The organism is Streptomyces sp. NPDC127068 (genome assembly GCF_042724695.1).
Taxonomy (GTDB): domain Bacteria; phylum Actinomycetota; class Actinomycetes; order Streptomycetales; family Streptomycetaceae; genus Streptomyces.
Window position 1 is genome coordinate 56,440 of the sequence record NZ_JBHXEN010000025.1, and the last position, 56,027, is coordinate 112,466.

General features: G+C 72.3%; 49 protein-coding genes, 3 tRNA genes and 1 pseudogene (1 of these 53 running past the window's edge). 15 read left to right on the forward strand and 38 right to left on the reverse strand.

What is annotated here, in order from left to right; translation table 11 throughout:
- From serS to ACFWIA_RS17735, 8 genes are all read right to left on the reverse strand, one after another.
- A protein-coding gene (gene serS, locus ACFWIA_RS17700; protein ID WP_387005681.1) for a serine--tRNA ligase crosses the window boundary here: on the reverse strand, positions 1–9 show its start. 1,275 nt of this gene lie to the left of the window's left edge; 9 of the gene's 1,284 nt are visible here — the first part of the coding sequence; the start codon lies at positions 7–9; its stop codon lies off the left edge, out of view.
- Positions 10–787: 778 nt separating this feature from the next.
- Complete coding sequence (pheA, locus tag ACFWIA_RS17705) at positions 788–1,723, reverse strand: prephenate dehydratase (protein ID WP_387005684.1); 936 nt, start codon at positions 1,721–1,723, stop codon at positions 788–790.
- A gap of 287 nt (positions 1,724–2,010) precedes the next feature.
- Entirely contained in the window at positions 2,011–3,342 is a 1,332-nt protein-coding gene (efeB, locus tag ACFWIA_RS17710; RefSeq protein WP_387005687.1) for an iron uptake transporter deferrochelatase/peroxidase subunit, read from the reverse strand.
- Positions 3,343–3,345: 3 nt separating this feature from the next.
- Positions 3,346–5,403 (reverse strand): copper resistance CopC/CopD family protein, encoded by a 2,058-nt coding sequence (locus ACFWIA_RS17715; RefSeq protein ID WP_387005690.1) that lies wholly within the window; start codon positions 5,401–5,403, stop codon positions 3,346–3,348.
- A gap of 14 nt (positions 5,404–5,417) precedes the next feature.
- On the reverse strand, positions 5,418–5,957 hold the full coding sequence (locus ACFWIA_RS17720; protein WP_387005693.1) for a copper chaperone PCu(A)C: 540 nt from the start codon (positions 5,955–5,957) through the stop codon (positions 5,418–5,420).
- Entirely contained in the window at positions 5,954–6,613 is a 660-nt protein-coding gene (locus ACFWIA_RS17725; RefSeq protein ID WP_387005696.1) for an SCO family protein, read from the reverse strand. The genes ACFWIA_RS17720 and ACFWIA_RS17725 overlap by 4 nt, the downstream gene beginning before the upstream one ends.
- A gap of 131 nt (positions 6,614–6,744) precedes the next feature.
- Positions 6,745–7,539 (reverse strand): YcnI family protein, encoded by a 795-nt coding sequence (locus ACFWIA_RS17730; RefSeq protein WP_387005699.1) that lies wholly within the window; start codon positions 7,537–7,539, stop codon positions 6,745–6,747.
- Between the two features lie 415 nt (positions 7,540–7,954).
- Complete coding sequence (locus ACFWIA_RS17735; RefSeq protein ID WP_387005702.1) at positions 7,955–8,764, reverse strand: hypothetical protein; 810 nt, start codon at positions 8,762–8,764, stop codon at positions 7,955–7,957.
- Positions 8,765–9,045: 281 nt separating this feature from the next.
- Between ACFWIA_RS17735 and ACFWIA_RS17740 the strand changes: the two genes are divergently transcribed.
- Positions 9,046–9,537, forward strand: a complete 492-nt coding sequence (locus tag ACFWIA_RS17740) for an ATP-binding protein (RefSeq protein WP_387005705.1) — start codon at positions 9,046–9,048, stop codon at positions 9,535–9,537.
- 31 nt (positions 9,538–9,568) lie between these two features.
- On the opposite strand, the gene ACFWIA_RS17745 is transcribed toward ACFWIA_RS17740, so the two are convergent.
- The 3 genes from ACFWIA_RS17745 to ACFWIA_RS17755 all read right to left on the reverse strand — a co-directional run bounded on the left by ACFWIA_RS17745 (position 9,569) and on the right by ACFWIA_RS17755 (position 13,659).
- The gene (locus ACFWIA_RS17745; protein WP_387005707.1) at positions 9,569–10,270 is read right to left on the reverse strand and encodes a hypothetical protein; all 702 of its coding nucleotides are present in this window, start codon (positions 10,268–10,270) and stop codon (positions 9,569–9,571) included.
- A 172-nt stretch (positions 10,271–10,442) separates the two neighbouring features.
- Positions 10,443–11,981 carry an aminopeptidase P family protein gene (locus ACFWIA_RS17750; protein ID WP_387005710.1) on the reverse strand — a complete coding sequence of 513 codons (1,539 nt, stop codon included), beginning with the start codon at positions 11,979–11,981 and terminating at the stop codon, positions 10,443–10,445.
- A 226-nt stretch (positions 11,982–12,207) separates the two neighbouring features.
- Complete coding sequence (locus tag ACFWIA_RS17755; protein WP_387005711.1) at positions 12,208–13,659, reverse strand: PP2C family protein-serine/threonine phosphatase; 1,452 nt, start codon at positions 13,657–13,659, stop codon at positions 12,208–12,210.
- 620 nt (positions 13,660–14,279) lie between these two features.
- Here ACFWIA_RS17755 and ACFWIA_RS17760 point away from each other — a divergent pair.
- Positions 14,280–14,942, forward strand: a complete 663-nt coding sequence (locus ACFWIA_RS17760) for a bifunctional DNA primase/polymerase (protein ID WP_387005714.1) — start codon at positions 14,280–14,282, stop codon at positions 14,940–14,942.
- A 931-nt stretch (positions 14,943–15,873) separates the two neighbouring features.
- Here ACFWIA_RS17760 and ACFWIA_RS17765 read toward each other — a convergent pair.
- The 3 genes and pseudogenes from ACFWIA_RS17765 to ACFWIA_RS17775 all read right to left on the reverse strand — a co-directional run bounded on the left by ACFWIA_RS17765 (position 15,874) and on the right by ACFWIA_RS17775 (position 18,834).
- Positions 15,874–16,845: a DUF5926 family protein gene (locus tag ACFWIA_RS17765; RefSeq protein WP_387005716.1), complete on the reverse strand. Its 972-nt coding sequence runs from the start codon at positions 16,843–16,845 to the stop codon at positions 15,874–15,876.
- A 408-nt stretch (positions 16,846–17,253) separates the two neighbouring features.
- A pseudogene (locus ACFWIA_RS17770) lies at positions 17,254–17,776 on the reverse strand (ATP-binding protein); the annotation flags it as partial.
- A 209-nt stretch (positions 17,777–17,985) separates the two neighbouring features.
- Complete coding sequence (locus tag ACFWIA_RS17775) at positions 17,986–18,834, reverse strand: glycerophosphodiester phosphodiesterase (protein WP_387005717.1); 849 nt, start codon at positions 18,832–18,834, stop codon at positions 17,986–17,988.
- Between the two features lie 303 nt (positions 18,835–19,137).
- Between ACFWIA_RS17775 and ACFWIA_RS17780 the strand changes: the two genes are divergently transcribed.
- Both ACFWIA_RS17780 and ACFWIA_RS17785 read left to right on the forward strand, forming a co-directional pair.
- Positions 19,138–20,799 (forward strand): S1C family serine protease, encoded by a 1,662-nt coding sequence (locus ACFWIA_RS17780; RefSeq protein ID WP_387005720.1) that lies wholly within the window; start codon positions 19,138–19,140, stop codon positions 20,797–20,799.
- Between the two features lie 43 nt (positions 20,800–20,842).
- Positions 20,843–20,929 (forward strand) — tRNA-Ser (locus ACFWIA_RS17785).
- A gap of 143 nt (positions 20,930–21,072) precedes the next feature.
- Here ACFWIA_RS17785 and ACFWIA_RS17790 read toward each other — a convergent pair.
- The 15 genes from ACFWIA_RS17790 to ACFWIA_RS17860 form a co-directional block, all read right to left on the reverse strand.
- On the reverse strand, positions 21,073–22,470 hold the full coding sequence (locus tag ACFWIA_RS17790; protein WP_387005723.1) for a tyrosine-type recombinase/integrase: 1,398 nt from the start codon (positions 22,468–22,470) through the stop codon (positions 21,073–21,075).
- 61 nt (positions 22,471–22,531) lie between these two features.
- The gene (locus ACFWIA_RS17795) at positions 22,532–22,720 is read right to left on the reverse strand and encodes a helix-turn-helix transcriptional regulator (protein WP_387005724.1); all 189 of its coding nucleotides are present in this window, start codon (positions 22,718–22,720) and stop codon (positions 22,532–22,534) included.
- Positions 22,721–23,172: 452 nt separating this feature from the next.
- Complete coding sequence (locus ACFWIA_RS17800) at positions 23,173–24,651, reverse strand: ATP-binding protein (protein ID WP_387005727.1); 1,479 nt, start codon at positions 24,649–24,651, stop codon at positions 23,173–23,175.
- Position 24,652: 1 nt separating this feature from the next.
- Positions 24,653–25,531, reverse strand: a complete 879-nt coding sequence (locus ACFWIA_RS17805) for a bifunctional DNA primase/polymerase (RefSeq protein ID WP_387005730.1) — start codon at positions 25,529–25,531, stop codon at positions 24,653–24,655.
- Between the two features lie 83 nt (positions 25,532–25,614).
- Complete coding sequence (locus ACFWIA_RS17810; RefSeq protein WP_387005732.1) at positions 25,615–26,097, reverse strand: hypothetical protein; 483 nt, start codon at positions 26,095–26,097, stop codon at positions 25,615–25,617.
- Entirely contained in the window at positions 26,091–26,357 is a 267-nt protein-coding gene (locus ACFWIA_RS17815) for a hypothetical protein (protein ID WP_387005734.1), read from the reverse strand. The genes ACFWIA_RS17810 and ACFWIA_RS17815 overlap by 7 nt, the downstream gene beginning before the upstream one ends.
- 10 nt (positions 26,358–26,367) lie before the next feature.
- Positions 26,368–26,817, reverse strand: coding sequence for a hypothetical protein (locus ACFWIA_RS17820; RefSeq protein ID WP_387005736.1), 450 nt, complete (start codon positions 26,815–26,817; stop codon positions 26,368–26,370).
- A gap of 190 nt (positions 26,818–27,007) precedes the next feature.
- Positions 27,008–29,116: a hypothetical protein gene (locus ACFWIA_RS17825; protein WP_387005738.1), complete on the reverse strand. Its 2,109-nt coding sequence runs from the start codon at positions 29,114–29,116 to the stop codon at positions 27,008–27,010.
- A gap of 76 nt (positions 29,117–29,192) precedes the next feature.
- Complete coding sequence (locus ACFWIA_RS17830) at positions 29,193–29,504, reverse strand: hypothetical protein (RefSeq protein WP_387005740.1); 312 nt, start codon at positions 29,502–29,504, stop codon at positions 29,193–29,195.
- Positions 29,505–30,859: 1,355 nt separating this feature from the next.
- Positions 30,860–31,198 (reverse strand): RRQRL motif-containing zinc-binding protein, encoded by a 339-nt coding sequence (locus ACFWIA_RS17835; protein ID WP_387005743.1) that lies wholly within the window; start codon positions 31,196–31,198, stop codon positions 30,860–30,862.
- Positions 31,195–32,088, reverse strand: coding sequence for a DUF2637 domain-containing protein (locus ACFWIA_RS17840; protein WP_387005745.1), 894 nt, complete (start codon positions 32,086–32,088; stop codon positions 31,195–31,197). Before ACFWIA_RS17840 ends, ACFWIA_RS17835 begins: the two co-directional genes overlap by 4 nt.
- Entirely contained in the window at positions 32,085–32,426 is a 342-nt protein-coding gene (locus ACFWIA_RS17845; RefSeq protein WP_387005748.1) for a hypothetical protein, read from the reverse strand. The genes ACFWIA_RS17840 and ACFWIA_RS17845 overlap by 4 nt, the downstream gene beginning before the upstream one ends.
- On the reverse strand, positions 32,423–32,896 hold the full coding sequence (locus ACFWIA_RS17850) for a Pycsar system effector family protein (protein WP_387005750.1): 474 nt from the start codon (positions 32,894–32,896) through the stop codon (positions 32,423–32,425). The genes ACFWIA_RS17845 and ACFWIA_RS17850 overlap by 4 nt, the downstream gene beginning before the upstream one ends.
- Positions 32,893–33,279: a hypothetical protein gene (locus ACFWIA_RS17855; protein WP_387005753.1), complete on the reverse strand. Its 387-nt coding sequence runs from the start codon at positions 33,277–33,279 to the stop codon at positions 32,893–32,895. Before ACFWIA_RS17855 ends, ACFWIA_RS17850 begins: the two co-directional genes overlap by 4 nt.
- Before the next feature lie 161 nt (positions 33,280–33,440).
- Positions 33,441–33,890 (reverse strand): protein kilB, encoded by a 450-nt coding sequence (locus tag ACFWIA_RS17860; protein ID WP_387005756.1) that lies wholly within the window; start codon positions 33,888–33,890, stop codon positions 33,441–33,443.
- 518 nt (positions 33,891–34,408) lie between these two features.
- Between ACFWIA_RS17860 and ACFWIA_RS17865 the strand changes: the two genes are divergently transcribed.
- Together ACFWIA_RS17865 and ACFWIA_RS17870 are read left to right on the forward strand one after the other, a co-directional pair.
- The gene (locus ACFWIA_RS17865) at positions 34,409–35,263 is read left to right on the forward strand and encodes a GntR family transcriptional regulator (RefSeq protein WP_387005759.1); all 855 of its coding nucleotides are present in this window, start codon (positions 34,409–34,411) and stop codon (positions 35,261–35,263) included.
- Positions 35,260–35,952: an HAD family hydrolase gene (locus ACFWIA_RS17870; protein ID WP_387005762.1), complete on the forward strand. Its 693-nt coding sequence runs from the start codon at positions 35,260–35,262 to the stop codon at positions 35,950–35,952. Before ACFWIA_RS17865 ends, ACFWIA_RS17870 begins: the two co-directional genes overlap by 4 nt.
- A gap of 986 nt (positions 35,953–36,938) precedes the next feature.
- Here the strand turns inward: ACFWIA_RS17870 and ACFWIA_RS17875 are convergent.
- Entirely contained in the window at positions 36,939–37,355 is a 417-nt protein-coding gene (locus tag ACFWIA_RS17875) for a winged helix-turn-helix transcriptional regulator (RefSeq protein WP_387005765.1), read from the reverse strand.
- 93 nt (positions 37,356–37,448) lie between these two features.
- On the opposite strand from ACFWIA_RS17875, the gene ACFWIA_RS17880 reads away from it, so the two are divergent.
- Entirely contained in the window at positions 37,449–38,465 is a 1,017-nt protein-coding gene (locus ACFWIA_RS17880) for an NADP-dependent oxidoreductase (protein ID WP_387005768.1), read from the forward strand.
- Here the strand turns inward: ACFWIA_RS17880 and ACFWIA_RS17885 are convergent.
- Complete coding sequence (locus ACFWIA_RS17885; protein ID WP_387005771.1) at positions 38,398–38,976, reverse strand: NUDIX hydrolase; 579 nt, start codon at positions 38,974–38,976, stop codon at positions 38,398–38,400. The two genes, ACFWIA_RS17880 and ACFWIA_RS17885, sit on opposite strands and share 68 nt — an antisense overlap.
- Before the next feature lie 161 nt (positions 38,977–39,137).
- On the opposite strand from ACFWIA_RS17885, the gene ACFWIA_RS17890 reads away from it, so the two are divergent.
- Positions 39,138–39,797, forward strand: a complete 660-nt coding sequence (locus ACFWIA_RS17890; RefSeq protein ID WP_387005774.1) for a histone deacetylase — start codon at positions 39,138–39,140, stop codon at positions 39,795–39,797.
- 6 nt (positions 39,798–39,803) lie between these two features.
- On the opposite strand, the gene ACFWIA_RS17895 is transcribed toward ACFWIA_RS17890, so the two are convergent.
- Together ACFWIA_RS17895 and ACFWIA_RS17900 are read right to left on the reverse strand one after the other, a co-directional pair.
- Positions 39,804–40,682, reverse strand: coding sequence for a bifunctional DNA primase/polymerase (locus ACFWIA_RS17895; RefSeq protein ID WP_387005776.1), 879 nt, complete (start codon positions 40,680–40,682; stop codon positions 39,804–39,806).
- A gap of 92 nt (positions 40,683–40,774) precedes the next feature.
- A complete protein-coding gene (locus ACFWIA_RS17900; protein ID WP_387005779.1) occupies positions 40,775–41,431 on the reverse strand; it encodes a SigE family RNA polymerase sigma factor in 657 nt (218 codons plus the stop codon).
- Between the two features lie 339 nt (positions 41,432–41,770).
- On the opposite strand from ACFWIA_RS17900, the gene ACFWIA_RS17905 reads away from it, so the two are divergent.
- Positions 41,771–43,408, forward strand: a complete 1,638-nt coding sequence (locus ACFWIA_RS17905; protein ID WP_387005826.1) for a long-chain fatty acid--CoA ligase — start codon at positions 41,771–41,773, stop codon at positions 43,406–43,408.
- 93 nt (positions 43,409–43,501) lie between these two features.
- Here ACFWIA_RS17905 and ACFWIA_RS17910 read toward each other — a convergent pair whose 3' ends face one another.
- Positions 43,502–47,800, reverse strand: a complete 4,299-nt coding sequence (locus ACFWIA_RS17910; RefSeq protein ID WP_387005782.1) for a PAS domain-containing protein — start codon at positions 47,798–47,800, stop codon at positions 43,502–43,504.
- Between the two features lie 249 nt (positions 47,801–48,049).
- Positions 48,050–48,529, reverse strand: coding sequence for an SSI family serine proteinase inhibitor (locus tag ACFWIA_RS17915; RefSeq protein WP_387005785.1), 480 nt, complete (start codon positions 48,527–48,529; stop codon positions 48,050–48,052).
- 338 nt (positions 48,530–48,867) lie between these two features.
- Between ACFWIA_RS17915 and ACFWIA_RS17920 the strand changes: the two genes are divergently transcribed.
- Both ACFWIA_RS17920 and ACFWIA_RS17925 read left to right on the forward strand, forming a co-directional pair.
- A tRNA-Ser gene (locus ACFWIA_RS17920) sits at positions 48,868–48,958 on the forward strand.
- 284 nt (positions 48,959–49,242) lie between these two features.
- Positions 49,243–49,315, forward strand: a tRNA-Arg gene (locus ACFWIA_RS17925).
- A 66-nt stretch (positions 49,316–49,381) separates the two neighbouring features.
- Here the strand turns inward: ACFWIA_RS17925 and ACFWIA_RS17930 are convergent.
- From ACFWIA_RS17930 to ACFWIA_RS17940, 3 genes are all read right to left on the reverse strand, one after another.
- Positions 49,382–50,218, reverse strand: coding sequence for a protein kinase (locus ACFWIA_RS17930; protein WP_387005788.1), 837 nt, complete (start codon positions 50,216–50,218; stop codon positions 49,382–49,384).
- A gap of 67 nt (positions 50,219–50,285) precedes the next feature.
- Positions 50,286–51,488, reverse strand: coding sequence for a helix-turn-helix domain-containing protein (locus ACFWIA_RS17935; RefSeq protein ID WP_387005791.1), 1,203 nt, complete (start codon positions 51,486–51,488; stop codon positions 50,286–50,288).
- The gene (locus ACFWIA_RS17940) at positions 51,478–51,792 is read right to left on the reverse strand and encodes a putative quinol monooxygenase (protein ID WP_387005794.1); all 315 of its coding nucleotides are present in this window, start codon (positions 51,790–51,792) and stop codon (positions 51,478–51,480) included. Before ACFWIA_RS17940 ends, ACFWIA_RS17935 begins: the two co-directional genes overlap by 11 nt.
- A 215-nt stretch (positions 51,793–52,007) precedes the next feature.
- On the opposite strand from ACFWIA_RS17940, the gene ACFWIA_RS17945 reads away from it, so the two are divergent.
- From ACFWIA_RS17945 to ACFWIA_RS17960, 4 genes are all read left to right on the forward strand, one after another.
- The gene (locus ACFWIA_RS17945) at positions 52,008–52,406 is read left to right on the forward strand and encodes an ATP-binding protein (protein WP_387005797.1); all 399 of its coding nucleotides are present in this window, start codon (positions 52,008–52,010) and stop codon (positions 52,404–52,406) included.
- 56 nt (positions 52,407–52,462) lie between these two features.
- The gene (locus ACFWIA_RS17950; protein WP_387005800.1) at positions 52,463–53,401 is read left to right on the forward strand and encodes a DUF2797 domain-containing protein; all 939 of its coding nucleotides are present in this window, start codon (positions 52,463–52,465) and stop codon (positions 53,399–53,401) included.
- Positions 53,402–53,528: 127 nt separating this feature from the next.
- Positions 53,529–54,266, forward strand: a complete 738-nt coding sequence (locus ACFWIA_RS17955; protein ID WP_387005803.1) for a response regulator transcription factor — start codon at positions 53,529–53,531, stop codon at positions 54,264–54,266.
- A 136-nt stretch (positions 54,267–54,402) separates the two neighbouring features.
- The gene (locus ACFWIA_RS17960) at positions 54,403–56,019 is read left to right on the forward strand and encodes an MFS transporter (RefSeq protein WP_387005806.1); all 1,617 of its coding nucleotides are present in this window, start codon (positions 54,403–54,405) and stop codon (positions 56,017–56,019) included.
- Positions 56,020–56,027 lie beyond the last annotated feature (8 nt).

Here is a 56,027-nt window from a genome sequence, read left to right on the forward strand (position 1 = left end):
GTCAATCACCCCTCAAGGCTACCGGTGCCCGCTTCCGGCCCACGACTGCGTTTTGCGCGCTGTGAGCAATATCCTAATTGTCGGATTGTCGAGGGGGTGGGGAATTGCGGCCCGGTGAAAAGGGGTCGGGCGCCGGTGCTGTGACAGGCGGGGTGCGGGGTGGCGAAATCAGGGGCGTTTAGCGGACGTGAATGCGTTTCGCGGGGCGCGTGCTGATCCTTCGTGCGGTGACCGGCGGTGGGCCCGGGTGGTGGTGGCCGCGGGGGTGCGGCCGGGCTGGTGCGAGGTGTCCCGGAGGGGCGCGGTGCCCGGTTCCGGGCGTCCACAAATCGTGCCTGTTCCTTCGGGACGGTGAGGTGCGGGGCGGCTGGTTGACCCCGTTTCCCGTGGGCGGAAGGAGAGTTGATGAGGGCGACGGGTGGCCGTTGTCCACAGGGAGGGGGCGTCGGGGAGGTTATCCACAGGCTGTGTGAGAGATCTGTGGATGACGGAGCTGATCGTTCCGGCGACTGCACCCATAGCGAGGAAACCTTGGGGGAAACCACTCTCCCGCTCACTTTCGAGTGAATTGCCTTCACTCTCACGGGTTGATCAAGGGAAGTCGTGGACGGGGGGTGACGTGCAGTTCTGTGGACGGGGCCAATCGGCCTAGCTGATTTGTCGACCCCCGTGGGCACGGTTGTCGACTTGTCCCCAGGATGCACGGGAGGCTGTGGATAACTTTCCCCGGAGGGACCCCGTCGAGTGGTGGACGGGTGAGGGGCACGTACGACTACCCGATCAGTGGCTAGAAACGCCCGTCCAGAGACCACGAAAGCCAGTCCGAAGCCTCCGAGAACTCCTGGTCGGAGGTGCCGGGCCGGACGGGCGTCACCCCGTCGGGGGACACGCCCGCCCGGGGGTACGAGCCGAGGAAGCGCACCTGCGGACAGGTGCGTTTCAGCCCCATCAGGGCCTCGCCCACCCGCCGATCGGTGATGTGCCCCTCGGCATCGATCGAGAAGCAGTAGTTGCCGATGCCCTGGCCGGTCGGGCGGGACTCGATGCGCATCAGGTTGACGCCCCGGATCGCGAACTCCTGGAGCAGGGCGAGCAGCGCGCCCGGGTGGTCGTCGCCGAGCCAGATCACCACGGACGTCTTGTCCGCTCCCGTCGGCGCGGCCGGTCGTCCGGGGCGGCCCACCAGGACGAACCGGGTCTCGGCGTTCGCCGCGTCGTGGACGTCCGTGACCAGCGCCTCCAGCCCGTACGTCACCGCCGCGAACTCCCCCGCGAAGGCCGCGTCGAACCGCCCCTCCTGAACGAGCCGCGCCCCGTCCGCGTTCGACGCCGCCGACTCCCACACCGCATCGGGCAGATGGGCGGCCAGCCAGTTGCGGACCTGGGGCTGGGCGACCGGATGACCGGTCACGGTCTTGATCGCGGACAGCTCGGTACCCGGCCTGACCAGCAGCGCGAAGGCGATCGGGAGGACCACCTCGCGGTAGATCATCAGCGGTCCGCCCCTGGCCAGCTCGTCCAGGGTCGCGGTGACTCCGCCCTCGACCGAGTTCTCGATCGGGACCAGTGCCCCCGCCGCGCTGCCGACCCGCACCGCGTCCAACGCGGCGGGCACCGAAACCATCGGGATCAGCTCCCGCGTGGCGGCTTCCGGAAGCGTACGGAGGGCGGCCTCGGTGAAGGTTCCCTCGGGGCCCAGATAGGTGTAGCGCGTGGCCGACATACGGTCACCCTAATGGGCTCGTGGGTGGTCGCCCCGCGTTGGCTCCGCACGGTCGGGTGATGTGCGCGGTCGGGACTCCGGCCGGGCGCGGAGTCCCGGAACGTGGTCGGTCCCGCGCCGCGGCGGTGCAGGTGCCCCGCCGCGGCGCAACGGCCCCTGCCGGTAACTCGGTCGCCGCCAGGGTGCACCGCGGTTCCCTCGGTCGCCGTGCCCCCGCAGGTGCCCTGCTGGGCGCTCAGGGGGCCGCAGCCCCGGCCGGCCCCGGGCGCACGGTCACGGCCCGGCGTTCAGCCCTCCAGCAGCGGCTGGCCCACGTAACCGCCGCGCTCCGCGCCGCCCGGTACGGCGAACAGTCCGCTCGACTCGTGCCGGATGAACCGCGACAGCGCGTCCCCCCGGTCCAGCTTGCGCTGCACCGGGACGAAACCGCGGGCGGGGTCGGCCTGCCAACAGACGAACAGCAGCCCCGCGTCCGGGGCGCCCTTCGCGTCGTACCCGTCGTGGTAGGAGAACGGGCGGCGCAGCATCGCCGCGCCCCCGTTCTCGTCGGGACGGCTGATCCGGGCGTGCGCATCCAGCGGGATCACCAAGGAACCGTCCGGGCCCAGCTTCTCCAGATCGGGCTCCGTGGTCTCCTCGCCCCCGGTCAGCGGGGCGCCGTCCGACTTGTGGCGCCCGATCACCGCCTCCTGCTCCTTGACGGACAGGTCCTCCCAGGAGTCCAACAGCATCCGGATGCGGCGGACCACCGCATAGGAGCCGCCTGCCATCCACCCCGGGGAGCCGCCGCCGGGGACCTCGGCCGTACTGGTGCCGCTCGGCTCGTCGGGGACGAAGAGCCGCCGGGCGAAGTCCGGATCGGACGGCTTCGGGTTGCGCGTGCCGTCCACCTGGCCCATCAGGTTGCGGGCCGTCATCGGCCGGGCGGTCGCGCCCGGGGAACGGTTGAACCCGTTCATCTGCCAACGCACCCGTGCCGCGTCGCCCGCCTGCTTCTGGATCGCGCGCAGGGCGTGGAAGGCGACGAGCCCGTCGTTCGCCCCGATCTGCACCCACAGATCACCGTTGCTGCGTGCCTTGTCCAGGCGGTCCGACGAGAAGTCCGGCAGGGGATCGAGCGCTCCGGGCCGCTGCTTCTCCAGTCCCGTCCGGGTGAAGAAGCTGTGCCCGAGACCGAAGGTGACCGTCAGCAGCGAAGGGCCGGCGTCCCGGGCGACCCCCGTGTCCTCGTCGCGGTCCTCCCCGGCCATCAGCCGTGCGGCCGTGACCGACCAGCGGCGCAGTAGGGCGCTCGCCTCCCTGCGACCCGCCCCCGGCGCCAGGTCGAAGGCGATCAGATGACCGTGGGTCTGCATCGCGGTGGTGATCCCGGGCTGATGTTTCCCGTGAAACATTGCCGTGTCTGCGCCGACCGAGGACAGCGGGGTGGTCCCCGGGCCGCCCGAGCCGGCGAGGGCGTAGCCGGAGGCGGCGCCCACCGCGCCGAGTGCGAGACCGGTGGCCCCGGCCGTGCCGAGCAGACGGCGGCGGGTGACGCCGGGCCCGCCGGCGGCCGGAGGGTCCGAGACCTGTGGTCCGTCCTTCGGCGTGGGAGGGGTGGTTCGGGTGGGGTCTGCCATGGTTCAGCCGATCTTCACGTTCTTCTTCACCGTGACCTGGTCGATGTCCGAGGTCCGCACCGTCACGGCGATCTCCCACTCGCCCGCGACCGGGAGCTGCACTCCGCTGGCACTCCAGTGTGCGGTGGCGATGCGGTCCGGTGCGACGGCCAGCGGACCGATGTCCTTCTCCTTCAGGGTGAAGGCGACCTTGATCTCGGGGACGTCGTAGCCGCTCCCGTTGGGCCGCTCCACATAGACGTGCAGACCGTTGCTGCCGATGGACCCGGGGGCCAGGTCGACGGTCACGAGGCCCTTGCCCTGGGCACTGCCGGTGTCGAAGGGAATCTCCACGCTCAGCGGTCCCGACCTCGCGGCGCCGCTGGTGGTGGCGCGTTCCGCCGCCTCCTGGGTGCGTGCCGGCTCGGTGGTGGTGAGCACGGTGGTCACCGCGAGCAGCACCACCGCGACGGAGGTCTCGGCGAGGACCGAGCGGCGCAGGCCCGAGCGGGCGGGGTCGGCGTCGCGGGCCCGCTTCACCCGTGCGGTGGCCACGGCGGTGCGCTGACGGGCGAGCTGGGCGGCCCGCTCGGTGCCGGGCGCATCGGTGCTCGTCGGGTCGGTGTCCGTCGGCTCCGTGTCCGTCGGCTCCGTGTCCGTCGGGTCGGTGTCCGTCGGGTCGGGTGCGGTGCGGACGGTGCCGTCGTCGGCGGCCGGATCGTCCGTCCCGGCCGTGTCCTCGGCGGCCCGGGCGTTCTCGGGGGCCGTCCCGGCGGGGCGGTGCGACAGGCGGGCGGTCCAGCGGCGGGAGAACCAGGCCACGGCGAGCACCACGGCGACCAGTCCCACCTTCAGCAGGAGCAGCCGGCCGTAGTCCGTACCGGTCAGGCCCGACCAGCTGCCGACCTGCCGCCAGGACTGGTAGAGCCCGGTCACGGCGAGGACGACCACGCTGCCGAAGGCGAGCGCGGAGAACCGGCGCACCGCGGCGGCGTCGATCGAGGGCGCCCGGTACAGGGCGGTCACCAGGGTGACGAGCCCGCCGAGCCAGGCGGCGACGGCCAGCAGGTGCACCACGTCGAGGGGCATGGCCAGCCCGGTCTGGATGCCGGTCGAGGCGTGTTCGGACAGGGCCCAGGTCGCGGCGATCCCGGCGGCCACCACGACCCCGCCGACCCCGAGGCCGAACGTCAGGTCGCGTTCGGCGACCCCGACGTCCCGGGCCCCGTCCCCGGCTCCGTTCCCGTCCCCGGGTCCTTCCGTGCGCTCGTCCTCGCCGGGGGCGGCGTCGCGGTTCGCCACCGTCCGGGCGTACACGCCGAACAGCACGGCGATGAACAGTGCGGCGGCGGCGAGCAGCAGCAGCCGGGAGACGAGGGCGGCGCCCGTTTTCGTCGGGAGGACCTCGCCGAGGAGCTTCAGGTCGAAGAGGTCACCGGGGCTGCCGGAGGTGAGGTACGCGCCGCGGGTCCCCAGCAGCCACAGGGTCGCCGCGACGAGTGCGAGCCAGCCGCCGACGACGACCCGCTGGACGGACCGCACGCCCGAGCCGCGCGGCCAGCAGGCGAGGACGAAGACCGCGCCGCCGACCATGAGCACGTACCCCGCGTAGGACACGTAGCGGCCGATGTCGTACAGGGTGCCGACGACGCCGCCGCCCGCCGTCTGGTCCGGCACCGCCACGGACGTCTTGGACGGCGCCCCCACCGAGAACGTGAACGCCCCGGCGACGGGGTGGCTGTCGGCCGAAACCACCTGGTACGTCACCGTGAACGTGCCGTTGGGCAGGCCCGGCTTGAGCTTCACGGAGTACGAGGTGGCGCCGACCTCCGAGGTGGGCCCGGTGTCGGCGCGGTTGCCCCGGGGGTCGAGCACCCGTAGGGAGTCGTCGGCCAGGGCCACGTTCTCGGAGAAGGTGACCGAGACCTGTTCCGGGGCCGTGTCGACCACCGATCCCCGTTCCGGGTCGCTGCCGGTCAGCGCGGCGTGCGCGGAGGCGGGAGCGGCGCCGGTCAACAGTGTCCCGGTGACGAACAGGAACAGCAGGAGCACGGTTCTCAGACGGGGAGCGACGGTCTGCACGGGCGGGCCTTCCCTCAGTGGTGGTCAGCGTCGGACGGGTGCGACGACGGCGCGGACTTCCCGTTCGCCGGGTTGTACGTGGCCTCGCGGACGGGCACCTCCAGGGTGATGACCCCCGCCTTCTCGAAACGCAGCTTCAGCGTGACCCGGTCGCCCTGCTCGGGCTTGCGGGTCAGTTCCTCGAACATGAGGTGGTTGCCGCCGCGGGCGAACTCCAGCGTGCCGTCGGCCGGCACGGTGAAGGAGGGCTTCTCCTTCATCCGGCCGTTGTCGGTGCTGTGCAGGGTGACCGTCTCGGCGAGGTCGGTGGTGACCGAGGTGAGCCGGTCGGCGCCGCCGGAGTTGCTGACCACGAAGTACCCGGAGGCGAGGTCGGCGGTGGGGGGTGCGGGTATGTACGCGCCCTCCACGGACAGCTGCGGCTCGCCCTCGTCGGCGGTGTCGCCGCCGCAGCCGGTGAGGAGCAGCCCGGTGGTGAGGGCCGCGGCCAGGGCCGTCGCCCGCACGGGGCGGACCGCGCGGCGGACCGTGAGACGGATGGCGGGGCGGGTCACGGGGCCTCACCCTTGATCAGCTTCGGCAGGTCCTTGGCGTACTCGTCGATGGTGGTGGTTTCGCCGTTGTAGAGGACGTACCCCTTGTCGGTCTTCGGCGAGAAGGCGACGACCTGCTTGCCGTGCATCGACTCGACCTTGCCCTTGGCGTTCTTCTTCGGCGGTTCGATGGCGATGCCGAGCTGGCGGGCCCCGGCCTGGATGGTGTCGAAGTCGCCGGTCAGTCCGGTGAAGGCGGGGTCCTGGGCCTTGAGCCACTTGCCGAGGGAGGCCGGGGTGTCCCGCTCGGGGTCGGTGGTCACCAGGACGACCTGGAGTTCGTCCTGGTCGGCCTTCGGGAGCTGCTTCTTGGCCTGGGCGAGGTTGCCCATGGTCAGCGGGCAGACGTCGGGGCAGTTGGTGTAGCCGAAGTAGATCAGCGTCGGCTTGCCCTGGGTCTTCGCCCGCAGGTCGAAGGACTTCCCGTGGGTGTCGGTGAGGACGAGGTCGGGCTTGGTGAAGGGCGAGTCGAGGACGGTGCCGGCCTGGCGCTTCGTCTCGACGGCCACCTTGTCGGTGACGGCGGCGTCGGAGTCGCCGTCACCGCTGCCGCACGCGGTGAGGGTCAGGGCGGCGGTGAGGGTCAGGGCGGAGGCGATGAGGGTCTTGGTACGCATGGGGCAATTCTCCAGAAGGGCGACAGGCGGCCGTCGGTCGGACCGGTCGTCCGGCCGACGGGCCCGTGTCGCCCCGGGCGTCGGGGTGCGGGCCGGCACGGTGGCGCCGGCCCGCGACGGGTGGGCGGAGGTCAGCTCTTGGTGCCGCTGCCGGCCGCCCGGCGGCCGGCGAGCACGCCGAAGGCCACGCCGGCCGCGCCGACGGCGATGCCGGCGATGCCGAGCACCCGGGCCGTGGTGTCGCTGTCGTGGGACGAGGACGCCTCGTCCTTCGCCCCGTCCTCGTGGCCGTGGCCGGCGTCCTTCTCGCCCTTCTCGGCCTCGGCCTCCTTCTCCTCGGAGCCTTCGGCGTCCTTGGCGTCCCCGCCGGTGCCGCCGTGGTGGCCTTCCTCGGCGGCGCTCAGGGCCAGCACGGGCGCCGGGTACTGCGGCTCCTCGCCGCCCTCGACGGGCGCCTCGATCCAGCGGACGACCTCCTTGTTGGAGTAGGTCTGGAGGGCCTTGAAGACCAACTGGTCACTGTTCTCGGGCAGCTGGCCCACGGAGACCGGGAAGCGCTGGAAGAAGCCCGGCTCGACGCCCTTGCCCTCGGCGGTCCAGGTGACCTTGGTGACGGCCTCGGTGATCTTGTTGCCGTGGACCTCGATCGGCTTGTCGAGCTTGCTCTTGGTGACCTTGGCCTTCCAGCCGGGCACGGGCTGCGGCAGCACGGAGGCCAGGGGGTGCTCGGTCGGGAAGGTGACCTCCAGCTTGGTGGTCGCGGCGTCGTCGCGCTCGTTCGGCACCTTGAAGCCGATCGTCGCGTAGCCACCCTTGGCGGCCTCGCCGTCGGGCTGCACGGTGACGTGCGCGAACGCGGGCGACGACAGCACGAACACGGCGGTCGCGGAGGTGGCGGCGGTCAGCAGCACACGGGACTTCTTCATCGCGGAAGCACTCCAGTTGCCGTGGCGGTCCACGGCGGTTCGGTGGTACGGGCGTGGGGACTGGCAGGGAGAACGGCGGCCGTGCCATCGGGCCCGCCCGGGAAGACGCGGGAGGGCGCGTGGGGGTGGCACGCGACCGCGGATCGGTCGGCACCGGGTCGCGCCCGACGCACCGGGACCCGGGAACGCATCCGGTGGGGACGCGGGCGCGGTGGCGTCCGTCCGCGGCACGCGGGGCGTGCGGGTGCGGGCGGGCGCCGGCGCGCCGACACGGCGTGGGCCCGCGCGGCGGAGCGCGGCGCGGTGGACGTGTCGGGGTCGGGTCGGTGCGGGGGAACGGGTCGGTGCCGGGATCGGCGTCCGTTGCCGTTCGGCGACGGTCAGCGCGGTGCCCGGGAGCCGCCGGTGAGCGCGGCTACGCGGGAGAGGCGCCGAAGGCCACGGTGAACGGCGGTCCCCGCCGGATCACCGTGTGGTGCAGCGGCCCGGTCCGGGGGCAGGGCACGCGGGACCGGTCGACGACCGTGGTCCGGGGGCCGTTCGTCGGCGCCCCGGTGAGCCCCGCGAGCTGGGCCCGGACGAAGGCGAGGGCGGCGCGCAGCGCACGGATCAGCGCGCCTTCGGCGACGCCCTGCACGGAGAGCCGGACGAGCCGGACCAGTGCGAGGTCGCCCCGCCGCAGCAGCCAGCCGGCCGCGGCGGCCGACAGGACGTGCCCGAGGAGCATCGGCAGGGTGGGCAACAGGGCCCAGAGCCCGGCGGACCCGGCCGCGTCCAGGGAGTGCTGCCCCTGGCCGAGGGCCGTACCGGGGAGGGCCGCGGACGCGTCGAGGATGCGCTGGGCCTGCACCGGGTCGATGGCCGAGGCGCCGGCCCCGCAGACGAGTTGGGCGGCCTGGGCGATCAGCCAGGAATCGGACGACGCCGCGGTCGCGGTGCCCGCCCCGGTGTGTTGGCCGATGCCGAAGACGGCGTGCAGGACGAGCTGACCGATGCCGAGCAGTGCGGCGATCCCGGCCAGTGAACGGGCCCGTCCGGCGAGCGGTACGGCCACCACGAACACCCCGAGGAACCCCGCGAGCACCGTCCACAGCGGAACGGTCTGGTACGAGGCGAGCACATGACCGGCTGCGGACAGCACGACGCAGACCGCGGCGAACACCGCGGCCCGCAGCAGCCGGAGGTCTCTCCCGGCGCGTTCCTCGCACGGGTGGGGGGTAGTCATGGCCGGGTCATCATCGCACTGGGCCGCGGAGCGCGGTGCGGCAGGTCGGTGCACGGCGGTCCGACCCGGGGACGGGCGCCCCCGCCGCCGTACGGCCGACGGGCCGGTGGCCGCCGGGCGGGTGCCGAAGGGGCCGCGGTATCCGCTGGTGACGCCTGGTGCACGGGCGTCCGGCCCGGCGCGTCGGCCGTATGGGCGGCATCACGTCGGCGCGGCGATTGCGGTCACTCCCCGATGGCAATACGTAACGGTATGTCGAACCGCAGCCGGGAGCCCGGAGCATGAGCATCTCGTGGTCTGTCCACTTGCGGTGCGACGCGGCGAGTGTCCCGCTGGCCCGACGTCTGCTCCAGCGGACGATGGAGACGGCGGGGGTGGACCCGGAGGTCTGCTACGAGGTGTCGGTCGCCCTCAGCGAGGCGTGCGCCAACGCGGTGGAGCACGGGGGCGCTCCGCATCCCGGTGGCCCGCCGGGCGCGTACCGGGTCTCGGCCTACCTGGACGGGGAGATGTGCCGGATCGAGGTCGCCGACTCGGGCCCCGGTTTCCCGGCGCACCGGCGCGGACCCCGTCCCGTGTCCGCCGGGCACCCCGTCGCCGCGGTGGGCGGGTCCGCCGGGGACGAGGCCGAGCACGGGCGGGGGCTGTTGCTCATCCGGGAGTTGGCCGACGACGTCCACTTCACCAACCGGCCGGGCCGCGGGGGCGCGGTCGTCAGCTTCGACAAGGCCCTCAAGTGGCGCGCGGACGCCGCCCCGCTGGCGATCGCCTGACCCCGCGCGGCACCTCGGGGGCCGTGGGGTCCTACAGCACCGTGTGCAGCCGCAGCGGGTCGGGCAGTACGCGGTGGTAGCGCCGTAGCAGGGGCGCCTTCACTCCGGCGGTGACCGTGCAGCCCAGTTCGGTCACGGCGCCGGCCCCCGACCGGACGACCAGGCTCAGCGGGTAACTGCCGGTGAGTTCCGTCGCCTCGGTGCGCCGGAACTCCCAGGCCGGTGCGGAGCCTCCGAGGTCCAGGGCCTGGACGAGGGGCCGGTTGCGGGTGAACGTGACGGTGCGGCCCACCTCGCCGAGCGACGCGTCGGCGCCGAGCAGGGAGAGTTGCGGGCCGATCCGGCGCACCCGTTGGACCTGCACCGCGTCGGTGAGCCGCACCGGGTCCATCGAGTGGGCGACGGGCTGCGGGGCGAACGCGGTGGACGACAGGCTCAGGCCGACGTGCGCGAACTCCAGCCGGGGGCTACGGGGTTCGGGCGCGAAGGTGAGCGACAGCCGGACCAGGTAGTGGTCGTACAGGGCGGCCCGGTCCTCGGCGTAGCGGGCCAGGGCGGGGTCGGCGGCGAGTTCGTCGGGCGTCAGCCGGAGTGCGTGCGGTCCGCCGAGCCGGACCCGTCCGGCGAGCGGCGGGTCCACGGGGTCGCCCTCGGCGGGGACGTCCCGCAGGGCGTCCGCGGGGGTCAGGACCAGGTCCTGTTCGACGAGTTGCGGGTCGGTCAGCTCGATCATCGGCCGTCTCCCGGACGCGGGGCACGGCCGCGGAGGTGGGTCCGGCCCCGGTGGTGAGCCCCGTTCGCGTTCCCCCGCGGGTGCCCGTGGCCCGTCAGGGTAGCGACTGCCGCCCCGCACCCGGAGGTGACCGGGTGCGGGGCGGACGGGTCGGGGGCCGGGGGCGAGGGGGTCAGCCCTGTTGGAGCTTCGCCATCCACAGCTCGATCTCGTCGGAGCGGCGCGGCAGGGCGGCGGACAGGTTCACGTTGCCGTCCTCGGTGACGAGGATGTCGTCCTCGATCCGGACGCCGATGCCCCGGTACTCCTCGGGCACGGTGAGGTCGTCGGCCTGGAAGTACAGGCCCGGCTCCACCGTCAGGCACATGCCCGGCTCCAGGGTGCCCCCGACGTACGTCTCGGTGCGGGCGGCGGCGCAGTCGTGCACGTCCATGCCGAGCATGTGGCCGGTGCCGTGCAGCGTCCAGCGGCGCTGGAGGCCCAGTTCGAGCACCCGCTCCACCGGGCCCTCGACGAGCCCCCACTCGACCAGCCGCTCGGCGAGGACGCGCTGGGCGGCGTCGTGGAACTCGCGGTACTTGGCGCCCGGCCGCACCGCGGCGATCCCGGCCTCCTGGGCGTCGTACACCGCGTCGTAGATCTTCTTCTGGAGCTCGCTGAAGGTTCCGTCGACCGGCAGGGTGCGGGTGATGTCGGCGGTGTAGAGGGTGTGGGTCTCGACCCCCGCGTCCAGCAGCAGCAGGTCGCCGGCCCGGACGGGGCCGTCGTTGCGGACCCAGTGCAGGGTGGTGGCGTGGGCGCCGGAGGCGCAGATCGAGCCGTAGCCGATGTCGTTGCCCTCGACACGGGCCCGCAGGAAGAAGGTCCCTTCGATGTAGCGCTCGCTGGTGGCCTGGGCCCGGTCGAGCACCTTGACGACGTCCTCGAAGCCCCGCAGGGTCGAGTCGACCGCCTTCTGGAGTTCGCCGACCTCGAAGGAGTCCTTGACCAGCCGGGCCTCGGAGAGGAAGACCCGCAGTTCCTCGTCGCGCTCGCCGGTCACCTTGTCGGTGAGGGCCGCCTCGACGCCCCGGTCGTAGCCGCGGACCACCCGGACCGGGCCGCTCGCCGCGCGCAGCGCGTCGGGCAGCTTGCGGACGTCGGACGCGGGGACGCCGTACAGCTGCGTGGCCTCGGTGAGCGAGTCGCGGCGGCCCACCCACAGCTCGCCCTGGCCGTCGAGCCAGAACTCGCCGTTCTCCCGGTCGGAGCGGGGCAGCAGGTAGATCGTGGCGTCGTGCCCGGTGTCGGTCGGCTCCAGTACGAGGACGCCGTCCTCGGTCTGGTTGCCGGTGAGGTAGGCGTACTCCACCGAGGAGCGGAACGGGTACTCGGTGTCGTTCGAGCGGGTCTTCAGGTTGCCCGCGGGAATGACGAGGCGTTCACCGGGGAAGCGTGCGGACAGGGCGGCCCGGCGGGCGGCCGTCTCGGACGCCTGCGGGATCGGGGCGAGATCCTGTCGTTCCGTGTCCGCCCAGCCCGACCGCATGTTTTCGGCCAGTTCATCGGACACGCCGGGGTAGAGGCCGTTCTTGCGCTGCTGGATCGGCTCCCCTTCCTCGGTGCCCTCCGGAGCGCCCGTGATGCCCTGCTCTTCCGGGTTCTCCGGGTTCGCGAGCGTTTCAGCGGTCTCCGGGGCCTCCGGGTTCTCCGGATTGAGCTCCTCCGACACGGTCTTCCTCCTTGGATGCGGCTTTGGACCCCCTCCATCGTACGGTCGTGCGGAAGGGGGTCCATGGCCGGAAGTCATGGCTCATGTATCTGCCATGTACACGGTGAGCGGTCGACGGCTCGCGTTCGGTGATCGCGGACCGCGCTCCCGTCCCGGCGGCGCCGCGTCCGGGGCACCCCCGCACGGGGGGTGGCCCGGACGCGACCCCCGAACCGGCGGCTGCGGCTCAGCGGAACCGGGCCGCCAGCAGCACCACGTCCTCGTCGCTGTCCGGGTCCTCAAGACCCTGCGGCGCCATCGCCCGCACCACGTGGTCCAGGATCGCCTCGGGGTCGTCCCGGAGCCGCGCGGGCACGCCGGCCGCCGCCGAGTGCAGCCGGGCGAAGGCCCGGTCCATCGGGTCCCCGGTGCGCTGGAGCAGCCCGTCGGTGAACAGCAGCACCGTTTCTCCTGGCTCGGGGCGCAGCTCCACGCTCGGGGCCTCCCAGCACGCCAGCATCCCCAACGGCGCCGACAGCGAGGTCTCCACGTACTCGGTGCGCCGCTCGCCGACGATCAGCGGCGGACAGTGCCCGGCCCCGGCCAACGTGACCTTGCGCAGGGCGGGTTCGCAGTACGCGAACAGCGCCGTGGCGCCGCGCGCCGGTTCGGTCAGCCGCAGCAGCAGCTCCAGGTCGGACAGGACCGCCACCGGGTCCTCGCCCTCCATCACCGCGTACGCCCGCAGCGAGGCCCGCAGCCGGCCCATCGCGGCGACCGAGCTCGGCCCCGACCCGGTGACCGAACCGACCGACAGCCCGAGCGCGCCCTCCGGCAGCGGCAGGGCGTCGAACCAGTCGCCGCCCCCGCGCTGACCGCTGTGGTGGCGCACGGCCAACTGCACCCCGGGCACCCGGGCCAACCGCTTCGGCAACAGCTCCGCGGTGAGCGCCGAGGCGGCGGTGCGGGCCCGCTCCAGATCGAGGAGCCGGGCCAGGTGCTCGCCGGCGTGCCGGGTGTAGAGGCCGACCAGGTGGCGCTGGCGCTCCGTCGGTTCGGCGGGTTCGTCGTACAGCCACACGGCCGCCCCGAGCCGGCCGGTTCCGTCCGCCGTCAGTGGCAGTGCGTAACTGGCCGCGTAGCCGAGTCGGGCGGCGACCTCGCGGTGGCGCGGGTCGACGGCGTCGTCGCGCAGCAGGTCGGGGTGGGCGATCTCGTGGTCCGCCGCCGGTGCGTCCAGGAGTCGGCCGTACGACGTCGAGCTGCGCGGAACTGTCTCGATATGGCCGATGTCCGCCCGTGCCAGGCCCAGCCCGACCGTGGTGTCCGGCCCGAATCCGTCAGCCGGTTCGAGGACGACCAGCCCGCGCCGGGCGCCCACGAGGGCCGCGCCGGCGCGCAGCACCTCGTGCAGCGCCTCCTCGACCGTCGCCCGACGCGTCAGGCGCTCGGTCAGCTCGTGCAGGGTCGTGAGGTCGGAGACCCATCCGGCCAACCGGTCCTGGAGGACCGTTCCGGCGGGCGGGGGCGGGGTCCCGTCGAGCCCGCTTCCGGGGGCGCCGCCGGCCGGCTCGTCCCCGGGGGAACCGGCTTCCGGGTCCGCGGGGGACGAGGCGGGAGCGACGGGCGTGACAGTGTGCGCGGGGGCGGGAACCGCAGAATCGATTCCGGCCACTTTCGGTGGAGGGGGGGTTGTCATGGTGTCCGACTCCCGGGCCGGTGCGTAATGCTGAATAGCATCGCAAACCCCCTGTCATTCCGCGGTGCCGACAATGTCTCCACATCTACACGGAGTGGAGAGGGGATGTCCAGCATTGTCCTGCTGGGATCCCTGGTGTCCGTGGGGTTTTCGGCAACATCGCAAGTTGGCAAAAAACTGCCCATGGGAACGGCTCATTGCGGTCGACTGGCATTGTTCGACGGAGCGTCATGGCGGTCTTGATGGGTACGTAATCGGTGAAGGCCAGGAGTGACCCGGTGCAGAACACCGCGGTCGTGGAACCTGGCGACGGAACCGGGCGTCATCACCAGCAGTGACCGTGCCCCATCGTCCGTGGCACCGGTAGCGAGTACGACGCGTGACGGCACGAGACCGACGCCGCCACCCCATGCCACGGCCATGCTCTAACCAGACGCGGCAGCGCAACGGCCGCACCCAAAGGATCGACCCTTCGGGGCTCCCCGTGCCTGAGGCAGGGGTGGTGACGCGCCAGCACGCACGCACGGCGAACAGCCGTTTCGTATGCACGGTTAACTGATCAACTGATCGACACATGCTGTGATGTGGTCTTCGGCGTTCAAGGAAAGGAACGAGCGCTCATGCGCGAGATCCTCGGAAGGCGACGCGGGCTCCTGTCCAGGCGCAATGACGGGCGGCCCGAGGTCATCGGTGCGGCACTGACCTTCGCGACGCTCTGGCAGTGGCCCGTACTCCCGGGGGTGGGGACTCGGCCGCGCGGTGCCGGCTGTTCCTGCCCCGACCCGGACTGCGGGGTGCCCGGGGCGCACCCCTTCGAGCCCGGGCTGCTCGCGGCCACCACGGACGAGCGGATGGTGCGCTGGTGGTGGTCCAACCGTCCGCAGGCGCCCGTCATCCTGGCCACGGGCGGCGCGGCGCCCTGCGCCGTCAGTCTGCCCGCCCTCCCGGCGGCCCGCGCCCTCACCGCGCTCGACCGGGCGGGCATCCGCCTGGGCCCCGTGATCGCGACCCCGGAGCGCTGGGCACTGCTCGTCGCCCCGTACTCCTTCGAGCGGCTGGGCGAGTTGCTCTACGCGAAGGACCACGTCCCGGGCTCGCTCCGGTTCCACGGTGAGGGCGGCTACCTCGCCCTGCCGCCCTCGGGGACCGGCGTGGGTCAGGTCCGGTGGGAGCGGGCGCCGCTGCCCGGTTCGGCGCGGCCCTGGGTGCCGGACGTGGAGGCCGTGGTGGACGGGGTCGTGGACGCCCTCATCCGTGCGGAGGTGAACGCGCCGGAACTCTAGGACCCGTCGCCTCTGGTGCGGGGAGTGCGGACGGACTGCGCGGCGGTCCCGGGGTGGCTGACCCGGGGCCGCCGCCGTCTTGGCTGCGCACGGTCCGGGCCCGTGGCTCCGGCACCCGGTCGTACGGCGCCCTGGTCGTACGGCGCCCCCGGTCGGATGGGGGCCGCCGGTCGGGGGTGGTGCCGGGAACTTCGGGTGCTTCGGACTCCGTTGATATGGCCGGTTGACGAGGGTGGGTCGGCCCGGGGATCGCCCGGGCGGACACGGAGCGGTACGGGAGGGGACGGGCCCCGCGCGGACGGCCGGGCGCGCCGCGCCCCTGCGGGGTGGGCCCCGCGGGACGGGAAGCCGCTCGGTGGCCGCCGCGGGGCGCGGCCCGGCGCTGTGGTGCGCGAGCCCCCTCCAGTCAGGGGCACGACAACTCCGTAGATCGGTGGGGGAGTTGAAAGCGCTGATGAGGGGACGGGTGCCGGCCGGCGGACGCGGCACGCGGGCCCGGACATGGAAGCGCCCGGTTGCTGGCGACGGGGGATGCACCAGCAACCGGGCTATCCGAACCGTAACAAGAGATCGGCGGTTAGCAAATTCGATGCCGCCTATTTGGCCAGCGATTTGCGCGTGGGCGCGGGTAGTTGTGACAGGAGTCACCCGTTCCGCGTGCTGACCGGTCGGTCAGTGACGCACCCTTCACGTACGGCAGCGGATCGTTCGCCGCGGTGTGCGTACGCGTGCCCGTGCGAGTACGTCCGTACGGGGGGTGCGGGTGTCCGCGGGTACGGGTGCGGGGCCGTGTGTCGGGCGCGTGTCGTACCGGGGGCGTCCTACCCGTCGTACGGGGGCGTGCGGTGCACGAGGGCCCGGGCGGGACATCGCGGTGCGTCGGGCCGGGGGTGTGGCCACCGGTCCGACGCACCGCCTCCGTCCGGGCGGATCAGCTCAGGGTGACCTGACGGTTGGTGAGACCGCCGCGGGCCCGCCGCTCGTCCGGGGTCAACGGCGCGTCGACGGCGAGGGCGGACACCAGTCGCTCCGCGAACCCGGCCGCCGGCTTCTCGACGTCCTCGGCGGTGACGCCCGTCGGCAGGTCCCACACCGGGACCGTCAGACCGTGCGCCCGGAAGGAACCGACCAGCCGGGTGCCCTCGCCCAGCGAGGAGACGCCGGCGGCGTGCAGCCGGGCCAGCGCGTCCAGCAGCTGCTCCTCGGGGTACGGCATGACCCAGCGCAGGTGGTTCTTCTCCGGGGTCTCGCACCAGTACGCGGCGTCCACACCGGCGAGCTTGACCGTCGGGATGGCCGCCTCGTTGGCGCGTTCCAGGGAGGCGGTGACGTCCGGCGCGGCGTTCTCCGCGTCCGGGACCCAGAACTCGAAGCCCGGGTGCACGGCCGGCTCGAAGGCGCTGTCGGGCTCGATCAGGTCCTGGAGGCGCGGTCTGTCCGCCGGCGCCCGGCGGCCCTGCACCGGGGTGCCCGGCTCGGCCACGAGGGCGCGCTGCAAGGTGTCGGCGAGGTCCCGGCTGATGTCGCCGGACGAGGTGTCGTTCTGCACGCCCAGCAGCACCGAGCCGTCGTCGCGGCGCAGCGCCGGCCAGGCCATCGGCAGGACCGTCGCCAGCGTCACCGACGGCACGCCCTCGGGCAGCCCGCCCTTGAGCGTCAGGGCGACCGTCGCCGCGGGGACCAGCTCGCGCAGCGCCACCCAGTCGCCCTCGCCGGGCAACCCCTCGAAGGGGCGCTGGACCAGCTCGGTCGCCGCGTGGGAGGCCGCGCGGCCGTGGCACGCCTTGTAGCGCCGCCCCGATCCGCAGGGGCAGGGCTCGCGGGCTCCGACCACGGGGATCTCCCGGTCGTCGGCGCTGGCGGAGCGCGGTGTGGCCTTCGTCTGGGGGCGCTTCTTGGCCATCGTGCCTGTCTCCCGATCACGGCTCGTCTCGTAACTCCGCGAGCCTATCCGCTCCCGCCGACAGCGCCCGCCCCGCGCCGGTGGGGTGCGTCGACGGACGCCGTCAGTCGTAGTGGCCGAACGTGTCGGCGTCGAATGCGTCGGCGTCGAACGGGGCAGGGGCGAATCCGTCGGGGGCGAACGTGTCGGGTGCGCGGGAATCGCCGAACTCCCGCTCCGGAGCGGCCGTTTCCCGTAGCGGTGTGGCGCCCGCGTCCCTGAGCGGTGTGGCGCCCGTGTCCCGTAGCGACGGGCCCGTGTCCTGGAGTGATGTGACGCGCGTAGCGAAATCGCCGTGAACATCCGCTGCACGCGAGTCGGCACGGGAATCGGTACCGGAGCCGGAGTCGCTACGGGAGTCCGTACGGGAGTCGTCCCGCACCACCACCCACACGGTCACTTCGCCGCGGTCGTTGTCGCGGACGCCCCAGTCGTCGGCGAGCGCGCCGATGATGTTCAGCCCGCGACCGCCGTGCGCGGTGACCGAGGGCGTCGACGGGACCGGTCGGGTCGGACCGCCGCCGTCCGTCACCTCCACCGTCAGCCGGCCCGACGCGTCCGTGCGCCATGCCGCTCTGACGTCGCCGTCGCCGGCGAGCGCGTCACCGAGCGGACGGCCGTGTCGGCACGCGTTGCTCAGCAGTTCGGAAAGGATCAACACCGCGTCGTCGACGACCGCTTCCGGAACTCCGCCGCCCCGCAGCTGCGCCTGCATCCGGCGCCTGGCTTCCCCTACGCCCGCAGGGCCATGGGGCACGGCCATGCTCGACGACGTGGGTACCTCCTGTGTCACCACCAACGCCACCCCCGAGACCTCCTTCGCCCCACGCCATCGTGTGGATGCCCCATTGGACTGGACCGGAAACCGGCCCGCCGGACCCGGGTGTCGCACTCGCGGCCCCTCGATACGCAGCGAACGCGCCAGCGCACTCCCCGTAATCGACGTCCCCTCCGGTCGGTCGCCGGAGGCTCCCGCACCGCGGCCGTCCGGTGCCCGTCGAGCCCCCCGTCCGGCTCCGCTCGGGGTCGCCTCCCGGGTCGGTTTCCGGCCATGATCAGGACGCGGGTGTGGTGCGGTCCGGTGCGGTCGGTCCGGCTGGGCTACGGGGTCCGGCCGAGTCGGGCGAGCACCTGCGCCGGCCGGTTGGTGATGATCGCGTCGACGCCGAGGCGCATGCAGAGGTCGACGTCCGCGGGTTCGTTCACGGTCCACACGTGCACTTGGTGGCCGGCCTGCCGGAGCTTCGCCACGTGCCCCGGGTGGTTGCGCACCAGCCGGATCGAGGGGCCCGCGATCCGCACGTCCCGGGGGAGCCGTCCCTCGCGCAGCCGGGGGGTCAGGAACTGCGTCAGGTGCACGGTGGGGAGCTCGGGAGCCGCGGCCCGCACCCGGTGCAGCGAGCGGGCCGAGAAGCTCATGATCCGCACCGGGGACTCCGCCGCCGAGCGTGGGGCGGCGAGCCCGAAGCGCCGGAGCTGGTCGAGGAGGCGCTCCTCGACCTGCCCGGCCCAGCGGGTGGGGTGCTTGGTCTCGATGGCCAGCTCGACCGGCCGGTCCGCGTCGGCGACCAGTTCCAGGAGCCGTTCCAGGGTGAGCACCGAGGTGTCCGCCCGCTCCGGGCTGCTCTCCCAGTCGGGGCTCTCCTCCCAGCCGGGGCCCTCCCGCCCCGCCGAGCGCCGCTTCCAGGAGCCGAAGTCGAGGGCGGCGAGGTCGGCGAGTTCGAGTGCCGACACCGCTCCGCGGCCGTTCGACGTACGGTTGACGCGACGGTCGTGGACGCAGACGAGGTGGCCGTCGGCGGTGAGCCGCACGTCGCACTCCAGGGCGTCGGCGCCGTCCTCGATGGCTTTCCGGTAGGCGGCCAGGGTGTGTTCCGGCTCGTCCTCGGAGGCGCCCCGGTGGGCCACCACCTGGACGGGGCGGGTCGGATGCCGGTCTGCGTGGGTCACCGCGTCATCGTGCCATCCGGGGCCGCGGGAAGGGCGCGCGGGCGTGGGTCTCGCCCGGCCGGGGGACCTTCCGTGAACGTGTCCAAGATGTCCGGCATAAAGAATGTCATCGTACGCACAGGATCGGCTTATGGTGCCCTGACGCCCCATGGGAAAGGCTACGGGGCACCACGTCCGCCGCGGACCGGTGACGGCCGTGGACGGAACGCGGCGTGACCGTCAGCGGATCAGGACAGTGGAGCAAGGACGTCAAGGCGTGACCGACGAACCGTCGACCGAGTCGTGGACCGAGGAGAGAAAGCTGTGAGCACCGAGAACGAGGGCACCCCGGCACCCCCGGCGCCGTCCGCACCTCCCGTGCCGGTGGACGCTCCCGCGACTCACCCCCCGGCTCCCGCCGAAGCGGCTCCCCCCGCTGGTGCCGGCCCGGTCGGGGGTGGCGCGGCCGGAGGCAGCACGGCTGGTAGCGCGGCCGGGGGTAGCGCGACGCCGCCTCCGCCGGGCGCCGCCCCCGCGGTCCATCCGCACCAGGACGGCACCCACGGCATCTACCAGGAGGCGCCGGAGCAGCAGACCGCGACGCTGCCCACCACCGGTGCCCCGGGAACCCACGCCGGGGGCGCCCCCGAGCAGCCCGCTGCGCCCCCGTACGCCTCCTACCCGCCGCCGCAGCCGCCGGCCGCGGCGTACCCGGCGCCGTCCGGTGCGCCCGTCGGGGACTGGCCGCCGCCCACGGTGCCCGCCTACGCCGGGAACGACGGCGGGACGGGCTGGGGCTCCTCGTATCCCGAGGCCCACCCCGCCGGTCACCCCGCGGACGCTCCGGGGGCCAAGCCGGCCGGACGCCGCCGCGGCGGTCTCGTCGTGGCCATCGCCGCCGCCGCGCTCGTCGCGAGCGCCCTCGGCGGAGGCGTCGGCTACCAGGTCGCGAAGAACAACGACGACTCCCCCGGTTCGACCACGGTCGCCGCCTCCGACAGCCCGGCCGACCTGAAGCGCGAGCCCGGCTCGGTCGCCGGCATCGCCGCCGCCGCGCTGCCCAGTGTCGTCACGATCGACGCCAAGGGCGGCGACGGCGAGGGCGGCACCGGCACGGGCTTCATCTACGACCGCGAGGGCCACATCCTCACCAACAACCACGTGGTGGCGTCGGCGGCCGACAGCGGCGAACTGTCCGCGACCTTCTCCAACGGGAAGAAGTACGCGGCCGAGGTGATCGGCCGCGCCCAGGGGTACGACGTCGCGGTCCTGAAGCTGAAGAACGCCCCCGGCGACCTGAAGCCGCTGCGCCTCGGCAACTCCGACAAGGTCGCCGTCGGGGACTCCACCATCGCCATCGGTGCCCCGTTCGGCCTGTCCAACACGGTCACCACGGGCATCGTCAGCGCCAAGGACCGTCCCGTCGCCTCCAGCGACGGCGGCAGCAGCGGCAAGGCGTCGTACATGAGCGCCCTCCAGACCGACGCCTCGATCAACCCCGGCAACTCGGGCGGTCCGCTGCTGGACGCGCGGGGTGCCGTCATCGGCGTCAACTCGGCCATCCAGTCCGCGGGCAGCGGCATGGGCGGCGCGGGCCAGGCGGGCTCCATCGGCCTCGGCTTCGCCATCCCCATCAACCAGGCCACGACGGTCGCCCAGACGCTCATCAAGACCGGCAAGCCCGTGTACGCGGTCATCGGCGCGTCGGTCTCCCTGGAGGAGAACGGCGACGGCGCCACCATCACGCAGGAGGGCGCCGGTGGTTCGGACTCCGTCACCCCGGGCGGCCCGGCGGCCAAGGCGGGCCTCCAGTCCGGTGACGTCATCACCAAGCTCAACGACACGGTGATCGACAGCGGACCCACCCTGATCGGTGAGATCTGGACCCACAAGCCGGGTGACAGCGTCAAAATCACCTACGAGCGCGACGGCAAGGAGCGCACGGTCGACCTGGTCCTGGGCGAACGCGAGGGCGACAGCAGCTGACCCGTTATTCTTGTCCCCGCGCCGTTCCGGTCGGGCGGCGCGGGGAGACGTGCCCGAGCGGCCGAAGGGAACGGTCTTGAAAACCGTCGTGGCAGCGATGTCACCGTGGGTTCAAATCCCACCGTCTCCGCAGAGCTCAACGAAGTAGCAGGTCGGAAGGGGTGCCCCGAGATCGGGGCACCCCTTCCGCGTGCCGGGGTGTCTCACCCCGGATCGCCCGTATCCCCGGTTTGACCAGTGCGTGCGGGCCAGGGACGGGCCAGGATTCGGGGCCTACTCCCCGTCCAACTGGGCGCCGATCAGGCGGTTCGCGTGCTCCTGGCCCCCGCGCAGGATCTTGGCGTAGAAGCGGAACAGCACGGCGACGCTGTGCCCCGCCCTGCGGGCGACCTCCACCGGGTCCACCCCGGCTTTGATCCACAGGGAGACGCCCGCGTGCCGCAGCGAGTAGGGAACCTCGGCCAGGGGCGTCCTCGCGTCCTTCGGCCCGAGGACCTGCCCACGGGCGGCGGCCCACAGCTCGCAGTACTCCGTCGACCGGACCCGCCCGCCCTCCGCGGCCCGGAAGAACCGGCCGTCCGGCGCAGTGCCGTACCGGGCCAGGTGCTCCCGCAGCATCCGCACGAGGACCGGCGGGACGGGTACGGGGCGGGTCGCGCGACGGGCCCGCCGCTTCAGCCCGCGCGTCTCGTACGACGTGCCGTCGTCCGTCCAGCCGGCGCCCACCTCCGGGCGGCTCTCCTCAAGCAGCAGCTCGCCCCACGCGTCTGGAGCGTCCTTGGCGGGGAGGGCGCAATCGGAGTCCTTGAGCGCGGAGACCTCGGCCGGGCGCATCCCCGCGTAGTAGATGCAGCCGAAGAACGCGGCCAGGTGCTCGCCCCGGGCGCTCTGCTCCTTCACGCCGTTGATCAGCGCGCGGGCTTGGGACGGCCCGGGAACGTACCGGAAGTCGACCTCGTCGTCGGTCTTGGGCGGCGTCCAGTCGATCCCCTGGAGAGGATTCCGGGGGTAGTGGCCCTTCTCGACCGCGTAGCGGAGACAGTTGCTCAGCGCCATGACCTTGCGGTTCACGGTGTTGTCAGCAGCGGCCTTGCCGTTCAGCTTCAGGGACACCGCGGCGAGCGCGGCGCGCATGTGCTCCGGCTTCCCGGCCTGCGACAGCTTCATGGAGTTCTGCGCCAGCCACGCCAGGGTGTCGGTGATCTCCTGCGGCGGTTCCTGGTCAGCGAAGCGGGACACGACCGAGCCGTCATCGGTCACGACGGCTCGGAACGCCCACCCGTAGAGCGCGCTCCGCAGCACCTTGCGATCAGGGATGCCCCGGGTGGTGGTGACCAGAACCGGGGTGACGACCGCCAGGGCCTCGGCGATGCCCGCGCGGTGCTTGGCGGCGGCCCGCGGCCACTTCATCAGCACGTAGGCGAGGGCGTGTTCGTACCAGGTCGGCTCGGTGAGCGCGGCCAACTCGTGCTCCGGCAGCCCGGTCTCGACGTCGAACCGCTGGCGGTCGCGCAGCGCACCGAGTAGTTCGCTTCGGCGTCCGTCCGCCTGGGTCGAGGTCTTGTAGCTCTTGGAGTGCGCCCGGGTGCCCACGCGCCAGCGAAGCTCGAAGGGCTTCGGACGGCCCTTCCGTTCCCTGATGGCCCAGAACTCCACGTCGTAGGTGAGCATCGTTCTCCCATGTGAAGGGGGCCCGCCGGTGGCGGGCCCCCTTGTCGTGCGTGTGGTGGGGTCAGGCGGCGTTCTGCTCGCACGCCTCCCACCATGCGTCGAGGTCGGCGCGGCGGACGCGGAGCTGACCGTTGGGGAGCTTGCGGAGGCGGGGTGCTTGGCCGCGGGCGCGCATGCGGTAGAACGCGGCGCGGCTCATGTCGATCTCTTCGAGGACTTCGCGGAGCTTGAGCATCTTGGGCTGGACCACGTGGTTCTCCCGGTGACGTGAAGCCGAGTGGAGGTGGGGCGACTGTCCGAAGTCTTGATTCCTGCGTCATCGCGTCATCCACGTCACTCATGCCGTCTGACCTGCACGTTTGAGTGACGTAGGGAGCCTGGGTGTCCGTCACCGGGGTGACGTGGTCTCCGTCATCGGTGACGCGGGTGACGCGAGGTGACACAGCGCTCGACCCTCTGCGTCACCGGTGAAGCCCCAGGTCGGATGGCGTTCGGGGACTTCTGGTGACGCGGGTGACACAGGGTCTTTCTCCTTCGGACAGGAGGAAGGGGTTCTGTCGTTGTGCGCCGGACCTCAGAGCGTGCAAGAAGGGGCCGCTGCGCGGCACGACCTGTGCAGCGGCGGCAAGCCGCCGGGACAAGCAAGAGGAGCACCACGCCCCGGGTGCTCCTCTTGCTTATGCCTTTTATGCGGCGCCGCGGTCAGAACGCTTGCTGTCGCTGCTCCGGCCCGGGTAGTGCGGGGCGGGCCATCGCGATGTAGCGGGCGGTCTTGGTACGGCCCCAGTCAACGAGGACACCACGGGCGGCCAGGGTGGGCTGGAGCCGTTTGAGACGGTCGGAGAGGACCTTGCCCGTGGTGGGCCAGCCCTTGGGCAGGGGGCGGAAGTCCCCGTCGCCGGTGTAGAGCTGGGTGAGGGCGTGGAGCCACTCGGAGGACGTCATCCGCACCTCGACGCCAGGGTCGAGGGTGGCGGCGTGCTTCAACACGGTCTGCGCGAGGAGGTCACCCTCGATGACGTCGTCGTTGAGGTCGTCCAGACTGGCCCGGTAGGCGGGCAGCGCCCCGAGCCCGGTCGCCGCGTCGAGCTGTGCACAGAGATGGGCGAAGTCAGCCATGCGCAGGTCGGTCGGGATGTCGGCCTCGGTGGCACGCACCTTGACGGTCAAGTCGAGGAGCGAGCCGAGGACGACGGGAAGCACGTCCTCGAACTCGCGCCACAGCTCGGCCTCGGTCCGCCGGACGACCGGCCGGTCGAGACGGAGAGGAAGCAGCCGTTCAGCGAGGTCGGGGCGAATGACGCCGACGTCGATGCCGGTGAGGAGGAGAGGGCGCCGGTAGCGGGCGCGGACCACGTCGCCGTCGGTGTAGAGGGCGCGCTTGATGGTCTCGGCCCCGGTGACTATGCAGCACATCAAGTCGGACAAGTCCGGCGCCAGGTGGGACAGGTTGTCCAGCGCGGTGACCCACCCGGCGGCAACGGCCGCGATCAGGTTCTCCTCGTCCTTCGGCGCCCGCCGCAGATCACCGCTCATGCCCTCGATGATCCGCACGAGCATCCGCCCACCAGTGGACTTGCCCGCACCCTGAGGGCCGGTGAGGAACGGAGCGGGCACCGGAACGGACGGCCCCAGACAACCGATCAGCCAGGCGACGGCTAGACACTCCGTCTCGGCGGTGGCGAAGTTGCACAGCCGCAAGAGCAGATCGATGCCCTTGCCCTCGGTGTCCTTGGCGGGCAAGGGGAGTTCCCCAGTGAGCTGGGTGCGCCGCCAGCACACATCCTCCGGCCGCGGGGTCACGACGTCCCAACCGGTGGGGTGGATACGCACGGACTGACCGTCGCTGCGCCCGAGGTCGAGCCACGTCGCCCCGTCGAAGCCGGGCGCCACGCGGATGTGCACGGGCCGGACCTCGCCGTTCAGGGCGAGCGCTTCGATGAGGTCGAGGGATTCCTTCAACGCGCTCCCGTTGAACACGCCGAGCCCATCGCGGTAGAGGCCGACCATGAGTTCCTGCCGGTGGCTACCCGAGGTGCCCTGCGACCGGATCGGCCGCGCCACCGGATGCCCGTTCCGCTGCGCGAACACGGTCCCGTCCGCGGTACGGAAGTACTGGAAGTTCCGCTGCGCATAGTCGGTGATGATCTCGCGGGCCGGTGTCTTCTCGTCCTCGGACACGTCACAGCCCCAGCGCGGTGCGGGCGTTGGCCCAGGCGACCGCGCAGTGCCGAGGCGACTCGCCCTTGACGTGGGCGGCGACGAACAGCCGCTCGACGTGCGCTTCGGTGAGGCAGCCGCACCGGCCGTGGGTGGACAGGACGGCGAGGAAGACCCGATACACGCTGTTGTGGATCGCGCTGTGGGCCTCTGCGATGTGCTGCTCCGCCATGGAGATGCCGCGTTCCAGGTAGGCGGGGGAGCGGTGACGGCACACCCCACCCCGCACCGCCGCGGGAACGGCGATGGTGTGCGGGACGGGGCGGTGAGCAGACGGGTCCTTCACGGCCAGCGCCCGAACGTCGTCCGGTAGGGCGGTCGTGGTCCCGGTTCCGTGGCCGCGCCAACGGGCGTAGGACATGTGCGATTTGATGTCGACGCCGGGTCGGACGGCGTTGGTGGACTGCATCGCGCCGCGGTACACCCAGTGCTCGCCCCGCGTGGTGGCGACGGTCCGGGTCGGGGGCAGCTCAGCGCGGGCCCAGGCGACCGCGGCGGGGCTGTCGAGGTCGACCACGGTGAGGTCCGCGCCCCCGGGGTGATAGGCCACAGACCCCGCCGCCCGCCACGCGGCCGACCACGCGGGGGAGGCCAGGGTGCGCGGGTCGGTGGTGGCGGCAGCCCACCCGTGGCACGGGCGCGGGCACTGGCAGGGCCCGCCGGCCTTCATGTGCGGCCGGTCCCCGCAAGCACTCTCCGCGCAGGTGGGGCAGTTGCCGAACGGGAGCTTCCCCGCCCGCAGGGGCAGCACCGGCACCCCGGCCGCGGCGAGGTCGAACGCGACGACGAGTAGGGGCGGAATCCTTCCGGGGGTTCGCTGAATGTCAGTCGGGTGGGTCATGCTGGGACCTCCAACAGATCTGTTGTGGACTGGTGGATGAGGGCGGCCCCTTCTCGCCAAAGACCGGGGCCGCCCTCACTTGTTCAGAGGGTGTGTAGGTAGGTGCTTCCTGCTTGTCGGAGGGCGGTGTGGGCGTCGCGGCTGCGTTCGCGTCCGGCGGTGAGTGCCGCCTCGGTGTCCGGTGAGAACCGCTCGCCGTGGGCGGTGTCGAGGGGGATGTCGCTCAGCTCGATTGCCGCCCATGCCGCGGTTTCGCCCAGGTCGACGAGGGGGGTGCCGTGGGCGATGAGCGCGAGGCGGTCCCGGGCGACGGTGATCTCCGTGCGGAGCCGGAACCGCTCGGCGACGTGGTCGGCGGTTTCGGGCTGGCCGGCCCTGAGGGCGTCGACCAACAGCCAGTGTGCTTCCCGGTAGCGCAGTATCGCGTCCAGCAGGGCAAGCAGGGCGTCGGTGACCTGTTGCTGGCGACGCTCGGAGCGAGCGGCCCGGTCGGTCACGTGCTGGGTGTAGGTGGCGAGTGCGCCACCGGCCAGGGTGCCGAGCACCGCGATGATCGCTGTCAGCACGATGCCTCCGGGGCGTCGAGGGCGGGCGGGGTGGTGACGGTGAACCGGAGGTACGCGAGGGTGCGCCCGGGGGTCTTCCGGGAGGGGTAGAACGAGGGCGGGGGGCACCCGGGGATCGCGGCGGCGATCTGGTGGGCGTAGGTCTGTGCGAGGCCGTCGCGCGCGATGAGCCGGATCTCTACGGGCTCGGCTCCGTCAGCGCGGGAGGTCCGGGCGGCCGGGTTGGTGCGGGTGCGCTTGGCGGGTTGACGTGAAGGCAATGTGTTCTCCTCAGCGGTGGTTGATGGTTCCGTTGGCGCGGCCGAACAGGCCGTTCGCGGTCACGTGCTGGGTGATTTGGGTGGAGGCGGTCGGGGTCCGGCGGGTGGTGCGGAGGATGACGGGGACGGCGATGACCGCGACGACGAGGAGCGCCGCGGCGGAGCACAGGGCGTGGCTCATGGCGATCAGTCCCGGGGTGGCGTAGGAGAGGCCGACACCAGCGGCGGCGATACCCCCGCCGACGGTCGGCGCGAGGAGCGCGGTCGTCTTGGCCCACGCGGGGATCGGCGCCGGGGCCGTAACCGGAATGGGCAGTTGCTGCGCGGGGTGGGTGTAGGCGAGGGTGCGGGTGCCGTTGGGGAGGGTGACGATTTGGACGCCGGGCGGGAGGTCGATCGTGCCGGCGGCGGGGCCCGGTGCGGTGTGGTTCAGGGTGGTGATCTCGTACGCGTCATGCACGGGTTGGTGCCTTCCGTGAGTGGGACCGAGGGCGAGTGGAGGGCCTGTCACTCACCTGTCACTTGGGCCTGTCATCGGCCTGTCACCTGTCACCTGTCTGTCACCTGTAACTCGCAGGTCACAGGGGGGTTTCAGGCGTCGGGCGCGATGGTGGGGTGGAGTGGTTGCGGGGTGACAGGTGGGTGACAGGTCAGCTGTTGTCGAGGTGTTGGTGGTGGACGTAGCGGGCCTTGCTGCCCTCTCCGACGCGGCTGATCTCGCCCGCTTCGGACCACTCCTTCAGCCACCGTTGGATGACGGGGCGGCGGGTACCGAAGGTGTCCTTGAGGGCGCGTTCCATGGCGGATGCTCCGGTGCCGGCGGGCCCGGCGTTGATGAGCAAGCGGAGCGCGGCTTGCCGGGCGTCGGGCTGTTCGAGGTCCCGTCCGGTGGTCCATGTGCTCGGGTCGGACCAGTCGGTACCCGCATCCGGCTGAGTGTCGTCGGGGTTGCGGGTGGCGGCGGGGAGTTGGAAGAGCGCTTCCAACTCGTCCGGGCCGGGGGTGGTGACGTCGGGGGTGGGGCGGGGGTGGTCCCATCCGGCGGTCGCCTTCCACTGCGGCCCCGGCTGCACCCCGGACTGCGTTCCGGGCTGGCCCCCGGCGGGGGTGGTGGCGGGTTGGGGCCAGAGGTGGCCGCAGCGGGGCAGGGTCCAGCGGTCGGTGTAGGCGGGTCCGGCTGCGTCCGCGGACGGCTTGTCGAGCGCGGGCCGGCGGCGGGCGGTTGCCGCGCACACGGCCTCGATGGCGGACGGGGTGATCCGCCACTGCTGTGCGGTCTTGGGCTGCTTGCCCTCGGTGCCGACGAGCATGGACCCGGGCCCGGAGAAGCTGTTCTCCGCGGTGAGGGCCCGCCACCCGAAGACGTGCCCCAGCTCGGCGTCTTCGGTGGTGCCGGTGCAGACCCGGTTGGACGCCATCTTCCGCACCATCGGGTCCGGCAGAACATCCTGCGTGACGCGGAGCACGGACACGACCGCGCGGATCGCCATGGCGCGGGCGATCCGGATGACCTCGGAGATCCCTGCCATCACGGCCCGTGCCTCACGGGTCGCGGAGACCTCGGCGCCCTCGTCCACGACGATGACGATCTCCGGGACGTCGGGGGAGACGGGAAGCTTGTCGTCGTCTTCGGCGCGCATGTGGTCCTGGTAGGTGACCTTGCGGGACTTCGCGATCCGAACGGCCGCCTCCAACATCAGCTTCGCTTCGGCGGGGGTGGAGGCCAGCCAGTCGACGCCGGGCACCGGGACCGTGTCAGCCGCGTCGAGGTCGTTGCTGGTGTTGGCTTCGTGCCAGGCGTGGAGCCAGGGCAGGCCGAGGGAGCCGCCGTTGAGGTCGATGACCCAGATGAGGGTGTCGTTGGTCTGGTTCAGGCGGGCGATGAGCGTGTGGAGCCAGTTCGTCTTCCCGGTGCCGGTCGCCCCGGTGACGATGGTGGATGCCTGCCTCATGTCCAACTCCGACCGACCTCCGTCCGACAACAAGGCGACGGGAACGGGGTTGTTGACCGTGGTCCTCTCCTCGACCTCGTCCACGGGGAAGGGGAGTTCCTGGCCGCGGTAGGACTTGGTCGCGACCTCGATGAGGACCCTGCGTCGGGAGACACCGGGCAGGACCTGGAGGCCGCACCCGTCGGGCAGGTCGAGGTCGGACGCCAACGCGTCGGACCGGTCCGCGATCGCCCGCCGGGTCGTACCGCCCTCGGGCAACTCGACCTCGACGGTGTAGCCCATGCCGGACGGCCAATGCTCGATGCCGGGAATCGTCACGTTCTCGACGCGGCAGACGCGGGTGATCCGGTCGATCCACTCAACGGCGAGCGCACGCCGGGTGCCGATGGACAGCAGGGTTCGGCGCCGGGCTTGCTCGGTTTCCTCGTGGGCGGCGAACCCGACGGCGAGGGTGCCAGCGGTGACGCCCCCGACGGTCAGCGCCCCGACCGCCGCGAGCGACATGGGGCCGCCCGTGCTCAGGGCCCAGGCTGACCACGTTCCCGCCGCGGCCCAGCAACCGGCCCGGAACGTGATCGTGGCCGCGGTGATCCGCTTACGCAGTCCCGTGGCGGTCGTCCCGACAGCACCCGCGGCCCCGGCGGCGAGCACCCACCCGGCGGGCATCCCACTGGTGTGGGCGAGCGCCGTCGCCACGAGCGTCCCGGTCGAAGCGTTCAAGGTCCCGGTCAACAGGCCATGACCCGCCCGCCAATCGACCCGCCCGCCCTTCACGCCACTGCTCTTGCTGTTGTTCTTGCTGCTCACGGTGATCCCTTCGAGAGCGAGGAAGGGCCGGTCCCCGCAGGTGCGGGGACCGGCCCGGAGCGTCGGGCGCGGGCGGTTAGCCGACGTTCCAGCGACGCTCGCCGTCGATGCCGTTGCGGGGGTTCTCGTTGCGCTCGATGTCCTCGGCGTGAACGCGCCGATAGACGGTCCCGACCTCTTCGAGGGCGTGGACGACCTTGCTCATCGCCCGGTAGCCCTCCCCGATCTCCTCCACCACCCGCGGGTCCACGGGCAGCTTCTCGTCGGACAGCTCCGCCAAGACCCGCAACGTCTCCTGCACCGTCCCCATCGCGGCAGGCAGATCGTCCACCAACGTCTGGAACTCGGTCATGTGCTCCGGGTCGAACGTCGACGCGGCCTGAAGCATCACCTCAGCCGCGTCAGACAGACGAGCAAACCCAGGGGTCGAAGTGCCGTCGGACACAGTGCCTCCAGAGTGATCAGTCCTACCCAGCACAAGCCGCAGAGCGCCCTTACCCGAGACAACGGGCACCTTGGCCTGGGGCTTGGTGCGGCGGGGGTTGTTGACGGTGGAGTCGGGCACGGCGACCTGACCCGGACCGGCCTTGCCCAAGATCGCGGCATCCCGCGCCGAACGGACCCGCCGGGCCCGCCCCGCAAGCCGCCGCCACACCGCCCGCATGTGACCCAACGCCTTCCCGGGTCGCTTCGCGTTCCACAACCCCGACACCACACCAACCCCGGCAGCCACCGCACCCGCACCCGCCAACCGAGCCGCATGCCGCACCGCCGACCGCCGCAACGCCCGCTTCTGCGCCCGGCTCGCACCACCCGGCCGGGCCGGGGCCTTGAGCGGTGCGCCGGTGTGGTCGAGCCCGGATTCCCGATGGGCCTTCGCGACGCCCTTGGCGACCCGCCGCGCGGACCGCACGGCCTCCCGCTCCGCACGACCAGAAGCACCCCCGGCATCCGTCGAACCAGCCGCTCGAACCGAGGTGCTGGGTGACGGTGCACGACGAGGCGACTGCACGCCGTTCGTGGTGCCGGCCGGCTTCGTGGGCGGGGCGGTTGACCGGGCCGACGGGGACACAGACCGCAGACCAGAGGCCCTATCCGGCGCAGGGCCGGACGGGGCCGGCGCCTTCGTACGCACAGGGTTGGTCGTACGCCCTCCCGTACCGTGGGCCGGCGTCTGCGGCACGCGCGCCTGGGGAGTCCCGGGCCGAGGAGTCCGGGTTGGTGTGGTCGGGGAGTTGTTCGTACGGGCCGCGGACCGCAGCCCACTCGCCGACGGCCGCGGCGCACGAGCACCGGCAGCCGTTCGCAACCCGCCCACCGGAGCCGACTTCGCGACCGACGTGGGCGTGGGCACCCGTCCCGCACCGCCCCCCGCGGGGCGACGAGACGGAAAGTCCATCCCCGTCTTCTTGCTGGTACGGCGAGATAGACGGCGGGCCAGTCCCGCGGACGCGGCTACCCCCACCATGGCACCGGCCGCAGCCAATCCCACCGGCCCGGCGACAGCCATCGACCCCGCGGCCACCGCACCGAGCGCGTTCGCCCCGGCCACCGCGATCGGCACACCCGGCAACAGAGCATGGCCCTGCACAGCAGCAGGAGAAGGAGCAGAAGCAGGGGGAGGTGGTGCTTCCGGCACCACGGTGATGACGGTATCCGTCATGCTAGGAACACTCCTTCGGAGTGAGGGCCCGGCCGGGGACTGTCGAGGTGACCGGCCGGGCCTGTTGACGGGAACGCAGGTCACGCGGCGTTCTGGGTGTCGGGGTAGGCGCAGGACACGCAGGTGCCGAGCGAGGTGGGGATGACGTATCCGGCGTCCTGGCGACACTGCGGGCAGGTGCGGCGGGCGGTGTTCGCCTTCTCCAGCGCAGCCCGTCGTCCCGGGGTCATCGGGCGGACCGGGCGGGCCCGGTCGACGCGGTAGAGGTAGGCGACCAGCGGGCGGCGCCGCCAGCGCGGCCGTTCAAGCTGCGCGACGACGTCCTGCCCACCGGGCCGTAACCCGGCGGCCCGCAACTGTCGGCGGGTCGCCAACCCCTCGGGCGCGTAGCGCCAGGGGTAGACGGGGAGGGCGGTCATGACACGGCCATGGTGTCGATGGCCCTCAGCTGCGGCCGGGTGGGCTCTTCCCCACGGACGGCGAGGATCTGCTTGCGCGCCCACGACTCGCTCATGCCGAACGCGTCACCCAGTGCACGCGCACTGAGCGGGCGGCCCGCCTGTGCGGACTCGCTGTACGCACGGCGTGCGTCCTGCCGCGTCCGCTCCAACTGTGCATCCTCGAACTGCGCCTGCCGAAGCTCCCCCTCAGCCGTGGTGTCGTCGGCCGTGCGGATGGTGTGCGGGGTGTGCGGGTCCAACTCCCGCACAGGGCCCACACGGTCCGCGACCTGCGCAGATGCCGCCTCCAACGCCGGGGCCTCCACCGCTGGGGCGTCCAGGGTGGGGGGTTGGTCGGTGGGGTGTGTGGGGGTGTGCGGGTGGTGTGCGGATGCGTCATCGTCCGGCCCGCACACCGACTCGACAGGGGCCGTGTCCGGCCGGTGGTCGAGGATCTTGGCGACCAGGTCGGACCCGAAGTAGATCGCCCCGACCGGCAGGGATGTGGCCAGCAGCACGAGTGCGTAGTTGGCGGGGGGCCAGTCGGCGAGCTTGCCCCAGTCGACCGTGCTGCCGTGGAGTTCGGGCACGAGACCGTGGACGTAGTTCAGCACCAGCGACGCGAGCGTGTAGGTGCCCAGCACCCGCAACGCGAACCTGCGATCAGGCCCGACCAGCACCAGCGTCGCGACCAACGCGAGTGCCATCAACCCGTCGACCACGAAAGGGTAGAGCGTCGCCGCGGTGTCATCCGCGCCGATTGCCCGCGCCACGTCCCGCAACGCGTTCCAGGACACGCGGAATGCCATCGCGACGACAGCGACCAGGGCCAGGACGAGCAGGGTCTTGCCCTTGCGGTTCAGCTTCATGCTGCACCCGCTTCTCCACTGGGCCTGGCCGAGTCCATGCACGCGATCAGCAGGACCACGGCACCCGCGAAGGTGGTGGTCGCGGCCAACGCCCACGTGCGGCCCTCGCCCCCGGAGTGGGTCACCACGGACACCGTGTACGGGTCGACGTCCAGGGCCTGCCGCCACGCCTCGAACGCGGCCAGCCCATCGCCGCCGTGGAACGACAGCTCCAGCCGGTGCGGGAACAGATCACCGATCTGAACGTCCGGGGCGGGCAGATGCCCGTAGTCCACAGCCAGCACCCGCAGCGCCGCCAACGACGCAGACAGGCCCGCCAACACGGTCGTGTCGCTCACCGGACACCCCCGAGGACGGTGAGGGCGGTTGCGGTGGCCAGCAGTGCGCCACCCACGGCGATCAAGTCGACCGCACGACGCAACCGCCGGTGCTTGGCCACCGCGATCTGCGACAGGGCCCCGATGCCACGGAGCCGACGGTCGAGGGTGATGTGGGCGAACAGGTCTTCGGGGGTGAGGGTGGCCCAGCACGGGAACCCACCAACCGCGGAACGTGCCAGGACCGGGCGCACCACCCACAACGCCACCGCCGCCGCCATGACCAGGAACACCACACCCGCTCCGCCAACCGCCAGGGCGGACGCCGGTGCTCGGGTCGAGGTGGTACTGGTGGCCACGGTCAGGGCCCCGGCCAGGAGCACCCCGACGAACGCCAGCAGGAGACCCGCCTTTTGGTCGGTGCGGGCGATCTCCGCCCGCACCTCCTCGTGTGCGGAAGCCACCCGCTCATCCAACGTCGACGCGCTCATGCCGCAGTCCCCTTCCGCACCCCGCGGCCCAGACGGCCCAGACGGGTGGGACGGGTGGGATGGGTGGGGCGCTGGGGGAGGGCGACGACGTTGAACAGGTCGGGGGCGTGGTCCTCGATGATCCGGGCGGCCAGACGCAGGGTGTCGTCGGCCAGGTGCGGGGTGTCGGCCAGGATGTCCCGGGCCGCGTCCAACCGCGCCTCCCGCTCCTGCGGGGACTCGTTCTCGATACCGAGCCACAGATCCATCGGGGTGCCGAGGGCGCTTTCGATCTGCTCCAGCGGGGTCTCGTCACCCGGCCACAGTTCCACGGGGGTGCCCATGGCGAGTTCGATGAAGTCGGTGGTGTCAGCGGCCACGTGACCGGCCACAATGTGTTTCACGGGTTGTTCCTCTCAGCGGGAACGGCTCGTGGCGGCCCCGGTGTTTGCCCACCGGGGCCGCGCCGTTCAGGAGGTGCCGCCACACGAACGTGGGCGGGAGAAGGACCGCGTGGTCGCGGTCGGTGCCCCGGGCCGGATCTGATCCGACGACCGGTGAAGGGTCAGGTGGTGCAGGCGGCGGCGCGGACCAGGTCGTCCGCGGCTGCGATCGCCGCAGCGCGCAACCGGTCCAGCTCGTGCCGGTCGACGGCGCCGCGCAGGGCGTAAACCGTCGCGGTTGCGGTGCCCGCGGCGGTAGCGAGGGCGGGGGCCAGGATCTCCACGGTCACCAGCGGGGCAGAGATCGCCGACCGAGTGCCGTGCGAGTCAGCCCGGGCCGTGTCGTACTCGACCGCGGGGGCACCGGCCAGGCGCAGGGACTCCCGCATCCACATCGCGCGGCGGTGGTCCGTCAACGCGGCGACCAGAGCGGCAACCGCGGCGATCCGCTCCCGCCGGTCCAGATCAGCATGGGCGGCCCGACGCTCCGCCCGAGCCCCACGCTGCTGAAGCAACGCCGTGGTCACCGCACCCAACAAGGTGCCCGCCACGGCGAACAGAGCAATGATCATCACAACCCCCTACGGGGCCGGTACCTCCGGCTCCCCACACCCCCGCCCGTACGGCCACCGCGGTGAGGCAGTGCCGGACAGGCGGGAGAGGCAGCCGGCCGCGGCGTCAACGCCGCGGAACGGAAGAAGAGGACCGGACCGGATACGTCTCGGCGCCGCCCGGTCCAGTCCGGGAAGCAAGCGGCACCCTGAGCTGTCTGTCAGCCATCGATCAGCCTTCTGATCAGGCAGTTGAACTGCGACAACACGAAAACTCACTGCAAGAGGGCATAGAGCCCCACCCTCCGGCCGTTGCTCGCGGTCACCGGGCCACCTCGCCAGTCGGGCCGAAGCCCTGTCCCCTGGCCTTCAGCGGGATTGCAGCGTCCCCGCCTTCTACATCGGAGCAGCCCGAAGAAGGCCCCTCCGTCGCCTCCCCTCCTGGTTTCGGCGACACGCTCAACATAGGCAACCTGCTTAGGCAGGTCAAGAGGGTTGGGTGACTCGGGATTGTTGGTCATGTGCCCTAGCATTGAGTCATGAGCCTCGACCCGGACGACCCGCGCCCCCCGTATCAGCAGGTCAGCAGCGTGCTGCGCGCCGCGATCCTCACCCGCAAGGAAGGCTTCGTACCGGGCGACAAGCTCCCATCCGGTCCCGTTCTCGCTAAGCGCTACGGCGTGGCGCGAGGCACGGTGGACAAGGCTCTCGATCTCCTCCGCGGTGAAGGGCTGATCGTCACGCGCCAGGGCAGCGGCAGTTTCGTGCGGGAGCGCACCGAGCGGCCGGTTGGGCTCCGTCCGCACCTTGAGGCCGCGTTCGAGGAGCCCGCCGTCACGATCGACTTCGCAGGGTTCTCTAGCGAGACGCTGTACAGCGCCATGCAGGAACCGTTGGACAAGGTCCGTTCCGGTCGGGTGGCGCCGGAGTCCATCACGGTCCGTCTGCTGCTGCCGGACGCCACGGAGCCCATGGGCGTCCCGGTGTCCGTGGATGGCCTGCGTGATGAGGAAGCGTTGCGCAAGCGGGCCCACAACATCGGAGTCACCAACGCGGGCGGCATCAAGCACTCCGTCGAGGTACTGGCCGAGTACGGACTGGTGAAGTCAGCGCGGGTCGAGGTCCGGGTGCACCGGGCGTCGAGCCTTTTCAAGCTCTACATCCTGAACGGGCGGGAAGCCTTCTTCGGCTTCTACCCGCTCCGGGAACGGACCCTTGCCTACGAGGGGCAGTCCTACTCCTTCTTCGACATCACGGGGAAGGACACCACCCTGTTCACCCACTCCTCCGGGCCGGACGACGCGTCGATCGGGTCGCAGTACGTCCAGCAAGCGCAACGCTGGTTCGACAGCGTGTGGGACACCATCGCCTACGAACGGGAGGCTCAGGCATGACGAAGTTGGCTACCGTCCTTCGGCCGGCACGGCATGTTCTTCTCGACTTCGACGGCCCGGTGTGCTCGGTCTTCGCGGGTCTGCCCGCTGCCGAAGTCGCCCGACTTCTGTACGGCTCACTGGCCAAGGAGGCTGATGACCTGCCAGCGGCCTGGGCGGGCGAGTCCGACCCGTTCGTCCTCCTCCGCGCCGTTGCCGACGAGCGACCCGTGCTCACGCCCCAGGCTGACGCGTACCTCGCCCAACTCGAAGAGGAGGCGGTCAGGGTCGCCCGCCCCACCCCGGGTGCGGAATCGCTTCTCCGCGTGTGCCAGGACACCGGCCGCGCCGTGTGGATGGTCAGCAACAACGCTGGGGCCGCCATCTCCGAGTACCTCGCCGCGCACCAGCTCGACCAGTTGGTGGCGGGCGTGTTCGGTCGGGTATCCGGTGAGCCGTCCTCGATGAAGCCCAACCCGCGGCTGCTCCACGACGCCATTCGCGCGGCGGGTGCGACCGCTGGCGCGTGCGTGTTCATCGGGGATGCGGCACGGGACGTCGAAGCCGGCACCGCAGCCGGCATGCCCACCATCGGATACGCCAACAAGCCCCACAAGCCGGCGAAGCTGGCCGCGGCCGGTGCAGCCGTGGTGACAGACTCCATGACTGCCCTCGCGAGCGCTGTGGTCGACGCCGGACCGGTTGGTTGAAGCTCGTGTGCAATGCCGCCTCTTCGGCTCTTCCGAAGGGGCGGCATTGGCAGTCGCAGATAGTAAAATTCGCCCCCGCTCGGAATGTCTACGCGGATAGACGTAAAAATGGAATAAGGCCCTCCGCTTTCACGTCGCGTAACCCTGGTCACTCTGAGAAGTTTTTTTAGTCCACAGTCTGTATACGGCTGTTCTCGCAGGTCATCGCCCTTGTCGCGGCTCTTGATTTCGGTTATCCAGAAGCTTGTCCACCGGGTCATGCACAGATAATCGGGGTTTATGCACAGCTGTGGGCAAGTTATCCACACATCTTGTGGATAACCAGATTGGCGGTCGGCGAAGGGGCTGCCACTATTGCCGGCTAACGGGGCGGTGTGGTCGCAGAAAAGGCGGCCCCCGCGGGCACGGGAGCCGCCCCGACCTGTCCCTCAGCGAGAAAGGTCTAGTCATGACCGTACCTACGAACCCGGAGACTTCGCACTCTGAGGTCTGTCCTGACCACCAGCCAGGTGGAGAGGCCTGCGACAAGCGCCATTCGCGCAACCGATGTCTTGCCCTGCTTGGCGTCGGCGGGATCGGGCTGACCGTAGTGGCCCTGGTAGCGGCCTTCCCTGAGTTGGCAGCACCTATTGGTACTTCGGCTGCCGTGGTCACTGTCGCTGTCCCGTTGGTCCAGCGCGTGTGGCGCAACGGGCCGCCGGACGGAGGGTCAACGGGCGAACCGTAGCCGTCGTCCTGTCTTGTGGGCCATACACGGGCCAAGGCAGGGCCCTGGACGTTTCGGCAAGCCGAACGCGCAGGTCAGACCAGGTAGAGCTACGGTGGCCCGGTCGGTCTTGAAAACCGTCGTGGCAGCGATGTCACCGTGGGTTCAAATCCCACCGTCTCCGCAGCGCCCAGCGATGTAGCTGGTCGGAAGAAGTAGCTGTTCAGAAGGGGTGCCCCGAGTCCGGGGCGCCCCTTCTGCGTGCTCGGGGTGCGCGTTCTCAGGGGGTGGCGTCCGGGGCCCCGGGGGCGGTGCGCTCGTCGAACTCCTCGCGGGCGGCCCGGAGCGCGGTGAGGCGGGTGCGGGACCAGTCGGTGATGCCCTGCACCAGTTCGCCCAGCTCCCGGCCGAGGTCGGTCAACCGGTACTCCACGCGCGGCGGCACCGTCGGGTACACCGTGCGGGTCAGCAGCCCCTCGCGTTCCAGTGCGCGCAGGGTCCGCGTCAGGACCTTCGGGGTCACGCCGTCCAACCGCCGGCGCAGTTCGGCGAACCGCACGGGCCGGTCGTCCTCCAGCACCACCAGGACCAGCATGGTCCACTTGCTGGCGATCAGCTCCAGCACCGCACGGGTGGGGCAGTCGCGGAGGAAGACCTCCACGCCTCCGTGTCGCCTCAGGTCGAAGCCGGTATCCATGAGGAACCTCGCTATCAGATAAGTGCCTTCTTCCGGGCGGGCGTCGCCCGGACCGACGATGGGCGCACCCTGACCCACTGACGAGGAGTCCTGTTGTCCGCCCGTATGCATGCCATCGTCCAGTCCGCGTTCGGCGGTCCGGAAGTGCTCGTCCACACCGAGGTCGACGTGCCGGAGCCCGGGCCCGGGGAGGTGCTGGTCCGGGTCGCCGGCGCCGGGGTCAACCCGGGTGACGCGATCCTCCGGTCCGGCCGCGTACCGGAGTTGGTCACCCTGCCGTGGACGCCGGGCAACGACGTGGCCGGTGTGGTGGAGCGGGTCGGCGCGGGGGTGACGCGGTTCTCGCCGGGCGACCGGGTGTACGGGATGACCGCGCTCGGACGCCGCGGCGCGTACGCCGAGTACACCGCCGTACCGGCCGACGTCCTGGCTGCCGCCCCCGCGAACCTCGACCTGGTGCACGCCGGCGGGCTGCCCCTGGTCGCGTTCACCGCGTGGCAGGCGCTGGCCGTGCTGGCTCGGGTCCGGCCCGGCGACCGGGTCCTGATCCACGCGGCGGCGGGCGGGGTGGGCCATGTCGCGGTGCAACTCGCCAAGGACCTCGGCGCCCATGTGATCGGCACCGCGCGGGCGGCCCGTCACGCACTGCTGCGCGAGTTGGGCGCCGACGAACTCGTCGACCACTCGACCACCGACTTCCGGACCGCCGTGGCCCCCGTGGACACCGTGCTGGACCTGGTCGGCGGCGCGTACGGGCCGCGCTCCCTCGACGTGCTGCGGCCGGGCGGTCTGCTCGTCGGCGCGTCGATCGATCCGGGGACCGACGAGCGGCGGGCCGCCGCCCGGGGTCTGCGCTACGTCTGGGTCACCGCCGAGCCCTCCGGGGAGGTGCTGGAGGGGATCACCGAACGGGTGGAGGCGGGCCGGCTGCGGCTGGTGGTCCAGCGCACCTACCCGCTGGCCGAGGCGGCCGAGGCCCACCGGGCGATCGAGTCGAAGCGCACCACCGGGAAGATCGTCCTTACGCCGACGGCTTCCCCCCTCACCGAACCGCCTCGGCCCCCTGGGTCCCGGCGGACCCCGCAGGGCCTGCGGCCCCTTCGGCCATGAGCAGGTACAGCAGGCCGACCAGGGTGCCGCTGCTGACGATCTCCCGGCGGTCGATCATCCCGCGGACCTCGCCGAGCGGTATCCACGCGACGCGGTCGGACTCGTTCTGCTCCGCGGGCGGTCCCACGCGGGTGGCGCCGTCGGCCCGGAAGACGTGGTGCTGCGTGTCCGTGATGCCCGCGGCGGGCTCCGCGTAGATCAGGGGACGGACCGGACCGGGGCGCCAGCCCGTCTCCTCCAGCACCTCGCGGGCCGCCGCCTCGGCGGGCGACTCGCCGTCCTCGACCAGGCCCATGGGCAGCTCCCAGGCCCACGAGTCGGTGACGAAGCGGTGCCGCCACATCATCAGCACCTCCCGGCGGTCGTTGAGCACCGCGGCCACCGCCAGGTTCCTGAGCCGGACGGCGTAGTAGTCCACCCGACGTCCGTCCGGCTGCTCGACGTCCAGCTGGCACAGCCTCAACCACTCGTTGCCGTAGAGCTGCTGCTCCCCGTGCACTTCCCACCGCACGTGCGTGACCCTCCCGATCGGTGTCCGGACGTTCAGCATGCCCTGCGGCGGGCGGCGGCCGACCAGTGGGTTCGGCCCCGGCGCGGGTGCGAACCGCTGCGCGGGTGTTCCACTGGAGCGGCTACCCAGGTCGCCGTCCGCCCCGTCCCAGGGAGGCACCCTTGAGTTCCGTCCGCACCCTCACGGCACTGCGGCCCGTGGGCCCCGTCGAGCGGATCTGGTACGCCTCGTACGGGTCCAACACCGATGTGGACAGGCTCCGTTACTACCTCGGCGGCGGTCGGCCACCGGGCGCGGCCCGGGCCTGTCCCGGGTGCCGTGACCCGCGCCCGCCGGAGCGCTCCGAAGCGGTGCTGCTGCCGGGCGCCCTGTACTTCGCGACCGAGTCCCCGCTCTGGACCGGTGGCCGGGCGTTCTACGACCCGTACGCCGACGGCCGGCTGTGGGGCCGGGCCCACCTGGTCACGGCCGGGCAGTTCTCCGACATCGCCGCCCAGGAGATGTACCGGCCCCCGGGGACGGACCTCGACCTCTCGACGGTGCTGCGGGAGGGCCGCGCCGAGCTGGGTCCCGGCCGCTACGAGACGTTGGTGTGCCCGGGGCTCCTGGACGGCCTCCCGGTGGTGACCTGCACCGCGCCGTGGCGACTCGACGAGGTCACGGTGGTGCGGCCGTCGGCGGCGTACCTGCGCCACCTCGCCCGCGGTCTGCTCGCCACCGGGGCGTGGGACGCGTCGGCGGTCGCCCGGTACCTGGCCGGCGCGCCGGGTGCGGCGGGCCGTTGGACGCCCGGGGAGGTGGCGGAGCTGATCGGGTCGTAGCGGTGGTCAGGGGCGGTTCCCGGTGAGGCGGGCGGCGGAGGCGACCGTGGCCCGGCACTCGCGTTCGGCCAGGCCGGTGCGCACCGCCGCCTCCACCAGGGCTTCCCGGAGTTCGGGGCCGCCCCCGGTCTCGTAGGCGCGGCAGGCGGCCCAGAAGAGCCGGGTGTTGCGCTGGCCGGCGTGCGCGGCGAGGACGAAGTGCACGAGCCCCCGTCCGGCCGCGTCCCCCGCGGCGGAACCCTGGGAGCGGTGCCCGCCGCGCGGCGGCGCCAGGATGCGCAGCAGCGCGGGCGGGCAGGGCGCGGGTGCGAGGTGTGCCGTGCCGGGCACCGCGCTGTAGACGCCGTCCTGCGAGCGGGACCCGGGGCCGACGAGGTACCCGCCGGTGCCCCGGACGTCGATGCCCGGGGCGAGGCGGCCGGCGGAGTTCGGGACGATCCGGTCGGGCGGGCCGGTGAGCCACACGTGGCGCCCGCCGCGGGGCGTGACGACGACCACGGTGTCGGGGATCGAGAACAGATGGCGCAGGGCCAGTTCCCGCAGGGCCGCCGAGGGCTCCGGGCCCGGGGTGACGTCCAGGTCGACCCCGATGAGGTGGTGCGGGGCCAGGCCGCAGGCGATGCCGTACCCCGTCGACCAGGGCGCGGCGCGGAAGAGCGCGCGGATGCGGTGGGGGTCGGTCGTCGCGTCGTGCACCCCGTGGCCCGGGCGTCCGCACGCGCCACGGCAGTGCGACGGGCCGCTCCCGTCGCGGTGCGGTGAGCGCAGGGCGGGGAGCTTGCCGCGGGTCAGGGGGAAGACCGCCAGGCCGCGGGCCGCGGCGGACAGGGCGTGGGCGAGGGCCAGGGCCGAGGGGGAAGCGGTGTGCCGAACGGTGGTGGCCATGGTTCATTTTCGTGCACACGTTCGAAGAAGGGAAGGGTGCCGCGCACCTGCCGGACGTGTCACGCACGACGGGCGGGTCGATCCGGGAGCGGTCAGGCGGCGATGAGTTCGGGGTCCTCGCGCAGCTTGCCCAACGCACGGGAGACCGCGCTCTTGACCGTGCCTATCGAGACCCCCAGCACCGCGGCGGTCTGCGCCTCGCTCAGGTCCTCGTAGTACCGCAGGACGACCATGGCGCGCTGCCGGGCCGGCAGCTTCATGATCGCCCGCCACATCGCGTCGCGCAGTGCCTGCTGCTCCGCCGGGTCGCCCAGCGGCACCGTCTCCGGTTCGGGCAACTCGTCGCAGGCGAACTCGTCGACCTTCCGCTTGCGCCACTGCGAGGTCCGCGTGTTCACCAGGGCCCGCCGCACGTAGCCGTCGAGCGCACGGTGGTCCATGATCCGGTCCCAGGCGACGAACGTCTTGGTGAGCGCGGTCTGGAGCAGGTCCTCGGCGTCGTTCGGGTTCGCCGTCAGCGACCGGGCGGTACGCAGCAGCACGGGTCCGCGGGCGTGCACGTACGACGCGAAGGACGGGTAGGTCAGGTGGGACACCGGGACGGGAGCGGATGCGCTCGGCGTGGCGGCGGAGGCCGTGGACCGTGTGGACGTCACGGCCGGTACCTGGTTCAGGGCCGCGTGGGCCGTGGTCATCGGTGCCACGGGCTTCGATGCGCTGGTGCAGACAGGCGCGATGGTTGCGGTCATGCCTCCACGCTAGGTTCGGGCCCGGGCCCGGCGGATCGCCCGCAGGTCGCGAAGGGTTGTCCGCCTCAGGTTGTAGGAAAGCGGCCCGTCCCACCTACTGAAGGTGGAGGCCGGTATGACGTCCCTAGGGGTTTTGCCCCGAGACCCGTGACCGTCGGGTACCGCGCGTGACCGGTTCCACGACGATCCGCAGGGCAGTGGCTCCGGCACCGGACGGCAGCGCGTCCGGCGCCCGAAGGTAGTGACAGACCGCTCGGTACGACCGCAGAATCGGCAGTCCGTTCCCGTACCCCTCCCGTGCCACCCACACCCTTCCCGGAGGCCACCGTGCTGAGCACCATGCAGGACGTACCGCTGCTGATCTCCCGCATCCTTCGGCACGGGGCGACGGTCCACGCCTCGTCCCAGGTGATCACCTGGACCGACGGTGCCGAGCCCCGCCGCCGCAGCTTCGCCGAGGTCGGCAGCCGGACCGCCCAACTCGCGCACGCCCTCCGGGACGAACTCGGCGTCCGGGAGGGCGACCGGGTCGGAACCCTCATGTGGAACCACGCGGAGCACGTCGAGACCTACTTCGCCGCCCCGTCGATGGGCGCCGTGCTCCACACCCTGAACCTGCGCCTGCCGCCGCAGCAGCTCGCCTGGATCGTGAACCACGCCGAGGACCGGGTGGTCCTGGTGGACGGCTCGCTGCTGCCCCTGCTCGTTCCCCTGCTGCCGCACCTGCGCTCGGTCGAGCACGTCGTGGTCTCCGGCCCCGGCGACCGTTCCGGGCTCGAAGGCGTACGCCCGCGGGTGTACGACTACGAGGAGCTGATCGCGGGGAGGCCCACCGCGTACGACTGGCCGGAGCTGGACGAACGCCGGGCCGCCGCCATGTGTTACACCTCCGGCACCACCGGCGACCCCAAGGGCGTCGTCTTCTCCCACCGCTCGGTGTACCTGCACTCGATGCAGGTGAACATGGCCCAGTCCATGGGGCTCACGGACGCCGACACCAGCCTGGTCGTCGTCCCCCAGTTCCACGTGAACGCCTGGGGGCTGCCCCACGCGGCGCTCATGACCGGCTTCAACCTGCTGATGCCGGACCGGTTCCTCCAACCCGGACCGCTCGCCGAGATGATCGAGTCCGTCCGCCCGACGCACGCCGCCGCCGTGCCCACCATCTGGCAGGGCCTGCTCGCCGAACTGACGGCCAGACCCCGCGACGTCTCCACCCTCGGGCAGGTCACCATCGGGGGGTCCGCCTGCCCGCCCGCCCTGATAGAGGCGTTCGACGCACTCGGCATGCGGGTGTGCCACGCCTGGGGCATGACCGAGACCTCACCGCTCGGCACCATAGCCCGGGCCCCGGGCCACGCCGTCGGCACCGACGAGGAGTTCGGCTACCGCGTCACCCAAGGGCGTTTCCCGGCCTCCGTCGAAGCGAGGCTGCGCGGCCCGGACGGTGACACCCTGCCCTGGGACGGTCGGTCAGCGGGCGAGCTGGAGGTGCGCGGGCCGTGGATCGCCGGGGCGTACTACCCGGGGCCCGACGGGGAGCCGCTGCGCCCCGCCGAGAAGTTCAGCGAGGACGGCTGGCTCAAGACGGGCGACGTCGGCACCATCACGTCGGAGGGGTACCTCGCGCTGACCGACCGGGCCAAGGACGTGATCAAGTCCGGCGGTGAGTGGATCTCCTCGGTGGAGCTGGAGAACGCGCTCATGGGCCACCCCGAGGTGGCCGAGGCCGCGGTGGTCGCCGTCCCCGACGAGAAATGGGGCGAACGCCCCTTGGCCACCGTCGTCCTCAAGGAAGGCGCCACGGCCGACTTCGAGACCCTGCGCGCCTTCCTCGCCGAGAAGGTCGCCAGGTGGCAGCTCCCGGAACGGTGGAGCGTGGTGCAGACCGTGCCGAAGACGAGCGTCGGCAAGTTCGACAAGAAGGTCATCCGCAAGCAGTACGCGAACGGCGACCTGGACGTCACCCAGCTCTGACCCGGACGTCACCCAGGTCTGACGCGGACCGGCCGCGATCGCGGTCTCTTACGCCGAGTGGGGGTGTTTCACGTGAAACACCCCCACTCCCGTTCAGTTGGTGCCGATCCGGGCCAACAGATCCACGATCCTGCTCTGCACCTCAGCACTGGTCGACCGTTCGGCGAGGAACAACACGGTCTCCCCGGCCGCCAGCCGGGGCAGTTCCGTGTGGTCCACGGCAGCGGTGTAGACGACCAACGGCGTACGGTTCAACTGGCCGTTCGCCCGCAGCCAGTCGACGATTCCCGCCCGGCGACGCCGCACCTGCATCAGGTCCATCACCACGAGGTTCGGCCGCATCTGCGTGGCCAGGGTCACCGCATCGGCGTCCGTCACCGCCCGGGCGACCTGCATGCCCCGCCGCTCCAGCGTGGACGTCAACGCCAGCGCGATCTCCGGGTGCTCCTCGATCAGCAGCACGCGCGAAGGGTGCTGCTCGCTGTCCCTCGGGGCCAGGGCCTTCAACAGCACGGCCGGATCGGCCCCGTAGGCGGCCTCGCGCGTCGCCTGACCCAGCCCGGCCGTCACCAGCACCGGTACCTCGGCGGCGACAGCGGCCTGCCGTAGCGACTGGAGCGCGGTCCGGGTGATCGGCCCGGTGAGCGGGTCGACGAAGAGCGCGGCCGGGAAGGCGGCGATCTGGGCGTCCACCTCCTCACGGGAGTGCACGATGACCGGACGGTAGCCCCGGTCGCTCAGCGCCTGCTGGGTGCTCATGTCGGGGGCGGGCCACACCAACAGCCGCCGGGGGTTGTCGAGCGGTTCCGGGGGCAACTCGTCGTCCATCGGCCGCGGGTGCGGCTGATCGGCGATCTCCACGGCACCGCCCGGCCCGTCCAGCGGCTCGGGCCCTTCGGCGGCGTGCTGATCCGGTGCCCCTATGGCGTACGACCGCCCGGGCCCGGTGGCCGGGCCGGCGAGCCGCTGCGGCGCACCCGCCGGGGCGGACTGCTGGGGCGGCAGCGGTCGACCCGGGCCGTCCGGGCCGTCCGGCTCGTCGGCGAAGGCGTCCGGTCGCGTACCGAGCTTCCGTCGTCGCCCGGAGCCGTTCGCGGCGCCACTGCCGGCGGGCTGGCCCTGACCACCGGCGACCGGGGGCGCGGGTGGTGCCTCGGAGCTCGACCGGGCCACGGGAACTCCCTGCCCGAGCGTGCGCACGCTGAACGCGCGGCCCTGCGTGGCAGTGGCATGCGGGTCCTGGGCCCCAGGAGAGTCCGGCACCACCCGGGAGTCCCGGGCCGTACCGCTCTGAGCGCCACCGCTCTGGGTCTCCGTGCCCGGCGTCCGCGGGGGCGCCACCTGCTGCGGGGGCAGCGAAGCGCCGGGCGCCGGCGTTCCCCAGGTGGAACCGGTGGGCTGGGCCGGCTGCGCGGGGTGCCCGGCCGGCACCGGGTGGGTCCCCGGAACGGGCTGAGCGGGGGGCAGCGGTTGGCCGCCCTGAGCGGCGTGCGGCATCTGCACCGGCACGCCCGCGCCCTCGGTGGCCGTCGGCGCCTGCGGGACGTACGGCGGAGCGGCCTGGGACGGAATGCCCTGCGGCGGTACGGGACCGTCCTGCGCGCCGTGCGCACCGTGTGGGACGGCCACGGTGCTCGGATACCCGGCGACCTGCGGATGGGCGGGCGCGGGCAAGCCGTACGGGGGCGCGGCGGGACCCTCCTCGCCCGGCCGGGGCACCTCGACGTCCGGGCGTTCTTCCGGCGCCCCGCTCACCCCCGACCCCACGGCACGTCGCCGTCCGGTGGGCCGCTCGGTGGGATGGGGCTGGGGCGGGGTGTGCTCCTCGATCGGATCGTGCGGGGCGCCGCCCTGCTGCGCTGCCGGGTCGAAACCACCGCCGGGCACCCGCCGGTCGCGGCCCGCCTGGCCGGTGTACATGTGGTCCACGGGCCGGTCGGCTTCGGCCGGGGGCAGTGCGAAGGCGCTCCGCGGGCCTCCCTGGACCTCCTCCGCCGAGCCGTCGGCCGCGGGGGCGAGCGCGCGACGGGTTCGCCGCCCGTTCTGCTGCGCCCCGCCCGGCGGCACCGGCTGACCCGGGTGGCTCGGCTGACCGGGGTGGCCCGGGTGGCCCGAGAGGCCCGCCGGGTTCACGGGCTGCGGGCCGGACGGGTCAGCCGGTGCCGCCGGAGGCAGCGCGGGAACCCCGGCACCGCCGCCCTCCCGTCCGCCCGTCCCCGGTCCGGACCTGAGCGCCACCTGTGCGCCCTGGCCACCGGGCTGACCACCGCCCTGGCCGCCGGGCTGACCACCGCCCTGGCCGCCGGGCGGCACCTGTCCGAGTCCGGCCGGCCCGTTCGGGTAGCCCTCGACGGGGCTGTTGACGGGATGGTTGGCGGGAGGGTTGACGGGGGCGTGGACGGTGTCCTGGGCGCCGCTGGGTCGGCCGCGCCGACGGCCCGTGCCGTCCGTGCCGCCGGACGCCTGCGCCAGCGCGGCCCGTTCGTCCCGGTCGTCCGGCGTGGCCTCGGCGGCCCGGCGTCCACGGCGGCGTCCGGTCGGCGTCCCGTCCGCGCCGCCCTCCGCACCGTCGTCGGGCCTGCCGTGCGGAGGGGCGCCCTCCAGGAAGGCGTCGGTGGAGCCCCGGCGGGCCCGCCGCCGCCCCCCGCCGGTGCCGCCGTCGGTCGACCCCGAACCATCGGTGCCGCCGGCGGGCAGCCCGGACCCGTCGGAGCCGTCGACCCCGACCGGGTCGTGCGCGGGCTGACCGGCGGGCACCGCTCCGGCACCGCCGCCGATCGGCACTTCCAGGACGAACGCGCTGCCACCCGCCCCGGGCACCTCGTGCGTCTGGAGCACCCCTCCGTGGGCCCGCACGATGCCCCGGACGATCGGTTCGTGGACCGGGTCGCCGCCCCCGTAGGGTCCGCGCACCTCGATCCGTACGACCTCACCGCGCTGGGCGGCGGCGACGACGATCGTGGAGTCCATGTAGCCGTCCGCGGCGACCGGCGCGTTGCCGGTGGAGTCGACGCCCGCGACGTCCGCGACCAGATGGGCCAGGGCCGTGGCCAGCCGCTCGGGGTCGACCTCGGCCTCGATCGGCGGGGCGTGCACCGCGAACTGGGCCCGGCCCGGGCCGATCAGCTCCACCGCGCCGTCGACCCCGGCCGCGACGACGGCGTCCAGCATCACGGGCCGGCGCGTCAGCCGTTCGGCACCGCAGTCGAGCCGCTGGTAGCGCAGGACGTTGTCGACCAGGGTGGTGATCCGGGAGTACCCGGCGGCGAGGTGGTGCAGGATCTGGTTGGCCTCGGGCCACAACTGCCCGGCGTCGTCCGCGGCGAGCCCGGCCAGCTCGTGGCGCAGCTCGTCCAACGGGCCCCGCAGCGATCCGTCCAGCACGGCGAGCAACTGTTCGTAGCGGGCGCCCTGGGCCTCGTGGCGGTCCTGCTCCCGCTCGGCGAGCGCCGCGTACCGGTCCTTCTCGGCCGCGATCTCCTCCGCGTGCAGTTCCGCGTGCTCGGCGAGTTCCGCGGCCTGGCCCTCGCGCAGCCGCGCCAGCTCGGCCGTGTGCTCCCGCTCCGCCCGGTCCTTCTCCTGGGCCAGCGCGTCGTACGGCCTGCGGTCGGTGAACGTCATGACCGCGCCGACGAGCTGGTCGCCGTCGCGGACCGGCGCGGTGGTCAGGTCGACGGGGACCTTGTCGCCCTTCTTGGACCACAGGACCTGGCCGCGCACCCGGTGCTTGCGGCCGGACTTCAGGGTGTCGGCGAGCGGCGAGCCCTCGTAGGGGAACGGCTCGCCGTCATCGCGCGAATGGAGGACCAGGGTGTGCAGTTCCTTGCCGCCCAGGTCGTTCGCCCGGTAGCCGAGGATCTGCGCGGCGGCCGGGTTGACGAGTACGATCCGCCCGTCCAGGTCGGTGCCGATGACCCCCTCGGACGCGGCCCGCAGGATCATCTCGGTCTGCCGTTGCGAACGTGCCAGTTCCGCTTCGGTGTCGACGGTGCCGGACAGGTCCCGGACCACCAGCATCAGCAGTTCGTCACCCGTGTAGCCGTGCCCGTCGTACGCCTGTTGACCGTTCTCAAGATTCGCGGATGTGACCTCGACCGGGAACTCGCCGCCGTCCGTGCGGCGGGCGGTCATCCGCTTCGGCTTGGTGCGGCCACGGGGGTCCGTGGTCGCCGGGCGGCGCATCGAGCCGGGGATCAGTCGCGAATCGAACTCGGGAAGCAGGTCCAACAGCCCACGGCCCACCAGCGCAGTGCCCGGAGCCTCGAACGCTTCCAATGCGATGGTGTTCGCGTTGACGACGGTTCCGTTGGCGTTGACCAGTACCAACGCGTCCGGGAGAGCGTCGAGTATGGCTGCGAGGCGAGCAGCGCCTCGGGACGGCCTGCTGCTCACGAGACGCTTCCTCCCTGTTACGCATCCTGCCGACCACCGAGGCCATCTTGCCGCGCGGTCCGCAACGTGTCACGCCGGAGTCTACGACCCCGGGTTGCGCTCGCGACGGCGGATGAGGGGGAGTCGGCGCGCGGAGTGCGTGCGGGATCCGGTCCCCGTCCGGTGACCCCGGGCTGACCAGGGACGGCCTGCGCCGGGCCGCGTCGGGTGTTCGGCCGGATCCCGTCGCACCCGCTTCCCGAGGGCGTGTCAGGCCGGACCGGTGCCGGGCAGGACGGGCACCAGACCGTTCCACCGGGAGATCTCGCAACCGTCGGTCCGGGAGAACTCGGCGTCGACGTACCGGCCGTGCCACCGGCCGGTGATCCGGGCGGTGGCGTTCCCGCCGTGCTGGAGCGTGCAGACGGCGCCCGACGGCACGGGGGCGAAGGGGTCGCTCCCGTCGGCCGACAGGTCCGTGAGCCGGTCGCACGCCCGGGTGGCCTCCGGGTGGGTGCCGCCGGCCGGCCCGCACTCCAGGCGGTACGAGCCGTCGACGGCCCGCCCGGTGCCGGCCACCTCGACGGTGAGCCGGTCGGGCACGGCGAAGATCGGCGGCAGCGAGAGCTGCTCCAGGGGCACCTGCTCCAGGGAGACCCGGTCCAGGGCCTGGGCGGTGCCGGGGGCTGCGGCGAGCCCCGAGACGACGGTGAGGGCGGCTGCGGCGGTACGGAGGAGGCGCTGCGGCATGGGGGTCCTTCGGCGGTGCGGAAACGGTCCGGCGACGTGGCTGCCGGGCGGGGGTGGCCCGCCGGGTCTAACGCGCGGGGGCGGCACGGGTTGCGGACGCGCCCCGTCCGACGCTTCGGCCGCCGGTACGCACGCCGTGGTGACGGGACTGCGCGGGGCCTCCCGTAGGGGCCTCCGCGCGGCCTCCTGAAGGTGCCTCCGCACGGTCCGCACCGGGCCCGGACGAGGCTTTGCCCTGCGGGCGGCCCTCCTAGTACCGTAGGGGCCGATTGGTGACAGCCCGCTCGGCTGTGTCATCATCTGCACGCACCACTCGCGCTCGCGCGGGGGGTTGTGCGGGAGGCGTCGCCTAGTCCGGTCTATGGCGCCGCACTGCTAATGCGGTTTGGGCCTTAAAGCCCATCGAGGGTTCAAATCCCTCCGCCTCCGCACCGTGTATCCGAAGCCCCGGCCCCTGCGGCCGGGGCTTCGGCCGTTCCCGGGCGCCAGTACGGACCGCGCGGTACGCGCCGACCCCTTTTCGGCCCCCGGGCCGCTGTCAGGGGGCGCGGAGAGCGACCGTGCGCCCCTACCGTGGAACCGTAAAATCGCAGGTCAGGGCGGGTGTGCCTAATGGATTTCGCCTCACGGCGCCGGTCATGTAATGTTGTTCCCGCAACGCCGACCGGCCGACAAAGCCGGAGCGGAAGAGCGAAGAGCACAACAGAACACAAGCACTCGTAGCTTAACGGATAGAGCATCTGACTACGGATCAGAAGGTTGCAGGTTCGAATCCTGCCGAGTGCACATCGAGCTGAAGGCCCCGTGGATCAATCCACGGGGCCTTCGGTCTTTTCCTGTACGGGGTCGTGTTCACTTCAGGGCGCTGTGGACCTGGTGGAGGGTGGGGCGGTCGCCGGGGCGGTGGCTGAGCATGGCGTCGATGGCGTCGCCCAGCTTGCCGGGTGCACGTACGGGGCGTCGGCGGCCGTTCGCGACGGCTCGGCGTTGTACGGGGCGGGGCGCGTCGTCGGGGTACTCGACGGCTCGCCAGCCGGTGGCGGAGATGAGGAGGGCGGCGCCGAGCGCGTAGACGTCGGCCTCCGGGGTCGGCTCGGCTTCTCCGCTGGCGAGCACGCTGCGGGCGACCTCGGGTGCTTCGTAGTGGACGAGGCAGCCGTGGTACGGGAAGTCGTACGCGGTGGGTACGGGGCCGCCCCGGGCGAGGGCGAGGTCGATGAGGTGGGCTCGGCCGGGGGCGATGAGGAGGTGGGCGGGTTGTACGTCGCCGTGGACCCATCCGCGGGAGTGGAGATCGGCCAGCGCCTTGACGCAGGCCAGGGCGGTGTCGGTGTCGGGTTCGGTGGTCGCCTCGGGCTGTCGGTGGGGTGCCCAGTGGGTGTGGAGGTCGGTGCCCTCGCGCCACGGTTGGACGTTCCAGGTGCCGTGTTCCGAGGTGCCGGAGGCGGTGCCGTCGATGCCGAGGTGGGTGAGGACGGCGTGTTCGCGGGCGGGGGCGAGGGCGGTCCAGGGTTGGGCGGGCCAGTCGGGGGTGGCCTCGATCGGGTGCCCGAGCTTCACGGCGTGACGGCCGTGGGGGCTCGTGACGTCCCAGACGGTGGAGCCCCGGCGGTGGACGACCAGGCGGTGGGCCGTGGGGCGGAGCGTGTCGAGCACGGCGGTCGGGAGGTGCGGGGGCGCGTCGGACACGGGTTCGTTCCCTCCGGTCGGGCGGACGTGGTCGGCCACGGACTGTCGTGGCCGACCACGTGACTCATCACAGCCCCCGCGCGAGCTCACGAAGCTGGTCGGACGGCCGGGGGCTCATCGCGAGCAGGTCGGAAACGAGCTGCCTGACAGCAGGCTTGGCGCGGAACGCCTCGGGGAGCAGTTCACGGGCCCTGACCAGGGAGTCCACTGCCCGTTCGAGCTGGCGGCGTTGGGCGTGAGCCCTGGCGAGATCGAGGTGGAAGTGGGCCTGACGTTCCGGGGACAGGTCGGAGGCGTCCACGTTCTCGGCCGCCCTCAGGGCTACACCGGCATCACCCAGGTCGACGGCCACGGCGACCTCGTGGAGTGCGACATTGGTGGGCCCGAACTCCGTGTGGTGGTCGTTGCGTCCGTCGCCGATCCGCTCGGCGAACTGCTTCGCCTGACGGAGGTACGCGTAGGCGTCGTCAGCCCGGTTCAACCGGCCCGCGGCAAGGGCGCGCTGGAGGGTGAGGGCCCCGCGCACGGCAACGGCCTCGGGCTCGCCGTCCTCCGTGAGCGGTGCGAGCGCGTCGGCGGCGCTTCCCGATGCCCGAGCGGCCTGCTCGTAGTGTCGTGCCCCCAGGAAGACGATGCACAGCCGGAACTCTCCGGCCGCCATCAGAAGCGGATCGCCCGCGCGCTCGGCGGCCACCACGGCCCGGTCCACCGCGATCCAGGCGGCCTCGGGTTCGCCCACGCTCGCCAGCGCCGCACCACAGCCGTGGTACATCGTGGCCAACAACCGGAAGAGTCCTGGGCGCTCCTCAACGGAACCCGCACGCGTGGCCCACTCCAGACGAGGGATCAGCGCCTCCAATAGTTCGGCCAAGTCGGCGTAGTCGCCCCGATGCGTGAGTTCCCAGGCGTGCTCGACATCTGCCTGCAGAGCCTGGATGTCGGGTGGGCGCGGTTCGGCGAGGGTCGTCGCCTGCAACGAGTGCGCCGTGCTCAGCACGAGCCGCAACTGGCGCGCCCCTGGGGACTCCCCGGCGGCGGCTGACGCGACGACGGGCGCTTCCGCGGCCAACTCGGCGACGGGCACGTCCAGGACTTCGGCGACCTTCTCCAGGACCGTCATCCGGTCGACGCGGCGAACGCCCCGCTCCACCTGGGACACCCAGGCCTCGGACCGGTCGAGCAGGCCGGCGAACTCCTTCTGCGACAGCCCTCGTCGCTTGCGGTGGGACGCGATCTTCCGGCCGAGCGCCGTCTCGTACTCAGTGCTCATCGGGGACACCCTTGCCCGACACGAAGTCCAGGCGGTCCACCTGGGTCGAGACGAGGAACCGTTCCCGTGTCGCAAGGAACTCCCGCACGTAGTGCTGGGCCTCGTGCTCCTCGAAGGCGGTGACGTCTCGGTACAGCTCGTAGAAGATCCGCTCCAGCGGTCGGCCGTCAACACGGTGCACGGTGTAGACCACCGTTCCTGGTTCGTTCGTACGAATCTGCTCCCCGGTCCGTGCGACCAGCTCGTCGAATGAGGCCGCAGCGTCCTCGTCCTTGCAGGTGAACCGCACCATCAGCCCGTACATCCCGGGCCCCTCTCTCGTCGGCGAAGCGGCCGGGCACCGGCCTACGGCGAACGCTAAGCGGCGTCCATCCGCACGAAAAGTCAGACCACGTACTTTCGGTATCCGTATTCAGAGTACGGTACTGGTACTAAATATACGGCTTACGGATTGCCGTGTCAGTCGTGTGCCTGTCGGGCTTTGCGGAGCCGCAGGTCATGAGGGATGGAGGACGCACCATGCCGACTCACCGACGCACCTTCACCGGCCTGCCTCAGGAGATCGGCCATGCGCGCCGCTGGGCCCGGTCCGTTCTTGGCGGCCATCCGTGCACGGACGACGCCCTGCTCGTCGTCACCGAGTTGGGCACCAATGCGATCGCGCACACCGCCAGCCGGGGAGGCAGCTTTCTGCTGGCCGTCAACTGTTCCGAGACCACCGTCACTGTCACCGTGACCGACTCGGGCGGCACCAGCGCGCGCCCGCACGTCGAGCATCCGGACGACGAGGCTTCCGGCGGTCGGGGCTTGGCCCTGGTCACTGCCTATGCGACCCGGGTGCGCATCAGGGGAGACCGTCGCGGTCACACGATCACCGTGGAACTCTGCGCCAAAGCCTCAGAGTCTGTGGTGCGTTGACCGCGGGGGCGGGCCGCGCCCGCCCCCGTGTCAGTGGGGCCCGGTAGCGTCGAGGGGTGACGTGGTGGAGTACCGGGGTGCGGTGGGACGCGGGGGCGGGTCGGCCCGTGCTCGGGTGGCGGGGGGATTGCGGCGCCGCCCGGGAACGCGCGCTGCGGTACGGGGAGGTGTTGGGGTTCCGGGCCGTGGGCGCCCGGCGTTGTGCGGGGGTCTGGCGGGGCGGGCGGTGGGTGGACTGCGCGGGGGCCGCGGTGCTGGGAGGGCGGACGACCCGGGCCCAGTGTCCGGAGTGCGCTCGGCTCGACCGGGTGCGGTCCGTCGCCGCCGACACCTACGTGGACGACCCCCGCCCGTACCGGGTGTACCTCGCCTGGTTCGGGGACGGCCTGGTCAAGGTGGGGATCACCCGGGTCGAACGGGGGTCGGCCCGGTTGCTGGAGCAGGGTGCCGTCGCGTTCGCCTGGCTCGGGTCCGGACCGCTCATGGCCGCGCGGCGGACGGAGGAGTTGTTGCGGGCCGCGCTGGGCGTGCCGGACCGGATTCCGTACGACCGCAAGCGTGCCGTGCGGGCCGAGTTGCCCGCGGCGGAGGTCCGGGCGGGCGCGTTGCGGGGGGTGCACCGGGTCGCGGTGGGGCTGCCGGGGTGGCCCGATTCGCTCCAGCGGGCCGCGGAGTGCGTGGTCGTGGACCACGGCGGGGTCTTCGGGCTCGCCGGGCTGCCTCCGGCGACGGCGGTGGTCACCGAACTGCGGGACGGCGGGGTGGTGCGGGGGACCCTGCTCGCCGCCGCGGGCCCCGATCTGCACCTCCTCGTGAACAGTTCCCGTACTCGTACGGGTGCCGGCCGCGGCACCGGTGTCGTCGTGGTGGACGGCCGGTTGATGGCGGGGTGGGAACTCGTGCGGGACGACGGGGGAGAAGGAGACGGTGGGGCTGGCGGGGTGGTGAGTGTGCCGGTGCGGGACGTGTCGGCCGTGCAGGGCGGATTGTTCTGAGCGGACCGTTCTGCGTGGGGCGCCGTGGGGCTCCGTGGGCAGCTGGCCGCGGACGACCGGGGGATTCTCAGGGTTTTCATAGATCGGGCACAGTCGTCTTTCAGGGCTCGGCGCCAGGGTGGCCGTCATGACCGCCACCCAGGAACGCACGGACATGCTGCGGCCGGCCGGAAAGCCGGTCCGGGTGCTCGTCGTCGATGACGATCCGTCCCTCACCGAGCTGCTGTCGATCGCCCTGCACAGCGAGGGGTGGCGAATACGCAGCGCCGCCGACGGACAGGGCGGGCTACGGGCCGCCCGGGACTTCCGGCCCGACGCGGTCGTCCTCGCCGTGGCGCTGCCCGATCTGGACGGCCTCTCGGTCCGGGCCAGATTGCGGCAGGAGCACCCCGGTGTGCCGGTGCTGTTCCTCACCGCCAAGGACTCCGGGCCGGACCGGATCGCGGGCCTGACGGCCGGCGGCGACGAGTACGTCACCAAGCCGTTCGGCCTGGAGGACGTGGTGGGCCGGCTGCGCGGGCTGATCCGGCGGGCGGGCGTGATGGGCTCGTACGGCGGTTCCGTGCTGGTCGTGGGGGACCTGACCCTGGACGAGGACAGTCACGAGGTGGCCCGGGGCGGCACCGCGATCCACCTCACGGCGACGGAGTTCGAGCTGCTCCGCTATCTGATGCGCAACCCGCGCCGGGTGCTCAGCAAGGCGCAGATCCTGGACCGGGTCTGGAGTTACGACTTCGGAGGGCGGGCGAACGTCGTCGAGCTGTACATCTCGTACCTGCGGCGGAAGATCGACGCCGGGCGGGAGCCGATGATTCACACGCGCCGCGGCGCGGGATATCTGATCAAGCCCGCCGTCCCGCTGTGACCCCCGCTTCCGCCACTTCACCCCCAGCCCTCCTGAGCTGCGGAAACGCCGAACGACAAAATGCCTTGTACGGCGTATAGCGAAGTGTTCTACAGTGTACGACGATTGAGACGTACGCTGTAGAAGGAGTGAGCGGATGACCATGCGATCCCCCGAGGTGTCCCAGGGGCACCCCCAACGGTGGCTGATCCTCGGGGTGATCCTGCTGGCCCAGCTGACCGTGCTGCTCGACAACACCGTCCTGAACGTCGCCATCCCCTCGCTGACGCGCGAGCTCGACGCCTCCTCCGCCGACATACAGTGGATGATCAACGCCTACTCCCTGGTGCAGTCCGGGCTGCTGCTGACCGCCGGCAGCGCGGCCGACCGCTACGGGCGCCGGAAGTTGCTCATCGCCGGACTCGCGGTCTTCGGCGTCGGTTCGCTCACGGCGGGGCTCGCCCAGAGCTCCGGACAGCTGATCGCCGCACGGGCCGGGATGGGGGTCGGCGGAGCGCTGCTGATGACGACCACCCTGGCCGTCGTCGTGCAGATCTTCGACGACTCCGAACGGGTCAAGGCGATCGGGCTCTGGTCGACCGTCAACTCGCTCGGCTTCGCCGCGGGGCCGCTCATCGGCGGGATCATGCTGGACCACTTCTGGTGGGGCGCGATCTTCCTGATCAACATCCCCGTCGCGCTGATCGGCCTGTGGGCCGTGGTCCGGATGGTGCCGGAGTCCAAGAACCCGCAGGGCGACCGGCCCGACCTGGGCGGCGCGGTCCTGTCGACCATCGGCATGACGGGCGCCGTCTTCGCCATCATCTCCGGGCCGGAACACGGCTGGACCTCCGGCCGGGTCCTCGTCTCGGCCGCCATCGGGGTGCTGGTGCTGGGTGCGTTCGTGCTGTGGGAGCTGCGGGCGCCCTACCCGATGCTCGACATGCACTTCTTCCGCAACCAGCGGTTCGTGGGCGCCATCGCGGGCGCGGTGCTCGTTTCGTTCGGTCTGGGCGGCTCGCTGTTCCTGCTGACCCAGCACCTCCAGTTCGTCCTCGGCTACGGGCCGTTGGAGGCCGGGATGCGGACCGCCCCGCTGGCGGTCACCGTGGTGCTGCTCAACCTCACCGGGCTCGGCGCCCGCCTGGTGCCCAAGCTCGGCACCCCCGCGACCATCCTCAGCGGCATGTCCCTGCTGGCCGCCGGGCTCGCCTCGGTGGCCCTGCTGTCCGGCGGTGCGGACGGCACGTACGCGGGGGTGTTCCTCGGTCTCGTGATGATGGGCGCGGGCATCGCGATGGCGATGCCCGCCATGGCGAACGCCCTGATGAGCGCCATACCGCCGGCGAAGGCCGGGGTGGGTGCCGGCATCAACGGCACCATGGCCGAGTTCGGCAACGGGCTGGGGGTCGCGATCCTCGGCGCCGTGCTCAACGCCCGCTTCTTCGCCCTGGTGTCGGTGTCGGCGGCCTCGCTGCCGGCCGCCCTCGCCGCGGCCGGGTCGGCGCAGGAACGGCGGGAGATCGCCGACGCGTTCGCCTCCGGACTGGAGACCAGCCAACTGGTCGGCGCCGCGGCCGTGTTCCTCGGCGGGCTGCTGGCGGCGGCGCTGCTCCGGCGCGCGGAGCGGACCCAGCCGGTGGCCCCCGCGCAGGCCCCCGTACCGGTCCTCGACGCGGACCCCGCATCCGGGGCGCCGCAGGGTGACGGTGCGGTCGACGCCGGCGGTGCGGACGGTGCGGTCAAGGGGAGTGGGGCCGCGAGGACCGGGTGACCCGCGCC

What these genes read in the sequence shown, in the direction of transcription:
- pheA (WP_387005684.1), bottom strand. Translation starts at nt 1,723, where the DNA reads ATGTCGGCCACGCGCTACACCTATCTGGGCCCCGAGGGAACCTTCACC.
- efeB (WP_387005687.1), bottom strand. Translation starts at nt 3,342, where the DNA reads ATGGCAGACCCCACCCGAACCACCCCTCCCACGCCGAAGGACGGACCA.
- ACFWIA_RS17725 (WP_387005696.1), bottom strand. Translation starts at nt 6,613, where the DNA reads ATGCGTACCAAGACCCTCATCGCCTCCGCCCTGACCCTCACCGCCGCC.
- ACFWIA_RS17730 (WP_387005699.1), bottom strand. Translation starts at nt 7,539, where the DNA reads ATGAAGAAGTCCCGTGTGCTGCTGACCGCCGCCACCTCCGCGACCGCC.
- ACFWIA_RS17735 (WP_387005702.1), bottom strand. Translation starts at nt 8,764, where the DNA reads ATGACTACCCCCCACCCGTGCGAGGAACGCGCCGGGAGAGACCTCCGG.
- ACFWIA_RS17740 (WP_387005705.1), top strand. Translation starts at nt 9,046, where the DNA reads ATGAGCATCTCGTGGTCTGTCCACTTGCGGTGCGACGCGGCGAGTGTC.
- ACFWIA_RS17745 (WP_387005707.1), bottom strand. Translation starts at nt 10,270, where the DNA reads ATGATCGAGCTGACCGACCCGCAACTCGTCGAACAGGACCTGGTCCTG.
- ACFWIA_RS17755 (WP_387005711.1), bottom strand. Translation starts at nt 13,659, where the DNA reads ATGACAACCCCCCCTCCACCGAAAGTGGCCGGAATCGATTCTGCGGTT.
- ACFWIA_RS17760 (WP_387005714.1), top strand. Translation starts at nt 14,280, where the DNA reads ATGCGCGAGATCCTCGGAAGGCGACGCGGGCTCCTGTCCAGGCGCAAT.
- ACFWIA_RS17765 (WP_387005716.1), bottom strand. Translation starts at nt 16,845, where the DNA reads ATGGCCAAGAAGCGCCCCCAGACGAAGGCCACACCGCGCTCCGCCAGC.
- ACFWIA_RS17790 (WP_387005723.1), bottom strand. Translation starts at nt 22,470, where the DNA reads ATGCTCACCTACGACGTGGAGTTCTGGGCCATCAGGGAACGGAAGGGC.
- ACFWIA_RS17805 (WP_387005730.1), bottom strand. Translation starts at nt 25,531, where the DNA reads ATGACCCACCCGACTGACATTCAGCGAACCCCCGGAAGGATTCCGCCC.
- ACFWIA_RS17830 (WP_387005740.1), bottom strand. Translation starts at nt 29,504, where the DNA reads ATGCTTCAGGCCGCGTCGACGTTCGACCCGGAGCACATGACCGAGTTC.
- ACFWIA_RS17835 (WP_387005743.1), bottom strand. Translation starts at nt 31,198, where the DNA reads ATGACCGCCCTCCCCGTCTACCCCTGGCGCTACGCGCCCGAGGGGTTG.
- ACFWIA_RS17840 (WP_387005745.1), bottom strand. Translation starts at nt 32,088, where the DNA reads ATGAAGCTGAACCGCAAGGGCAAGACCCTGCTCGTCCTGGCCCTGGTC.
- ACFWIA_RS17850 (WP_387005750.1), bottom strand. Translation starts at nt 32,896, where the DNA reads ATGAGCGCGTCGACGTTGGATGAGCGGGTGGCTTCCGCACACGAGGAG.
- ACFWIA_RS17860 (WP_387005756.1), bottom strand. Translation starts at nt 33,890, where the DNA reads ATGATCATTGCTCTGTTCGCCGTGGCGGGCACCTTGTTGGGTGCGGTG.
- ACFWIA_RS17865 (WP_387005759.1), top strand. Translation starts at nt 34,409, where the DNA reads ATGAGCCTCGACCCGGACGACCCGCGCCCCCCGTATCAGCAGGTCAGC.
- ACFWIA_RS17870 (WP_387005762.1), top strand. Translation starts at nt 35,260, where the DNA reads ATGACGAAGTTGGCTACCGTCCTTCGGCCGGCACGGCATGTTCTTCTC.
- ACFWIA_RS17875 (WP_387005765.1), bottom strand. Translation starts at nt 37,355, where the DNA reads ATGGATACCGGCTTCGACCTGAGGCGACACGGAGGCGTGGAGGTCTTC.
- ACFWIA_RS17895 (WP_387005776.1), bottom strand. Translation starts at nt 40,682, where the DNA reads ATGGCCACCACCGTTCGGCACACCGCTTCCCCCTCGGCCCTGGCCCTC.
- ACFWIA_RS17900 (WP_387005779.1), bottom strand. Translation starts at nt 41,431, where the DNA reads ATGACCGCAACCATCGCGCCTGTCTGCACCAGCGCATCGAAGCCCGTG.
- ACFWIA_RS17905 (WP_387005826.1), top strand. Translation starts at nt 41,771, where the DNA reads ATGCAGGACGTACCGCTGCTGATCTCCCGCATCCTTCGGCACGGGGCG.
- ACFWIA_RS17915 (WP_387005785.1), bottom strand. Translation starts at nt 48,529, where the DNA reads ATGCCGCAGCGCCTCCTCCGTACCGCCGCAGCCGCCCTCACCGTCGTC.
- ACFWIA_RS17935 (WP_387005791.1), bottom strand. Translation starts at nt 51,488, where the DNA reads ATGAGCACTGAGTACGAGACGGCGCTCGGCCGGAAGATCGCGTCCCAC.
- ACFWIA_RS17940 (WP_387005794.1), bottom strand. Translation starts at nt 51,792, where the DNA reads ATGTACGGGCTGATGGTGCGGTTCACCTGCAAGGACGAGGACGCTGCG.
- ACFWIA_RS17945 (WP_387005797.1), top strand. Translation starts at nt 52,008, where the DNA reads ATGCCGACTCACCGACGCACCTTCACCGGCCTGCCTCAGGAGATCGGC.
- ACFWIA_RS17955 (WP_387005803.1), top strand. Translation starts at nt 53,529, where the DNA reads ATGACCGCCACCCAGGAACGCACGGACATGCTGCGGCCGGCCGGAAAG.
- ACFWIA_RS17960 (WP_387005806.1), top strand. Translation starts at nt 54,403, where the DNA reads ATGACCATGCGATCCCCCGAGGTGTCCCAGGGGCACCCCCAACGGTGG.